Below are 47,125 nucleotides of genomic sequence, written 5' to 3' on the forward strand. Positions count from 1 at the left end.
TTTTCAAATCATTCAACCAAGAGATATTCTTCATAAAATCCTCCTGTGACAAGCGCCATGCCGCACTGGCTCCAGGAAATACACCATACTTGTTATTCGGCCCGAAATTTGAAGAGCCGTCCCTTCTTACCGTGGCACTTAATATATAACGATCTTTATAGGAATAATCTACTTTTCCAAACAATGAAAACAGCGAACCATAGGTCCCTTCACTCGCTCCCGATTTCTTGCTACCCGAACCGACATAAAAATAATCTAAGTTATTCGTAATGAAGTAATCATTATCAGTTCCTCTAACTTGTCGATGCGAATTATCAATAGCCTCCGTTCCTAACAAGATATTTAAATTATGAACGTCGTTAAAATTCATTTTATAATTCAATGTATTGGTCCAAGTCCATTCGGTATTGTAACCTGCCGTTTCGGCGATTCCATTATTGGCACTTCCCTCCTGAAACTCGAGATTTGGATAGGTATAATCAACCCCATAATAATTTTCGTATTTAATACCAAAACTTGTCCTGAATGTCAATCCCTTCAAAATATCATATTCCCCAAAAGCATTGCCAAAAAATAGGTTCGATCTATTCACATCATCTTTTGCGCGAAAAGCAATAGCGACAGGATTTTCACCATTTCCCCATCCACCGATCGACCCAGCGAAATTCCCTCCCTCATCATACACAGGAATAATATTCTTAATCCGATAGGCAAATCCAAGCGCACTACCTTCACCTATATAATCCCCGGCTGTATTCGTATTAACACCAATACCATGACCTTTTGTCATCGAATACTGCATATTTTCTCCAAAACGAAGTTTCTTATTAAATGCAGAAAAGTTAGTATTTGAACGGACGTTGAATCTTTCAAATCCAGTATGGATTACTGTTCCTTTTTGCCCCAAATATCCACCTGAGACTGCATAGGATGCGTTTTCGCCACCACCAACTGCACTTAATTGATAGGATTGCGTAGGGGCATTTTGTGATAATTCTTTAAACCAATCTGTGCCTGCTTGGTTGGCTTTTGTAATTTGAAAAAATTCTTCTTTATTGTCCGCATAGTTATACTTGGACATATCTATATTCTTAGGATCTATCTCATTTCCAGAAAGCGAACCATAGCGGAGATAAATGGGAAGATCCCCTGTATTACCATTAATCCTGTACACCTGGAGAGGATCTAACATTTTCGGAAATCTACTTCTATTAGGTACTTGTACGCCATAATAAGTATCCAAATTAATCTGTGGTTTGCCTGATTTACCCGATTTTGTTGTTATAATAATAACACCATTATTTGCACGAGAACCGTAAATTGAGGCTGCCGATGCATCTTTCAAGACCTGCATAGACTCTATATCATTCTGGTTTAACCAGCTCAGTTTTCCTTCGTATGGAACCCCATCGATCACATAAAGCGGTTCGTTGTTATTAATGGTACTATAACCGCGGATTTTGATCGCTGGAGTAGCGCCAGGTGCACCATCGGTCACAACTTGAACCCCTGTTGCTCGACCTTGTAAAGACTCGACCGCACTTGCCGCTGGAGTAGTTTTTAATTGGTCCGTATTGACGACAGCGACAGATCCCGTCAAATCCTTCTTACGTTGCGTAGAATAACCAGTCACGACGACTTCTTCTAATGCGTCTTGAGAGGCAGTTATCGAAATGGCAAGATCAGCTTTCGACGAAACAGTTACTTCAGTACTTTTGTACCCGATATAACTTACAATAAGCACATCGCCCACTTTTCCCTGAATGGTAAATGCACCGTTCTCATCGGTAGACGTTCCAGTGCTACTCCCTTTCACTTTCACAGAAACACCAGTGATACCTTGACCTGTCGAAGCATCTTTCACGACTCCTTTAATAGGCGTCTGTTGTACGCTTTTGGTTTTCATCAATGAAACGACTTCAACTTTGCCATGGTTGGTTAATCCACTGGCAAATCCATGAGTAGTCATTCCTCCCCCAACGAGAAGAGAACTCATAAGCAGAAACCTCGTATTGAACTTTTGGCGCAATATGAGATCAAAACAATTTTTGTCCGCTTTTTTCATCATAATTTTACTAAATAGGTGGTTTAAAAAATTTATGTTTATTCTTTAGTTATTTAAATTGATATTGGTTTATATTTAGTTTTCGGTTATTTTTTTTAAGCGCAACAACAGCGACAGTCCGTTCTTGTTATCAGATTTAGATCCCTGGTTATTTATTTTTTTCTAATTTGGTTACTGAATAGAAATGTTAAAATCTGTTAAATAAATGTAAAGAATAATAAATGTAAAAAAAAAGGAAAAATATCGATAAATTCACAAATCGCTATAAATCAAGTTATTGTATTTTATACACTATCTTAAATCGCAATACTATTGTTACACTAACGCATGCTTCTGTTATGTCAGTCAATAGGTTTGTTAAAATTCAATATAGACGTCAAATATTGTACAAATAACTTTAAATAAGCTAAAAGCTCCTTATATTTGTTATTGATGAATGTAAGTAATTTATTAGAACGGGCGCTCCAATTCGAGTTCCTATCCAAGGAAGAGGGCATTTTTTTATATCAAAATGCACCTACAGCTGATTTGACTTTCGTAGCCAATGAATTGCGTAAAATACAAGTACCCCATGGTAAGGTGACATGGCAAATCGATAGAAATGTTAATACAACAAATGTGTGTATTGCGAATTGCAAATTCTGCAATTTTTTCCGTCGTCCCGGACATGAAGACAGTTACATCACCGATATCGAAAGCTATAAACAGAAAATAGAAGAAACATTTAAATTCGGTGGTGACCAATTGCTACTACAAGGTGGTCATCACCCCGATTTAGGTATTGAGTTTTACAAGAATCTTTACCGGCAATTAAAAGCGCTTTATCCTTCACTAAAACTGCATTCTCTTGGACCTCCGGAGATTGCGCATATTTCCAAATTAGAAAACATGAGCCATATTGAAGTATTGACTCAATTGAAGGAATCGGGCTTGGATTCTCTACCTGGAGCTGGGGCTGAGATCCTAAATGACCGTGTTAGGCGTTTAATCTCAAAAGGAAAATGTGGAGGTAAAGAATGGTTGGACGTGATGCGGGCAGCACATAAAATAAATTTGCCTACTTCAGCTACTATGATGTTCGGTCACATTGAAACAATAGAAGAACGTTTTGAACACTTGGTATGGATTCGTGAAGTTCAGGATGAAAAGCCAAAAGAATCGCATGGATTTATAGCCTTTATTCCTTGGCCCTTTCAAGATGACGGCACCTTGCTAAAGAGACTCCGCGGCATTACGAATAACGTAACAAGTGAAGAATATATCCGTATGATTGCTTTAAGCCGGATTATGCTTCCTAATATCAAAAATATACAGGCTTCTTGGCTCACAGTCGGAAAACGTACCGCACAGTTATGTCTGCACGCCGGAGCGAACGACTTCGGCTCAATTATGATCGAGGAAAATGTTGTTTCAGCAGCTGGTGCGCCACATCGATTTACATCAAAATCTATACAGGAAGCAATTTTGGAAGCTGGATTCAGTCCCCAACTACGAACACAAAAGTATGAGTTCCGCGAATTACCAGCTCATATGGTCGAACAGGTCATTAACTATTAATACGCCACATTGAAAGACGTCATAAGAAATATTGAAGCAATTATATTTGCTTCTACTGAAGGAATCGATCTTGCCGATATAAAACAGATTTTGCAAGAAGCTTTAGCCATCGAAGTATCGAGAGACGAACTGCGTGACTTGATAAAAAAAATTGAAACCAAGTATCAGGATGAAGACGCTGTACTCGAATTACGCTACATTAACAATTCCTACCAGTTTTTGACAAAAGCGTTGTACCACGAATCGATTCAGCAACTTCAAAACCACAACAATAAACGAAAATTAAGCCAATCGGCTCTGGAAACACTCGCGATCATTGCTTACCGACAGCCCATCACAAAACTGGAAGTTGAACAGATTAGAGGTGTCAGCTGTGATTATTCCATTCAAAGACTTCTTGAAAAGAAATTGATCAAAATCGCCGGAAAGGCAGATAGTATAGGAAAACCATTACTTTATGCAACTAGTCCACAGTTCATGGATCACTTTGGAATCAATGGTGTCAGAGATCTCCCGCAAATGAAAGATATCGTCACAGAAGACAACGCTATCGGCGAAACAAATGAATAAATAAAATAAAATAAATTTTTATTTTTAAAATACAACTCAACACATTGATTAACAGAAAAATAAAGTGTAATATTTTTTTAAAAAAAAGTTTTGAAAAATAGTTTTCTTCTCTAATTTTACAACATTAAATAAGAAACAATAAAGTATTATTTTATGAACACGGCAACTTTAGCTAACGAAGATTTTGAAGAAGTAAAATTCGCATCTTTTAACGGTCCTGATGACGATGATGATGATTTCGATGATGATTTCGATTTACCTGAAATCGACCCGATTGGAGGATTGGATGACTTCGATGATGAAGATGAATTTTAATATTTTAGTGTAATATATCACTACCTATTAAAAACACCAGAGTATCATTAAAAGATAAGGCGTCCAATTTGGTTGGACGCCTTATCTTTTATTTACTTTACCTGATCGATCAATTTATGCAACTCCATTTTGGGAATCATTCCGCTCTGTCGCCATACTTGCTGGCCATCCTTAAACAGAACGAAAGTAGGTACGCCACTTACCTTAAAAATCGAAGCAATTTTTGAATTCTTGTCGACGTCAATCTTTATGATAGACAAATCGTCTTGATAAAATTCCTTAAGATCCTGTAAAATAGGTGCCATAGTCTGGCAAGGACCGCACCAAGTCGCAAAAAAATCCACCAGAACCAGCGAATTTGATTGAATAATCTGGTCAAAAGTAGCCATTATTGATTCTCCTTTTCTTCTTTTTTCAATGCTTTATATCCGCCTTGGATATTGCATATATTTTTAAATCCTTTCGAACTCAAAATAGATAAAGCTATTGTACTCCTGTATCCCGATTGGCAATATATATACAACTGCTCATCATCTTTTCTAAGTTCAGCACCAAAATTAACTAAATCTGTTAAGGGAATATTCATTGCATTGTCAATATGTCCACTTTTAAATTCTGTCTCTGTCCTTACATCTACAATATGACCCTGAACTGATTTTTTATTAGATTCCCTCGCTGTAATAGTACTTAAAGACGCTACCATCTCTTTACTCTTCCAAGTTTCAATCCCCCCTTCCAAAACTCCAACAATATTTATATAACCTAACTTTATCAAATGATCAATGACAGCCTCATTATTTTCCGAATCAGTGATTAGCAAAAACTTTTGATCTTTGGCGGGGAAAACTTGCGTCAGAAAATGATCAAAGGGACCTTCAAAACTAATATTAATCGAATTTGGAACGAATCCCTGCAAAAAATCATCACAAGATCGGGTATCAAGCACCTGAATATCATCAACACTACAAAGCTTTTTAAACTTATTCAATGTTAATAGAGGCGGATTGGAAGGGAGTTGTTGTTGGATACCCGGGCGGGATTTTGGTTTTGCCTGCAATTGCTTTTGATTACACACTGATAAAAAACAAACGCAAAATAGTGAGATAAAAAATCTATACATATATTCTTATTTAAAAGGAATAAGCAGCTTTTCCAATTCCTCAATTTTACCATTATATATATTAAGGTCAACATTGCCCTGAATCCCTAGTACGGTACCTTTTTCAGAAAATTGCCAGAAAGTCCAATGCTCTTTGGGGTTCTCAACCCAAAAATTGTAATTTGCAATCCATAAGGTATAAGCTGCAAATTCCTTTTCCAGAAAATCACTATAAAACTTATCTCCGGAGTAAAGAATCGGTTTTACCTTATAATGGGCTTCTACTTCATTAAGCCAACGTCTTAGCCCAACTTTCAAACTATCCATAGATTGTTGTTTGGGATGCTCCTCAATATCCAAAACTGGCGGCAGATCACCAGGTTGAAGTTTAACCTTACGAATAAAATTTTTAGCCTGCTTTACTGAGTTCTCGTTGGGTCTGAAATAATGATAAGCACCTCTTAAAACCGCCCTATTTTCAGTTTTACTCCAGTTTCGGCTAAACTTATCATCGATTCCTCTCTCGCCCATCGTGGCCCGGATAAACACAAAGTCTATCGGAAAGTGATCATTGATTGTGTTTACATATTGCCAATCTATTTCTTCCTGATAGGCAGAAACGTCAATGCCAAACACTTTGTCGTCATGCTTACTCATAATCTCAATATTCCTGATATCGTATTTAGCCTCCTTTGTTAAGGACTTATCCTTAGAAGTAGCCACACGGAAATAATAGATAATTCCAGCTCGATAATGCCACAAGACAAGACATAGAAAGAATAAAAACATTCCTGCTACCATCCAAATCCACTTAGTCTCTCGAACCGGGCCTCCTTTTGTACCTGTTCTTTTTGTTTTTGATCGCTGTTGCGCCATAGCACGATGAAGTTACGGCAATAGCAATTAACTCGCAAAATTTTCGCAACAATTTATATTTTTGTATATGATCGTATACAACCCCAAAGACTGGCTTTCAGCAACTTTCAAATTACACAAATCAGACACCTTTAAAAAGTTACTGCCATTCCTTGTTTTAATTGCTTTTTATTCCTGGGCGATAGCCTTTGTAGAATTGGAATTCCTTAAATTAAATGAAAAGAGTTGGGTAAAGAATATTACCATCGTCCACAATCTCCTTGGTTTCGTCATATCGCTCTTACTTGTTTTTCGTACAAACTCGGCCTATGACCGTTGGTGGGAAGCCCGAAAACAATGGGGAACTTTAACGAATGTCAGTAGAGCCTTGTCCTACAAATTGAATGCAATGCTAGAAACAGATGATAAGGTTAACCGAAGTTTTTTTAGGAAAGCAGTACCGCTATTTGCTGAGACCCTTTATGATTTTTTAAGATCGGACTACACCAAGTTTATGCTAGATGAAAATGAACATCCCGAATTGAAGGCATTGGATAATAAAAAGCATGGACCAAACCAAGTGTCCAATATGATCTTTCATAAAATAAACGATCTTTATAAGGCCGGAACCATAAGTGGCGATCAACTTATTATCCTCAATGAGGAAATAGTTGCGATGACAAATGTCTGTGGTGCCTGTGAACGAATTAAAAACACGCCGATACCTTTGGCCTATAGTGCATTTATTAAGAAATTTATTATTTTCTATACCATGACCCTGCCCGTAGGTTATGTTTTTTCGATTGGTTATTTTGTTGTAATTGCTGTACCGTTTATCCTATATGTTTTGGCGTCCCTCGAATTGATTGGAGAATCCATTGAAGAACCATTTGGTATAGATCAAGACGATTTACCTATCGATAAAATTGCTGCCAATATCCGAAAGCATTGCCATGAAATTATACCTGCATAAGCTTTTAGAAAAATAATCTAGCTCATTTTCAAACGCTAAGCCTATCTCCGAGAAATAAGTTTTGTAAATCTATTCAGAATTTCTACTTTTGTCGCGGAGAGTTGGCAGAGTGGTCGAATGCGGCGGTCTTGAAAACCGTTAACTGTCACAGGTTCGGGGGTTCGAATCCCTCACTCTCCGCAGAAAAAGCCTTTCAGAAATGAAAGGCTTTTTGCATTTTACATGGTTCGGACCAAAGGCGTTGCCCATAGCTCAAATAATTTCATCTCAGATAAAACCTTCCGATACTACTCCACTTCGCTGATTCTATTATTTTTATTTTGCTTTTTGTGTAATAACTCGAATACTAGCACATCTAATAGACATAATATTCCAGACAATCAAGATTTCTAATTTTAAAATCAATTTTATGAACATTATATTTATGCGTATGAGTGAAAATCTGCTTAGTCATTTATTCAATCTGATCAAAGTCATAATCCTTGCGACCTTGCCGAAGATTCGGAGTACAACCTTTACGCAAAAATCACTGAACTGGATACAATTTTAAAATAATCCAATGACCAGCAAAGAGAATTTTGAGATTATCTATAAGGAATATGCGCCGACTATTCGCAAACTATGTCTCAGTTATACTGGAGACCGAGATAGCGCTGAAGACTTAATCCAAGAAACATTTATCACCGTATGGATGAAGATCGACAGTTTTCGCAATGATGCTAAGTTAAGTACCTGGATTTATAGAATAGCAATCAACAATTGCCTGATGAACTTGCGGAAAAAGAAACATGTCGAAAAGATATCTGACAGAACCTTCATTGAAATTCCTGAAGAAACATCGGATGAAAAAGTGCAACAAATCGATCTTCTATACACATGCATAAGTAAGCTAAAAGAGGCAGATAGAGTATTAATCACATTGGTAATGGATGAAAAACCTTATGAAGAAATAGCAGAAATTACTGGGATTACAGAAAACAATCTGCGTGTCAAAATTCATAGAATTAAAAAAGAATTAACAGAAATTTTCCATAAATATGCAAGACTTTAACGATTTAAAGCATCTTTGGAAACAAGATGATCAGAATGACATCGTGCCTCAGATTAAGCTGAGTAGAATCAAAAGTTTCCGTCAGGTACTGATCAGGAAAGAGATAATAGGTGCAATTTTATTATTAATCACTGGCATAGCCATTATTGCGTTAGTCTATTTTCTTGACTTTAGACATAAGACGCTAACCTTGTATAGTTCCCTCTTCATTGTATCTTTACTCTGTTTTACACAAGCTAGCTTAATGCTTACAACGGCAACTAAAATTAAACAAATCAGCGAAACGGCTATTCCAACCGAACACCTGCTGCAATGGCGGCAATTCAATATATTTAGAAAGAAAAGAATCCATTGGAACCTGCCTATTTACCATATACTCTTAAGTATAGCACTCTCAATCTATCTTTGGGAAATTCTACAAGGAGCTAATTCTACGTATTATCTTTTGGCTTACCTGCCTACCTACGGGTGGCTATTATTTTCTTATTTCTATATCGGCAAAAAGCAGCTTGCAAAAATTGATCAAGATATTAATGAAATTATTTCGCAATTAGAGGAATTGGAAAGGCAATTTGGTAATTAAAAAAGCTTCCTTATCACTCTTGTGATGGTTTCGTTCAAATAAATAGAATAAAAACCTCGGAAGCAAAGCATATGCTGTCAAAAGCTCCTTTGGATAGCTCTTATAATTTATTTGGCAACTTAAAAAATGCAAAAATAAACAGTTAATATTCAATAAGATTACCTTTCAAAAAATTGCCACATCCATTTAGTTAAAGAAAAATGCAAAATAAGTTTTGTAAATCTATTCAGAATTTCTACTTTTGTCGCGGAGAGTTGGCAGAGTGGTCGAATGCGGCGGTCTTGAAAACCGTTAACTGTCACAGGTTCGGGGGTTCGAATCCCTCACTCTCCGCAGAAAAAGCCTTTCAGAAATGAAAGGCTTTTTACGTATCACGGGGTTCGAACTTAAGTTGCGAGCAAAAGTTGGAACAATATCATTGCTTTTGCTAACTCCTTATATGGAACATGATTCTTCAAAAACCTGGAAAGTTTGCGCAAAAAAAACCGCATTTTCAATAAAATCTATGGAATCTTTCTACTTCCGACATCATACTTATGAGTGATAACAACAGTGTTAACCTAAAGAAGATGACCATGGCAGAATTAAACCAAAAAACACCAGAAACGGGAAAGAAAAAAATAAGAAGCAGAAAAATGGCTCCTAAAGTGGATCTGACTGCAATGGTAGACCTGGCCTTTCTCCTCATTACATTTTTTATGCTGACCACAACTTTAAATAAACCGTCAGCAATGGATATTGCTATGTCAGACAAAACCAAATCAGAAGTAGAAAGTCCAATTCTGATTGATGAGAACCGTACAGCAACACTGATTCTAGGCGAAGGAAAATTTATGTGGTATCATGGAGATTTCAAAAAACCTATCAGCTCTTCAAAAGTACCGGTAAATATCGAGAAAGAATTATCGACAGTTATTACACAACTAAAAGCAAAGATAAGTACCATGCCCAATACGAAGGATATGATTGTATTGATTAAACCTAGTAAAGAAGCACGTACAAAAGACCTTATTCAGACGATAGATCAATTAAAGAAACAGCGCATTTCGCGTTATGTGATAAGTAAAACACAAATTGAGGAAGAAAGAAAATTATTGGCTGCACTCTAGTTGAATTAAGGTTTAAATTACCTCAGCCAACCAGCCCCATGAATGTAGCCTATCAAACCAATTCTTCTTAAATTAATCGATTGATGTTAATATGTGCACAGACTCCGTTTCCCAATGAACTATAAGATAAAACAGGTCTACCGAAAGATCATGGCATGATGATCTTTCTGCAAATCCAAGACATTAAATTCATACGTGTCAATTATCTTTTATCAAGATTCTCCCAATAACGTTCCACAGTTTCCCTCACCTCTACTGGTAAAGATGAATAATTTTCAGAATACGTTGTCTGACTATAACCATCAGCTTCTTCAGCACGAAGGCGATAAAACTTATTTTTGTACAGGACTAAACCAATACAACTGAGCTGCTTCTGAACATTATCCTGTGGATGTCCTGAATAGACAAATAACGCATCCAATTTTCCATCTTTATCGGCATCAAAAAAAGCCTTTCGTGATTCCCAAACCGATGTTATTACCCCCGCTTCAGAAATTGTCTCAGCAGTTACAACCTTCCACCTGCCGTCGACTTGCTGAAAATGCTGCACATAAAGATTATCAGGATTTGCGCCACGTTCGTCTTTTGAAAAAACAATGTAATTATCTTCCTTAGGCGTTTGGATACGCTCCACTTGCAATACCCGTTTGCCTTTAAATGGGAAATTAGAGGCCTGAAAATTTTCCTTATTGATCGAAATTGTTGTAATCTGCGCTTCTGCAGTATAAAATCCCACCGACAATAGGATTAAAAAGACGTACTTTCCCATATGTTCTCCCTTAGTATGGATTCAATTTACTGACAATAAAAGGAAAATACAAAATTTTAGCCAGCCTTCTTTACATCCGAGTGATATCGTTCTCCATAAATGTTACTATATTTAGGGTATAAAAAAACACGATGAATAAGTTTTTTACCAACATTTAAATCTTATTCACAAGCTAGATTGTACGTTGATGAAACAGGACATCCAAACTCTCGATGACATTAAATTATTAGTAGATGAGTTCTACCGTATAGTGCGTAGCGACACAACGATAGGATCTATTTTTCAGGATCGTATCCAAAACAATTGGGCTGTACACCTCGAGAAAATGTACACTTTTTGGCAAACGCTTCTATTGGATCAACACAGTTATTTTGGCAGCCCTTTTCCTCCGCATATGAATTTACCCATAGAAGAAAAACATTTCGCCCAATGGCTCAAACTATTTGAAGCAACGGTGGACGACTTATTTGCTGGTGAAAAAGCACAAGAGGCAAAATGGCGTGCACAGAAAATGGCTCAGATGTTCCAGTTCAAACTTGACTATCTAAATGCTAACCCCAACAAGAAACCTTTAATATAAAAAAGCTTTAAAGGCAAACATTAAATAAATGCTACCATAAAAAATAATTACAAAAGAATTTTTAGAAAAACATAAAAGGCCCTTGGGGATAATCCAAGGGCCTTATCAGGGGCAAAACCAACTTTATGCTTTTTCTTCTTTTAATGAAGAGGTTTCTTTTTTAGACTCTTTTTCTTCAAAGCCCGAACGTAGGATTTCATCCCATAAGGAAGAGCTTACACCAAATCCTTTTTCCGGATCAGAATAATGGTGCAACATGTGATGTTGCTTGATACGCTTGAAAATACCGCTCTTAAAATTAGCATGATGCATCGCATAATGACATTCGTCATAAATTAAATAGCCCACCATAAAACCTGAAAAAAAGCAAGCCAGAACAAATTCATTTGAGAAAAACAATGTGAATCCGAGATACACCAAGGCGGCAAGTGGGATACTCGCTGAAAGCGGCATCACCAAGCGCATACGGTCCCTAGGAAAATCATGATGCACACCATGGAAAATAAAAGCCACTCTTTTCCCCCACTCTGTCGTGGGATGATAGTGAAATACCCACCGATGTAGAGCATATTCAAAAGCAGTCCAAAAAGCCAAGCCAAAAACAAAATACCCAATGTATGTTAAGAAGGGAATATCTCCCCAAACTAAAGCTTTGTACGAAAAGAAAGCCACCACAGGTACATAGAAAATCAAAGGTACACTCCAATGCACTTTCGTCAATGACTCCAAAAAGTCATTTTTGAACATGCGCGTAGACTCCGTTGAATTTGAAACATAATTACGCTTCGCCATAATACTATTTTTATTATTATTCCCCAACAAAAATAACTATTTCAGGCACAAATAAAGAAGGTTTCTGACTAGAAAAACAAAACTACTGACCTTTTTAATAAAAAGGTTAAACAATAAATACTTTAACATTGGGCTAAACCCTTTTTATTTGATCTTTTATGTCAGATTTCAGTTCAATTTATAAAAATTCAATAAAATCAACAGATGGTAAAATTGACAAATCCAAGACAGTTTAGCTTATTTAAAGTTGACTGTGCCCCCCGCCATTTTCTTCTCTACACGTTGTTCTGGTTTTCCATAGACATCAATGATACCACCGCCGCGCGTTTTTGTTTCAATGGAATCAGCGGCATAGACATCTGCTTTACCGCCACCATTGACAGTAACCATAGTAGTGGAAGTCTTAAAATCTTTCCCCTCATATTTGCCTCCAAAATTCGAGATAATCTCTTGTTTGTTTGCCTTTCCATACAGCGCTATTGTCGCACCCGAAGTTACTTTGATCTCAGCTGTTTTTACGTCAGCATACAGATCTACCAGCCCGCCCTCAGAAGCATATACCTTTAAGTGATCGGCCGAAATTGTATTATCTGTGGTCGCAAATACCTTAGCGCCCTTTTTCGCTTCAACATTGCCCAAAGTTTTATAATATACTTTAACAGATATATTGCCTCCTTGAAGCATATTCAACGCATTCATTTTCAACACCAAGGATCCGTTGGTGTTCACGACCTTAACATTCTCGTGATTTTGTCCTTCAAAGGTTACCAAAGACTCATTTGATTTAATCAGCTCAACCTGAATCTTGTCGGTCGCTAATACTGAAGAAAAATCGCCAACATTTTGCTTTATCTGCCCAAAGCTAACTTGGGCCATTAATAAAAGTATTACACTAACTCCTAAAAATTTCATATTTATTTGACTTTTTATTGTTGATTGTCAAAAAACAAGCCAATTACCATCAAAAACGATATATTTAACCTATTTTGACATAAAAAAACGCCCTCTCTGAGGGCGTTTTTTCTATGCTATTCTTTTCTTGGATTACAGTTTACTATTTACATCTACAGCGTTCAAGTCAGCGAATGCTTCTTTCAAACGGGCAACAAATGCTTCCTCACCTTTACGCAACCACACACGCGGATCGTAATATTTTTTATTTGGCGAATCAGTTCCTTCTGGATTACCGATCTGTCCTTGCAAATAGTCGTGATTTTTGGCTTCGTATGCTCTAACACCTTCCCAGAACGCCCATTGCATATCTGTATCGATATTCATCTTGATTGCACCGTACGAAATCGCTTCTGCAATTTCTTCAGGAGAAGAACCAGAACCACCGTGGAATACGAAGTTTACAGGCTTCTCAGCAGTAAGATTATATTTCTCACGAATATATTCTTGTGAATTATGTAATATAACTGGTTGCAATTTCACATTACCTGGTTTGTAAACACCATGAACATTACCAAATGCAGCTGCCACTGTAAATTTGTCAGATACTTTAGACAATTCTTCAAAAGCATAGGCAACCTCTTCCGGTTGGGTATACAGTTTTGAACTATCTACATCCGAGTTGTCAACACCGTCTTCTTCACCACCTGTAACACCTAACTCAATTTCTACAGTCATCCCTAGTGGTTTCATTCGAGCCAAGTATTTTGCCGAAATTTCAATGTTTTCCTCAATAGGTTCCTCAGAAAGGTCCAACATATGCGAAGAAAACAATGGTTTACCATGTTGAGCAAAGAATTTTTCACCAGCATCCAACAAGCCGTCAATCCAAGGTAAAAGTTTCTTAGCGGCATGATCCGTATGCAAAATAACAGCTACACCGTAATGCTCCGCTAATAAATGAACATGCTGAGCTGCAGACACCGCTCCCAATACACAAGCTTGTAAATTATCATTGTTCAAGGTTTTACCAGCATAGAATTGTGCGCCACCATTTGACAATTGAATAATTACAGGAGAATTTACTGCTTTTGCAGTTTCCATAACCGCATTGATAGAATTTGTCCCGATAATGTTTACCGCAGGCAAAGCGAACTTATGTTTCTTCGCAACTTCAAACAACTCTTGTACTTGATCTCCTGTCAATACACCTTTAAAATCTTTTAGGCTCATATTTTTGTTATTGATTTATTTTAATCTTTCATGAAACTTGAAGCTACTAAATTATTAAAAATTATTATTACTTCCTAATTTTAACAGTGTACTAAATACACTATGATTTGCACAAAATGTAAAGTCTTGACTTTTCAAAAGAAATGTAACAATCAGATTTTTAGGAAACTTTCACATTCTTCCCTACTTCATAATTAGATCAAAACAAACTATCCACTACTCGAATTGAATTTGTTAGTCTGCGCCGCAAGAATATCCTGAAGTACAAATTATTAAAAAAATGAAAGAGGATTGATTAAATTTGGATTCACTAAATTGTATCTCTTATGCTACACGTATACGGTATCAAAAATTGCAACACAGTAAAAAAAGCACTTACATGGCTGAAAGATAATAATGTTCCATTTGAATTCCATGATTTTAAAAAAGAAGGTGTAAGTGAAAATAAATTAAAAGAATGGGAGACTCATGTAGATTGGGAAGCTCTAGTAAACAAAAAGGGAACAACATGGAAAAAGTTGTCACAAGAAACGCAAAATCAGGTCGTTGATAGTGTAAGTGCAAACAAGCTCCTCCAAGAAAACACCAGTATGATTAAACGTCCTATTGTTGAATATAACAAAGGCATAATATTGGGATTTAATGAAGCAGAATATGTAACAAATTTAAAATAGATTTAGGCAACTCTCATGGGCGGAGGCTTAGAAAAGCCTTCAATTATCCAAAATAAGCCCTTCAGTTTTCCTTTTATCCGTTAACTTTTGAAACGCACATTGCGTTTTTTTGGCTCAATCTACTTTTCATTGTATATTGGAGGACATAAATATAATTTAAATAAAAGTATGATGAAAAGAATTGCACTGGCTTCCTTAAGCCTTTTGGCGTTGAGCCATGCTTTACCTGCCTTTTCACAGGAGAAAACATCCAACTACAGCTATACCGAAGCCTTTGCTCCTCTATTCTTTAAAAACAATGGAAATGACTATCGCTCGGCTTCCGGAAAACCAGGACCGGCGTACTGGCAAAATGCAGCAGACTACAAAATACAGGCTTCGCTGAACGATCAAAACGATCAAATTACAGGTTTTGTTGAGATTACATATAGTAACAATAGTCCAGACAATATGGATTATCTCTGGTTACAATTAGATCAAAATATGTTTTCGCAATATGGGCGTGGTCAATTGATCTCCCCATTGACCAGCAGTCGTTACGGTGATGGCAACTCGACATTTGACGGCGGATATCAGATCCAATCCGTTACCGATGCCAACGGAAGCGCAATCGAGCATATTATTAACGACACACGTATGCAACTTAGACTTCCTACATCTTTGAAGAGTAAGGGCGGAAAAATAACATTTAAGATTAAATACCAATATACAGTGCCAAAGTATGGTGCGGATCGCACAGGGATACTTGATACGAAAAACGGTAAAATTTATGCTATTGCACAGTGGTTCCCAAGACTTTGCGTTTATGATGATATTCGGGGATGGAATACCCTTCCTTATACCGGACCCGGTGAATTTTATCGGGAATTTGGAAATTACCAGGTTGAAATCACCACCCCAGCTAATCATATGGTTGTTTTGGGCGGCGAATTGTTAAATCCACAAGAAGTATTTACGCCCGAACAACTCAAAAGATACCAACAAGCGCAACGCAGCGACGAGACTGTAATTATCCGATCTGCCGACGAAGTTAACGACAAAAACTCGCGCCCCATTAAGAAAAACTTAACCTGGAAGTATCAACTTAATAATGCTCAAGACATCGCCTGGGCATCTTCTACAGCATTTATACTCGACGGTGCGAAGATCAATCTGCCTAGTGGAAAAAAGGCTCTAGCTTTGTCAGCTTATCCAGTAGAAAGCAACAGCAACAATGCCTGGGAACGCTCTACAGAATATACGAAAGCCGCTATTGAGATCTATTCAAAAAGCTGGTTTGAATATCCCTATCCATTAGCTGTCAATGTCGCTTCCAATGTTGGTGGAATGGAGTATCCTGCCCTTTCATTTTGTGGCCATCAGGCCAAAGCGGGATCCCTATGGGGAGTCACCAACCACGAATTTGGTCATAATTGGTTTCCAATGATTGTTGCCTCCAATGAACGTGAGCATGGATGGATGGACGAAGGGTTTAATACATTCATAAATGAACTTGCGACAAAGGAATTTAATAATGGCGAATATTACCGCAGTCAGGCAAGCAGATCTTACATATTTACGGCTCGTAATCTAGAACCAATCATGAGTACACCTCAAAATATGAAAGAACGTAATATTGGGGCTCTTGTCTATTACAAACCGGCTTATGGGCTTAAATTATTGCGAAACGAAATTATTGGTTCTGAGCGATTCGATTATGCCTTTAAAAAGTACATCCAAGATTGGGCATACAAACACCCGACTCCTGAGGATTTCTTCAAATCCATTGAAAATGGTACTGGAGAAAATCTAAATTGGTTCTGGCGCGGCTGGTTTGTCAACAACTGGCAAATGGACCAAAGTATAAAGTCTGTTTCCTATGTCAACAACAATCCTAAATTTGGTGCCCTTGTTACCATTGAGAACTTGGAAAAATTGCCGATGCCCGTGACTGTGGAAGCAACAACCATATCCGGAAAGAAGATACGTAAAAAACTGCCAGTGGAAATATGGGAAAGGAACACGGTATGGCAGTTTAAAATACCAACCGCAGAATCATTACAATCTGTACAAATAGATCCAGACATGGTGATGCCGGATAAGAATCCTGACAATAACTCATGGAAAGCAAATTAGCCAATTTCAAATTGTATTCTTTATTTTTGATTAAAGAACGATCATGGATATAGGTTGATAAACAAAACAGTAAATACACTGTTCATATATAGATTGAAAGTACATAACTATAACTATTCGAATGAAAATATTACAAGCGATTCTAAGCTACTCACTTCTTATGCTAATGAGTGGACATCTCATTGCACAGGAAAAGACAAAGGGAATTATTATGGAACTTGTCAGCGGTGAGAAAATCGAGGCTGCACAAATTCAAAATCTAAGAACAAAGGCTGAAGCACAGACTAACAGAGATGGCTCATTTGCTATTGATGCCGCGATTAACGACCTGCTTTTGATTAAAGCAGTGGGTTATGAACAAGACACGGTCTTTATTTACGATAATAGCCTGCGGAGAATCTATTTGAACAGAATGAATAATGTAATTCAGCTGAATGAAGTTGTTGTCGAAAGGATGACTGATAGTAGACTTGCTACTGAAATACAACGCGAAAAGACTGCAGGAAAATATTCGGACGCAACTCAGAACCGCGGGGGCATACGGATTTCTCCAAGTCGTATATTTAGTAAAGAGGGAAAACAAGCCCGTTCAAATTATAAGCTTCTGGTAGCTGAACTCGAGAAGAGAGCAGTTGATAGAAAATTTACAGAGAATCTGATTAGAGAATTGACTCCACTCAATGGGTCGGACCTAGCCCTGTTTAAGGAAAGGTTTAGACCTTCCTATAAATTTATTCAAAACAGCAGCCAAGAGACGCTGAAGGTCTATATCATGGATAGCTATAAAAAATTTAACGAGAAAAAATAAAAAACAAACACTTTTATCACGTGATTGTCAGAAGGTTTTAAACTGTAATAATTTTTATTTCAGTTTAAAACCTTTTCTGTTACTTTGTGTTATAATTTAGAAAAATCAGCAGAGGATGTTACACAACTTGAGGTTCGCAACAGCATTACACATTATGGTTCTGGCACAGTTAGAAGAGTCAAATCAATGGCTTTCTTCTGAATATATTGCGTCAAGCATCCAAGTCAATGCAAGTGTGGTTCGCAAAGAAATTGCATCTCTCAAAACAGCATCTTTACTGACAAGTAAAGAAGGTAAGGGCGGCGGTATTCGCATAAATCCCGAGAATCCAACGATTACCTTGGCTGATATTTATATCAGCACCAAGCAAACCGATTTCGGCGGGAAATTTAACAGTCCCAATCCGGCCTGTATTGTGGGCAAAAATATCAACTCCAAACTCCAGGACCTGTATCAGGAAGTCGACACTGATATTGTACAGCGTTTGGAAAAGATAACCCTGGCTGATTTTAGCAAAACATTTAATTAAAGGAAGCATGAAAGTAGCAGTAATTGGATCCACAGGATACGTAGGATCTCATCTCGTAAAAGAATTGGTAGACCGTAACTATGACGTAGTCGCCATCGCCCGCCACATCGAAAATATTCCATCGAGTGAAAAAGTAACCAAACTCCAAGTAGATATCAATGATAATAATCAATTGGTTTCTGCCCTAAAGGGTGTTGATGTTGTTGTTTCGGCTTTCAATGCCGGATGGACCAATCCTAATCTTTATGAGGATTTTACAAAAGGTGCATTGGCCATCCAACAGGCTGTTAAAGATGCCGGTATCAATCGTTTCATTGTTATTGGTGGTGCAGGAAGTTTATTGATTGATGGAAATAGACTGGTCGATTCACCGGATTTTCCCAAAGAAATTAAACCTGGGGCATTAGCTGCAGCAGATTATCTGAATACCATCCAGAAAGAAGATCAACTTACCTGGACCATGTTTAGTCCTGCTATAGAAATGAATTCCCATGCTGGTGGAACACGTACCGGAAAATACCGCACAGGTCTTGATGCTCCGGTATTTGATCAGGATGGTCGTTCTAGATTATCAGTAGAGGATCTTGCTGTAGCAATAGCAGACGAAATTGAGAACAAACAATTCCTCAATAAACGCTTTACAGCAGCGTATTAGAACCCAAACAAGCATTTGATTCAGATTTTATTACAAAAGGGAGGAGCAATCTTCCCTTTTTTCATTGAGATCATTTATATTTGACATTAATTAAACAATTAAAAAGCTAAATAATCGTAAAGAATTAATCCTATGCTATTTAAAAAATCGATTCCTCAACTGATTGCTGAGGCAAATGAAAATGGAGAACACACGCTAAAGAGGACATTGTCCAGCTCAGGCCTTATCGCCCTCGGTGTCGGGGCCATCATTGGGGCAGGACTTTTCTCCCTAACAGGGATTGCCGCTGCTGAAAATGCAGGCCCAGCTGTTATCCTATCTTTCATTATCGCAGCAGTAGGCTGTGGATTCGCAGGTCTTTGTTATGCCGAATTTGCCTCTATGATCCCTGTTGCGGGAAGTGCTTACACATATTCCTACGCCACAATGGGTGAATTTGTCGCCTGGATAATCGGCTGGGATCTCGTCCTAGAATATGCACTAGCAGGAGCTACAGTAGCGGTCAGTTGGTCCCAATATTTCAACCAGCTCCTGATGATATTTCATATCCAGCTCCCCGACACCCTGCTCAAAGGCCCTTGGGAAGGTGGTGTAGTCAATCTGCCGGCCATCATTATTGTTTGTTTACTATCGCTGTTACTGATGCGTGGCACACAGGAATCATCCCGTGTAAACAATATATTGGTTATCTTAAAAGTCGGTGTTGTATTGATTTTTATCGCCCTGGGATGGAGCTTTATCAATCCTGCAAACCACGATCCATTTATCCCTGTAAATGCTGGTGAAGAGCTTGTAAAAAGTGGACAACAAAGCTTCTGGTCATTTTTAAAGAGTGATGACTTCGGTCACTTTGGTATCAGTGGTGTATTGCGCGCTGCTGGGGTTGTCTTTTTTGCATTCATCGGCTTTGACGCGGTGAGTACAGCTGCCCAGGAAGCGAAAGACCCAAAAAAGGGCATGCCAATAGGTATCATCGGATCGTTAATAATCTGTACACTTTTGTATGTTTTATTCTCCTACGTAATGACAGGTATCGAAAACTATACCATGTTTAAAGGTGATGCTAAACCAGTTGCCACAGCTTTCGCTAAGACAGGTTATCATTTTCTGAATACAGCCTTGATTATTACGATTATTGCAGGATACACTTCAGTTATTCTTGTCATGCTACTTGGTCAGAGCCGTGTATTTTATTCGATGAGTAAAGATGGTTTGCTTCCAAAGATATTTTCCGATCTATCCAAAAGACAGACACCCTGGAAAACCAATGCTATTTTTATGGTATTCGTCAGTATATTCGCAGGTTTCGTTCCGGTTTCAGACCTGGGACATATGGTAAGTATTGGTACACTGTTTGCCTTCACATTAGTTTGCGTCGGCATTTTAGTGCTCCGCAAAACTGATCCTAATTTGGAGCGACCATTTAAAACACCATTAGTACCTTTTGTTCCGGTCATGGGCATCTTAGTTTGTATTTTAATGATGGCTTCGTTGCCAATAGAAAGTTGGGAGCGTCTGGCCATCTGGCTTGCTATAGGATTATTGATTTACTTCGTGTATGGTAAAAAACATAGTGTCATCAGAAAACGACATCAAGATAAACAAAATATAGTTTAAACAAAGTAGGCTTCTTATAAAGAAGCCTACTTTGTTTAAAAAGATCACTAACACATCTAAACTACAACGCGCTTAGTTTAAAATATCCGTTAGATATAATATCCTCTTCCCGATCGGCATTTGGTCTAATTTGAATACCATACTTACATCTATCAACTTGCGATAATAGATCTTCTATCTCATAAATATCATCAACATCCAAGCCATACTTATCATCAATATGCGCCGAACTATGATGCTTCCAAAAGGCAGTGCGTTTCGCCTTTTCAGTCGCTTTCGCCAAATTAGAAGCGACGATAAGCTCCTTGTAATGAAACTCATCAAATTCATTTGGCTTGTACCCTCCTAAATTGACAAAAAATAACTTTAATTCGGAATCATTAGTTTGTTCATCGCTCCTCTCAACAACGTTGATTTCATACTCTCCGACCTTATGCACAATACGGTAAGCATCAATGTGAATTTTACCATCAGCCTCTGACCAAAAATCTTTAATTGGATCGACAAAATCTTTGAGCTCATCACCAATTCCAAAGAAAATATCATGCTGCTCTGTTCGCCTATTTTTCGGTTTACAGCCGATCAAAATCATAAATAATCTCATAATATACTAATCAGTTTTTCACTATCTCTGTTAAAATATCCTGTTTATTTTCATCAGTGTTCATACATAAGAATCATGAATATTTCATAACTTAAGCCCTGTAAACAATAAAAGTAACTATTATCCATCACATTCAACATGTATTATACGTTAACAATGCGCAAAATATTCCTATTATCCACTTTAGTTTTTTTATCACTATCATCGTTTGGGCAAAGGCCCTCCACCGATAAAAAACTTGAATCGAAAATAATACAGCTGATTCAAGGTTTTCGGGGTGATGTTGGCATTTATGTACATCATCTCAAAAAAAATAAAGAGGTCAATATTCAGGCTGACAGCATTTTCCCTACCGCCAGTATTGTCAAAATACCTATTTTAGTTGGCATATTTGATAAAATTGAAAAAGGTGAGTTACAGCTTGATCAGCAACTGGTTTACCGCAGTAATCAAAAATATGGTGGCTCTGGGCTCATGCAATTTTTTAAGGACAGTACAGAAGTGGACCTGAAAACCTTAATTGGTCTTATGTTGTCATATAGCGATAATGTAACCAGTATCTGGAATCAGAAACTCGCAGGGGGTGGGGGCGCAATCAATAAATTAATGACCGACCTTCGACTAGTGCACACGCTCGTCAACTCACAGACTGAGGGGCGAAAATCGGATTGGGAAAGATATGGTTGGGGGCAGACAACCCCCAAGGAGATGGCTGATTTGGTGACATTGATCCGAGAAGGAAAAGTTGTGTCTGCAAAATCTTCCGATCAGATGTATCGCCTTCTGGGAAATATGTTCTATGATGGGCGAGGGCTTTCACAAATCCCGGCAACTGTGAAAACCGCATCGAAAACAGGATCTCTAGACGATGTGCGTAATGAGGTTATTCTAGTCAATGCACCGAAGGGAGATTATGTTTTCAGTATATTCACCAAGAATAATGCTGATAAAAGTTGGGGAAAAACCAATGAAGCTGAAATCCTCACTCGGAAGCTTTCAAAATTACTATGGGATTATTATCAATAAAAATCAAGCTTATACTATAAAAATGAAACTATATAATAAAGGGACACGGTATAATGTGTCCCTTTATTATATCAATAAGGTCCAATATAGTATTTAGTTCTTTAATGCTTCACCGACATTCTTAGCTTTTCGGCTTATATCGTCACCAACCTTTTTGGAAGCATCTTTTACATCGTTAGCAGCATCTTTCGTACCGGTAGCGACATCATTTGCAACATTCTTCGTGCCTTGAGCGACATCTTTTGCAGCATCTTTTGTTTTATCAACTGCTGTGTTCGTTGCATCTACTGTTGCATCTTTCGCGTCTTTTAACCCTTCTTTTACATCCTCTCCAGCATTACGCAATGCTGTTTTAGTTTTTTCCCATGCCGTATTTGCTTCTTCCGAAGCTGCACGAGCTTTTTCTTCAGCTGCTTTATCGCCTTTCGCAATAGCTTCATCCAAATCCTTTTTTGCCTGTTCTGCTTTCAAACGCGCATTTTCTTCCGCATTTTTTAAATCTGCGATCGCCGCATCTACATGCTCACCGACTGTTTGTGCCGAATCTGTCGCTGTAGTGTCTTTTTTCTCCGAATTGTTGCAAGAAGACATTACCAATGTTCCTGCCACGACTGCTAAAAATGCAATTTTTTTCATTATATATTGATTGATAAGTGTAGTTATTCAAATGCTCATTAGAGCACATATATGAATATACAACTTCTATGCCAAATAGAAAAATTATTGCTTTGGATAGATTGTTCCTTTCGCCGCTTCTAATGTATTTTTCAGTAAACCCACGATAGTCATTAGCCCAACTCCACCAGGTACAGGTGTAATCCACGATGCCTTAGGAGCAACATTTTCAAAATCAACATCACCATATAGCTTAAAGCCGGATTTCGTTTCTGTAGAAACCTCTCTGTTGATACCTACATCGATAACGACAGCACCTTCTTTAACCATGTCTGCGGTAACAAAATTTTTCTTTCCGATTGCTGCGACAACTATATCACCACGCAAAACCTCTGTGCTAAGGTCTTTTGTGCGACTATGTGTTAAGGTAACAGTACAATTACCTGGATTGGAATTCCGTGCTAACAATATACTCATTGGCGATCCCACAATATTGCTTCTTCCAACAACTACTGCATGTTTTCCTGCTGTTTCAATTTTACAATAATCCAACATCAACATAATACCATATGGTGTAGCAGGAATAAAACAGGGAAGATTACGCTGCATACGACCGAGGTTGATGGGGTGGAATCCATCTACATCTTTACGGTAATCAATTGCTTCGGTAACTTTATCCGGATCAATATGTTTTGGTAAAGGCAACTGAACAATCAATCCATCAATAGACTCATCCTGATTGATTTCTTTGATCTTTGCAATCAACTCTTCCTGAGTAATGCTTTCGTCATAGCGAATGTTCGTTGATTCAAAGCCGACCAACTGACAATTGCGCATTTTACTAGCCACATAGGTTTCGCTACCACCATCATTACCAACGAGTATAGCAACCAAATGAGGTTTACGACCAGTCTGTGCTGTAAACTCAGCAGCATCCAACGCAATTTGCTCTTTAATTTTTTCGGAAACTAGTTTACCATCTAATAGATTCATGTTTAGGAGATTTTATTGTATTTAAAAGGAGCTCTTGAGCTCCTTTATTATTGTGTTATTTTATTAATCTAATTTCAATACCGCCATAAATGCAGATTGCGGAATCTCTACGTTCCCAACCTGACGCATGCGTTTCTTACCTTTCTTTTGTTTCTCCAAAAGCTTACGCTTCCGGGAGATGTCACCACCATAACATTTTGCTGTAACATCTTTACGTAAAGCGGAGATCGTCTCACGTGCGATGATCTTTGCGCCGATTGACGCTTGGATACGAATTTCAAATTGTTGACGTGGTAACAGTTCTTTTAGTTTTTCACAGATCTTTTTACCAAAATCATAGGCGTTACTCCGGTGTATCAACGACGACAAGGCATCTACAGGTTCATCGTTCAGGCGGATATCCAATTTTACCAGATCTGACTTACGGTAACCGATCTGGTGGTAGTCGAATGAAGCATAACCCTTTGATATTGTTTTCAACTTATCATAAAAGTCAAATACAATTTCTCCCATGGGCATCTCAAAAACCAATTCAACACGATCCGAAGTTAGATAATGTTGATTCATAATCGTTCCACGTTTTTGGATACAAAGTGACATAATTGGTCCTACGAAATCCGATTTCGTAATAATATTAGCTTTGATATAAGGTTCTTCAATTGAATCCAATTTACTTGGATCAGGCAGATCAGATGGGTTATGTACGATCACTTCCTCTTGATCCTTGGTCATATAAGCCTTATAGGATACGTTGGGAACCGTCGTGATAACGGTCATATCAAACTCACGCTCCAGACGTTCCTGAATAATCTCCATGTGGAGCATACCCAAGAAACCACAACGGAAGCCGAAACCCAAGGCTGCTGACGACTCTGGTTCAAACACCAAAGAAGCATCGTTTAACTGCAAACGGTGCATCGATTCACGCAACTCCTCATAATCCTCGGTATCGACAGGATAAATACCCGCAAAGACCATCGGCTTCACCTCTTCAAACCCTTGGATAGCCTCAGAACAAGGTCTATCCTTCTGCGTAATGGTATCCCCAACTTTCACCTCACGCGCTTCCTTAATACCAGAAATGATATAGCCGACATCACCTGTCTTAATGACTTCTTTAGGTACTTGATTTAACTTCAGTGTCCCAATTTCATCGGCAAAATATTCTTTCCCAGTAGCGACAAATTTCACGCGGTCGCCCTTTCGGATCTCACCATTTTCAACTTTAAAATAAGCCATGATACCACGGAATGAGTTGAAAACTGAGTCAAAAATCAACGCTTGCAAAGGTCCATCAGGATCGCCCACCGGATGTGGGATACGTTCCACAATAGCTGTTAAAATATCCGCAACGCCAAGACCTGTTTTTCCCGATGCAGGAATAATCGCATCCCGGTCACCACCGATCAAATCCACAATCTGATCTTTTACTTCTTCTGGCATAGCACCTGGAAGGTCCATTTTATTGAGGATCGGAATGATTTCCAGATCATGTTCCAACGCGAGGTATAAATTTGAAATCGTTTGTGCTTGAATACCTTGAGATGCGTCCACGATTAATAAAGCGCCTTCGCAAGCAGCAATTGAACGCGAAACCTCATAGGAAAAATCCACATGCCCTGGGGTATCAATCAGATTCAAAATATATTCCTGACCATCTTTGGTATAATTCATTTGGATGGCGTGACTCTTGATTGTAATACCACGTTCACGTTCCAAATCCATATTATCAAGTAATTGTGCCTGTGCCTCACGCTGACTAATGGTATTGGTATACTCTAAAAGGCGGTCTGCCAAAGTACTTTTGCCATGGTCAATATGCGCAATAATACAGAAATTACGAATGTGCTTCATATAGGATTTTTAAACTCTTTTGCTAAAAGGCAAAGATACCTTTTTTTATATATATTTATATAAACTAGCTTTATTTTAGTTAGCGCCGGGCGATGAGATCGAATAAGGCGTAATCTCCTTCAAGATCAGCACCATAATAGGGCTTCGCTATTCAGCAATAGTATATAAAAAATGTTTTTGATTTCGCGTGACATTATCTCTGTCCCAAGAAATCCGCTCTCCAAATTGCTCTGAACGAATTGGGCAGTTGCCAACCTGACAATATTGGCAACATTGTGGAAGACAAGGGTCAGCATGCACAAAAAATTCGGTCCGCACCGACATCTCGTCATTAACGACCTTGTCCACTGCAGATATTTCATCATGTACCTGGGTGAGGTCAAGATAACGGGGGAGTGTAAGATGACAATCGACGTGAAGCTCATTTCCATAGCGCTGTACACGAAGATTATGGACATCAATCCATTCATCTTTCCTGTTGCTTTCCAAAATGTTAACAACATCCCGCACGAGCGCTGTATCCGATTCATCCATCAACCCACCAATCGATTGGCGAAGTAACTTATAACCATTAAACAGAATAAAAAGTCCCAGCATAACTGAGATGACAACATCGATCCATTGAAAACCAGTCAGTTTCATCAACAATAGCCCCAATATCAATCCGACCGTGCTATACGCATCAACCTGCAAATGCTTTCCATCCGCCACCAAAGTAATTGATCCCAATGCCCGACCGCGCCTCATGATATAAAACCCCACTACAAAATTTATCACAGATGTCATACCAATCAAATAAATCCCTTGTTCAAGATGTGTTAACGCTGCAGGAAAGAAAAGATTGTAACAGGCTTTGGCTAGGATAATTGCACCCGCTATAAAAATAAGTCCACCTTCCAAATATACCGAAAAGAACTCCACTTTACCGTGTCCATAAGGATGATTCTCATCCCTAGGCTGAGCTGAAAGATAAATACTATAAAATGCAAAACCAGAAGCGACCACATTAACAATACTTTCCGCCGCATCTGTAAAGATTGCACTGGAATCTGTTAAAAAATAGGCGAAAAATTTCACGACCATCAAACCTATCCCGGTGAAAAGCGATAATAAGACCAATCTTCTTTGTCTTGACATGATGCTGTAATCTTAATAAAAACTTATATGAGGAAACCACGAAAATGATGCCCTGCCAATATTTTGTGAGCGCAAAGGTAAAGATATAAAGGCAGATCATATCGATTAGTTTTACACAGGTGAAGTCAAGAAAAAAATAAATAACTGCGCTAAATCGCTTCAACAGCCCTTTTATTAAAAATGCTCAATAAAAGAGTTGCTTTTGTTTGTAAATTCTCAAAAATAAAGGAGATTATTTGCAACGTATATAATATCTTTGTCTTATCATGAGCACATCATCATACTTATCAGACAGGATAAATAATTTGTCCGAATCGGCTACACTTAAAATGACCAAGTTGGGCCGCGAATTAGCAGCGAAAGGCGTTAATGTAATTAGCCTTAGCGTAGGTGAACCTGATTTCAATACACCTGAGCATGTAAAAGATGCAGCGAAAAAAGCCCTAGATGAAAACTGGACGCGTTATTCGCCTGTACCAGGATACCCTGAACTTCGCCAGGCAATTGTAAACAAGTTGAAGACAGAAAACAATTTAGATTATGATATTTCTCAAATTGTTGTTTCCACGGGTGCAAAACAATCCCTGTCTAATGTGATTCTGACCTTAATCAATCCAGGTGATGAGGTGATTATACCAACACCATATTGGGTATCGTATTCAGAAATGGTCGTTTTAGCAGAAGGTAAATCGGTATTTATCAATACTGAAATCGACAATAACTTTAAGATTACACCGGATCAATTGGAGGCGGCAATTACACCAAGAACCAAATTGTTTATGTTCTCTTCGCCAAACAACCCTACTGGAACTGTCTATAGCAAGGATGAATTAGCTGCATTGGCCCAAGTTTTCGAAAAACATCCTCAGGTATTTATTCTATCTGATGAAATCTATGAACATATCAACTTTGTCGATAAACACGAATCCATCGCCCAGTTTGAAAGCATCAAAGATAGAGTGATCATCATCAATGGTTTTTCAAAAGCATTTGCAATGACTGGATGGCGCTTAGGCTATATCGCTGCCAACAAAACCATTGCTGCCGCAAATGATAAATTACAGGGACAGACAACCTCAGGTACCTGTTCAATTTCTCAACGTGCCGGTATTGTCGCGTATGAACAAGGATTAGAGTCTGTCAATAAAATGAAAGAAGCTTTCGCTCGTCGTCGCCAATTGGTATACGATCTATTGACTGAAATCCCAGGTGTAAGAACAAATCTACCAGAAGGTGCATTCTATTTCTTCCCTGAAATCTCTTCGTTCTTCGGTAAAAAAGACCAAGATGGCAATGTCATCAAGAACTCATCTGATTTGGCCTTGTACTTATTGAATGTTGGCCACGTAGCGACAGTAGGTGGAGATTCTTTCGGTAACGACAACTACATCCGTTTGTCCTATGCAGCTTCAGATGAAAGTTTGATCGAAGCTTTAAAAAGAATCAAAGAAGCATTAGGAAAACTAGCCTAATCTCTTATACCAATAAAAAAAGAGCTCAGAGGAGCTCTTTTTTTATCCCATCCCAATCTATTCTCCGCTGATTAAATTCCCTGATTTTTCACGACACAGCCTCAACTCTCCCAAGTTCAAATATCATCTCAGCTCCATAATTTAAAGCAGATACTATCGCTTGAAATAAATATTTATTACATTTACTCCTATGAGTATTTTAACAGATAAATTTAAAACGCAGCACGACACTGCTCCGTTTTCACAGATAAAAAACGAAGATTACATTCCCGCATTTGATGAAGCTATAAAAAAAACAAAAGATGAAGTCGATGCTATCGTCAACAATCCCGAGCTGCCGACCTTCGATAATACAATCGCAGCCATGTCTTATTCAGGCCAGACATTAGACCGTTTGTCCAGTATTTTTTTCAATCTCCATTCAGCTGAAACCAATGCTGATATGGAAAAAATAGCGCAGGATGTGGCGCCTAAATTATCTGCATTGGGTAATGATATCACCTTAAATTTCGATCTTTTTAAAAGGGTTAAGGCTGTATACGATCAAAAAGATCAACTGACATTGACGGTAGAACAAACGACCGTATTGGAAAAATCTTATAAGGATTTTGTACGCAATGGTGCGCTTTTGAATGATGAACAAAAGGAAAAGCTCCGCGAAATAGATGCCGAGCTATCGCTTTTAAAATTGAAATTCGGAGAGAATGTCCTCGCCGAAACCAATGCCTACCAGCTGTTGGTAACCGACGAAAAAGATCTCGCCGGACTTCCAGAAGGTGCCATAGAAGCTGCACATGCTTTGGCTAAAGCCAACGAAAAGGAAGGCTGGCTTTTTACCCTGGACTTTCCAAGTTATTTTCCATTTGTTACTTATGCCGACAATCGGGAACTTCGCAAAGAAATTACCCTCGCGGCAGGCCGCAAAGCATTTCAGGATAACGAGTATAACAACGTAGATAATGTTCTGAAAATTGTAAAACTCCGCTTCGAAAGGGCCAAATTATTAGGCTACGCAACCCACGCAGACTTTGTCCTTGCCGAGCGTATGGCACAGAGCCCAAGCAAAGTCACTGAATTCTTAAATGACTTACTCGGAAAAGCAAAACCAGCGGCAGTGCAAGAATTTGAAGAATTATCCCAATTTGCAAAAAACTTGGATGGCATAGACCAATTGGAAAAATGGGATGGTGCTTATTATGCCGAAAAGTTGAAACAAGAACGCTTTAATTTGGACGATGAAAAGCTCAAACCCTATTTCAAACTCGAAAATGTCTTGCATGGTGCATTTGAAGTGGCTCATCGTTTGTTTGGCATCAACTTTAAAGAGGTCGATAATATTGACACATACCACGAAGAGGTGCAAACATTTGAGGTCAGTAAAGATAACGGGGAATTAGTTGCTATTTTCTATGCCGATTTCTTCCCGCGTAAAGGCAAGCGAAATGGTGCCTGGATGACATCGTTCAAACCACAATACATCCAAAATGGTAGGCAAGAGCGTCCACATGTATCTATTGTCTGCAATTTTACACGTCCTACAGCTTCAAAACCGTCGTTGTTAACTTTTCAGGAAGTAACGACTTTATTCCACGAATTTGGCCATGCCCTGCATGGTATGCTGGCAGATAGCACCTATCCCACTTTATCTGGAACTTCCGTTTATTGGGACTTTGTAGAATTACCTAGTCAAGTGATGGAAAATTGGTGCTATGAAAAAGAAGCCCTTGAATTATTTGCCAAGCACTACGAAACTGGCGAAGTAATCCCGATGGAACTTGTCGAAAAAATCCGCGAAAGCGCTTCATTTCTTGAGGGCATGGCGACAATGCGCCAATTGAGCTTCGGTTTATTGGATATGGGTTGGCACGGACAAGACCCAACGGCAATCTCAGACCTTAAAGCATTTGAAGATGAACAGTTTGCCTCAACAAAACTCTATCCAGATGTTAAGGAGAATGCCATGAGTACATCCTTCTCCCATATTTTCAATGGTGGTTATTCTTCGGGCTATTACAGCTATAAATGGGCGGAAGTACTGGATGCAGATGCTTTTGATTACTTCAAACAGAATGGTATCTTCAATAAGGAGATCGCGACCAAATTTAAAGAAAATGTGCTTTCCAAAGGTGGTACAGAACATCCAATGGTCCTTTACAAACGCTTCCGCGGACAAGAACCTTCAGTAGACCCCTTGTTGAAAAGGGCTGGATTGATCAGATAATTGAATTGATCATCATAAAAAAGCTGGATTTGAAATCCAGCTTTTTTACTGTAAAAGTAGTTATACCAGTTTATCCCAAGAATTTCCTTAATCGACCAAAATACCAATAAAAATATGAGTATCTGAATAAATTGACGTATAATCTAGCGTTTTTTAGCTTAGCCGAATACATTGGTGTAGATGAGTTCCTTAAACTTTATGAATACCATATTTTGGCTCTCAACAATATTAAAATATCACTTGTTTCCATTTAGAATAAACGCACTAAAATAAGAATCCCTCACACTTTGCTGATTACGCAAAAAATAGTATCTTTGTATAACATAATTGGGGTTGACCGGAATTGACAGGATGGAGACGGTTATGTAAGCATGTAGTGCGTTGTTAGTAGAGCACTTTAATCTGAACTTTCAGAATTATAACTGGCGAAGAAAACTACGCCTTAGCTGCTTAAGTTAGACTTAACATAGCTATTTGTCCCGTTAGATCCTGTTCTTTGGTTTAACATTCGGGGCATCGAACAATAGAACTGGCAGGTGTGATGTTGCTAAGCACTTGTGAGAAACAGCAACTACGGCGTACGGTATAGGTAAGCGACTCACCTTCCCTCGCCCGACAATTAAAGAGAAGCTAAACATGTAGAAAGCGTATACAGTACCATGACTGGACGAGAGTTCGAATCTCTCCAGCTCCACTTGACGGGATAATTTTTCAATTATCCCGTTTTTTTGTATAATCTAAATAGCTCATATCCCTAATTTTCAATTCATTACAAATAAACGATTCCATAATATACGGAGTTCGATAGATACCGTTCTTATAGTATAAAAAGTCGTCGAACACCATTTTAATGAGTTCCTGCCTTTCTATTGTGTTAGCTTCTGTATAAACGTAATTAAGGTCTGAAAGATAAAATAATTGATCTCGTAACAATAAAAATGTCTTATCTCCATTATGTCTTAACTTATCAATTTGTTCTTTAAGAGATTCTTTTTTTATAGTTAACTCATTATGCCACCTTTCATAAGTATCGTGTTGAATCCGATTTGTAATCCATTTTTCCTCGATTGACATAAGCATTTCTCCTGCCTGCTCGTATTCTATTTGGCGTTGTTTTAATAATGTTTTATGTTCCTTTAAAGTTATCTCTATCTCACTCTTCTCTTTTATACTCGATATTAGTTTTTCAGGAAGACTCATTAATTCTAAAGCACCGGATAATTGTTTGTGAGCTTTTTTAGCACTTATATTATTATGGGCACTAGCGATACTACATTTATAATAATAATAGTATTTTCCCATTTTCCCTTTACTAGCAGCACCAGTTAATAGTTTTCCACAATGGCAGCGTAAAGCACCACGTAGTGGAATTAGGTCGTCATAAATTTTCCTTTCTTTATTACCTCTTTTTATTTTTTAATTAACTAATTTCCAAGCCGTTGCTTCAATAATTGGCTCGTGATTTTTTAGAGGGAATAACCCTTCAGGATTTTGTTTCCATGCTTTGACTTGTTGAAATCCATAATATAAAGGGTTTGTTAGTATTTGTTCAACGGCAGTAGTTGCTGTGCGTTTTAATCCCATTTCTATAGCCTTTTCCTTAATTTTGTATAAAGCAACTCCTGCTATATAAGCATCATAAATATATCTAACGACAATTGCTTCACTTTCATCAACTACTAGACGACGTTCCTCATTCATACCCTCCTTTTTATAACCAAATGGAGCCCGCCCGCCTTGAATCCAAAGTCCTTTAGCTGCTTTGGCTGTATAGATTCCAGCATTTATGTCATTCTATATTTTCAGAATTGCCCATTAAAAATTCAAGCCCCATTATAAAGAATGAATTATGATCCATACAATCATAAATTGATCCTCTACTAGCGCTTACAATTCTAACATCATAAAGCGCTTGAATTTTTGTAACCATATTAATGGCATCACCAGCGATCCTACTGAATCTTGTTAACTCATCTACAACCAAGTAATCAATTTGATCATGGTTCTTTTTGATAAAGTCAAAAAGTACCTTAATATCCGGCCTATCAAACTTTCGGGCAGTATGTCATTCGTCGATAAATGTATCCACTATTTCCACACCACTATTATTCATCCATTGGCTTGTTATTAAATCCTGACGTTCGATACTATGTAAACTTTGACCATCACTGCTGAACCTTAAATAACGTATACCCTTTTTCATTAGCCTCCTTTATTGCTTTATTTACCAAAATCTTAACTATTAAATTTACCAATTTTTCATCATTTTTTATTTTTTGGTCTGCTATAATATTGTCTTTTTTATTCACTTTACCAAGATTACTGCTATGTTTTAAAACTGAATTATTTGACATAAGACATTATTTATTCAAATTGTTTTACATTATTTTTTTTAGTTTTTTTTCCAAATTGGTTTTTTAATAAATTTCGAAAGATATAAGCTCCGTCCCCTCCCAATCTACTTTTAATCTATTAAGAATCAACCACACTTTTAATATCAATTCATCTAGGTTAAGCATGTGATGGTATTGGTCAAATCGCATTTGGTCGAGTTTATTTTTGTTAAAAATCCTAATCCATTATTTTAATCATAGAATTACCAATAAGATTACTTGATAGCCTTAGTGAAATTCTAAGGATGTTTTTAAAAATAAACCAGAATCAATTCAACATCAAGAAAGATTATAGACCAAAGCCTATGCTTTTTACAAATAAAAATCAAATATCCAACAGGATAATAGTACTTGTTCCATTCAGGAATGTTGGAAATTATATTATTGATTGTGTAAGCTCAATTTTAGGACAAGAATACAACAATTATGAAGTGTATCTATTGGATGACGCATCAGATGATGGTACAATAGTGTTAATAGATGATGATTTGCCAAATTTTTATAAAAGAATAAATAATTCTCGTATCGGAGCATTGGAAAATATATACCAAGCATTAGTAACAGAGTCTTTCTTAGATGAGGACATAATAATCATCTTAGATGGTGATGATTATATTTTCGGAGAATTTGCTTTTCAAATAGTAAACAGTAAATATCATGACGATGCGCTGCTAACTTATGGTTCATATATTACTAATTATGGTTTTTATGATCCAAGTTCGCCATATACAGAAGAGGAATTCAATATGCTGAGGCAGACAACATGGAAAGCATCTCATCTTAAAACTTTTAAATACAAATTATTCAAAGCTTTTTTAGACCAAGATCCAAATGTTGAGAATTTTAGATACAGCGACAACAGATATGGAGATAATCGATTTTACATGTCGACGTATGACCAAGCGTTAATGTTACCTCTTTTAGAAATTGCTGGATATGAAAACTGCCTATTTATTCAGAACGTAATTTATTGCTATAGACTCCATAAGGATAACGACCATGCAACAGACGAAGGGAGAAAACTACAACTAGAAGCTTTTTATGATATTAGAAGCCGCCCCCCTTTAAATAGAAAGTTTTAGAAATCGATATAGAAATTAACACAAAATTCAAAAATCTTTTATAGTCCAGCCACTATAATTGAAACTCAGCATAGGAGTCAAATATGTCATTCAACAAGTGCTTAATAATGTAAAACTTTAGCAGAATTGTAAACTTAAATTAAGTCAAATGAAATCAAAACGTTTGCAAATGGCTTTACTAAAATTTAGTGAAAGCCAAAAAGGAGGCAATCTTTCGGACGGTTTTGAAGTAATGAACCTTGATGAAGCATCAGCAACCCGTGGTGGGATTTTAGCTGCTTGCACATGTAACAACGGTTCAAACTACACGACCAAAGAACCTGATTGTACCTGTAACAATGGTAGTAATTACGGATAGTAATTATTACAAAAGAATTTACGGCATGTGGATGAAAATTCGCATGCTGTAATCAAATAATTAGCCTACAGCCAGTTCGAAATAGGCTTTGTACTTAAAATAAGTAATAATATTGAAATAAGCTCTTATAAATATGAATTTCAAACTTTCAAAATATATAGTGATCACCGATGTTTTAGACCCAAACAGCGATGTTCATCAACGTATACTCTTTTCTACTCGAAGTGGTATATCTACATTGATCGAGGAGGGTCTATATCAAAGCCTATTAAAAGGGGATTTTTCTACCATTGATACTACTGCATTAGCTAGGCTAATGGAGTATGAAATTATAGTCCACAGCTTAGAGGATGAGTTTCAAGAGATATTAAAATTGAACAAATTAGGAGTTAAAGATACAAAATGTGTATCAATGACCATTCAACCTACTGCAAATTGTCAATTAGGATGTTTCTACTGTGGTCAAGTTCATTCCAAGCTGACTATGACTCAAGAAATTCAAGATAAGATAATCGAAAGGTTATATTATCAACTAGATAAGAAACCTGACACTGAATTAGTGCATACAACCTGGTATGGGGGAGAACCTTTAATGGGTTATTCTGCCATAATTAACCTAAGCAATAAAATGCAGGAGATTGCTTATGAACGTAATCTTAGGTATAGCGCTTCAATCATCACAAATGGGCTTAGCTTAAAAAAAGATATATTCACTGAACTCTATCTAAATCACAAGGTTAAACGATTTCAAATCACTTTAGATACTACTAAGGAACATCACGATAAACGTCGGATAACGAAAAAAGGAGAGTCAACTTTTGATATTATAATGAAAAACATACTTGATATCTGCTCTTTGGATCATTACCAACAATTCGTAACACATCCGATTTTCATTCGGATGAATATTGATGAAACCAATTATCTACAAGCAAATGAAATGGTTGATTATATGGCATCTTTAGGATTACAAGACAAAGTTGAAATGGGCTTTTTCCCAATCACAAATTGGGGTGACAAGACTGTTGGAGATGAACAAGGTTTAACCACTATAGAATTCGCTGAACTTGAAATAGAATGGCTAATGTATCTATTAGAAAAAGGATTTCCTGTGAAGTACGTTTTGCCAACAAGAAACTATGATGTATGTATGGTAGTCAACGAAGCTAGTGAGGTTTATGATGCTACGGGAAATATCACGCCTTGTTATGAATTCCCCTATACGCCTAAATATACGGAGGAAAAACATATTATTGGAAATCTTCTGCAAGATAAAACAACCTTTAACAAAAACACTCAGGTTCGAGGATGGTATGATGATCTTGCAACTTGTAATGTTTCTCCGAAATGTTCAAAGTGTAATCTATTTCCAGTTTGCAATGGCAATTGCCCTAAAGATTGGTATAATGGTGAGATAACATGCCCCACAATGAAAGCGAACATTGAGGACAAGCTCGTTTTACAATATTTAATTGATAAATCCCAATTACAAACTTTAGGATAATAATTATGAATGAATCTCAAATTATTGAATATCTACATTTGTTCGAGAAGTATACTCCAACGAGTGAAAAAGAGCTAGAAGAATCTAAGGAATTAGAATCGAATCATAAAAACTATGACAGTGGACATATTTTTTATGCTCTTTTAAAATATGTTCGACCTACAGAAGAAGTTAGAGAAAAACTTATTTACAACTATATCCTGAGCGAAAAACTTTTTAGGGTCTGTAAAGAAAAGGAACCCAATGTATCATCCTATTTTGTTGACAAAATTTTAGAACAGAACAGTAATCTAGACCCAAATAATCTTTTAGAGTATCACAGTGTAAAATCAATACTAAATCCGGTGTTGGCTTATTACCACTATTATCTTAATAAAGATTACGACAATGCGCAAAAATATATGGTCGAATTACTGGATAATATCGATTTTTTGATTGACCATGGATTTGAGGACGGAATGTATATGAAAATAGAACAATACCTAAATATATCTAAAGTTTATTTTAATGCTGAAAAATATTCCGAATCGGCACTATTCGCTAGAGAGGTGATAAAATATTTAATGAGTAATGAAAAAGAATCTTTCCAGTTCCCTTTTTCAAGCGTTTTGTCCTTCGAGGGGCAGTATCAGTCGATCTTAAAATCATTTATTAACGGAATATTATCAAAAGCTATAGGAAAAATTGACTCTTTAGATTCACTTCATAACGATTATCTTTCTTCTATTTTTGATAATCTTAATATACCTTACAATGATAATATCAATCCATACTTAAAGGATTCACTCGATATTTTCTTGCTAATTCTGAATGGTAAGCAAATGGATGGAATGGAAAAATCTATCAAATCTAATATTTTCAATAAGCAAGTTCCTACCTCCATACAACATTTCATATTAGCTAATATGCTGAATTTCCAAAATGTTTTTCAATTGATACCGTCAGATCTAAAAAGCTCAATTTACGCCTATCAGCTCAATGAATTAAATATAAGCACCTCCAAACTTCGGATCAATGATTTTACTGTAACATCAATGAATTAATATTTATGTTCAAATTTTCCATCCAACATGATATAATGGACTGTGCCCCTACTTGTTTAAAAATGGTAGCAGAATTTTATGGAAAAAGCTACTCCATGGAGTATCTCCGTGAATTGTGCCATTTAGGAAAAAATGGAGTTAGTCTTTTAAGCATTAGTGAAGCTTCTGAAACCCTTGGATTCAGATCGCTGATGGTAAAATTGAACATGCAAAAGCTTATCAACGATTGTCCATTACCATGTATTTTACATTGGAATCAGGAACACTTTGTTGTTTTGTTAAAAATTAAAAGAAAAGGAAATTTCATAAAAAGAATATTTCATAAGCAATCATATTCAAAAGTCTTTGTAGTTGCCGATCCTGCACATGGCATCGTTAAACTAGATGAAGAAACCTTTTATAAAGCTTGGGTTTCTACATACAATGAACGAGGGGTGGCTTTGCTTTTAGAACCTACCCCCACATTTTACAATGCAAAAGAAATAAAAGAAAAGCAACATGGTTTGAAATTTTTGTTTCATTATCTACAACCATTCAAGAGGCATATTGCCCAACTAATTATTGGTATGTTGGCTGCAAGTTTAATTTCTCTGACACTTCCCTTTACAACACAAATATTACTTGACCAAGGTGTCTCGGAGAAAAATTTGTCTGTAGTACACGTAATCCTGCTAGCCCAACTCTTTCTAATTTTTGGAAACATGAGTATCGAATTAGTGCGCTCCTGGTTACTTTTACATATCAACTCCAGAATCAGCCTAAGTATAATCTCTGACTTTTTGTCCAAATTATTAAAACTTCCAATAAGATATTTTGACTCAAAAGCAGTTGGGGATATTGCTCAAAGGATTAACGACCATCATAGAATTGAAAATTTTCTTACTGGTTCTGTACTTACATCACTTTTTTCTTTTGTAAATATCATTGTATTCACAATAGTTCTAGCAGTTTATAATCTAAAAATCCTCAGTTTATTTGTTGCCTTTAGCGTTTTTGGGATAATATGGATTCTGCTTTTCCAGAAAAAAAGAAAGGAGACGGACTACAAAAGGTTTTCCCGAAGCAGAGAAAATCAGGATAAACTTTATGAATTGATCACAGGTATGCAAGAAATAAAACTTTTTGGAAGCGAGACCCCAAAAAGATGGGAATGGGAACAATTACAAGTAAAAGATTACAAATTAAATATTAAAAGCCTTGCATTAGAACAATATCAACGAACCGGCCTAATATTCGTGACTCATGTCAAAAATATCCTTATCACATTTATTGCAGCAACTGAGGCTATTAAAGGGAATTTGACAATTGGTCAACTCCTAAGTATATCTTATATAATTGGCCAGACTTCTGGTCCCATCGAGCAATTAGTCAATTTAATTAGGGCCGCACAAGATGCCAAATTAAGTATGTCTAGGTTACAAGAGATCCATAATAAACAAGATGAGGAGGCAATTGTAAAAAATAAGATATTGTACCCGCAAATAACTTTAGGGGATTTATTTATTGAGAATGTTTCCTTTCAATACGAAGGACCAAATTCTCCGTATGTTTTAAAAAATATTAACCTAAGAATTCCAAAAGGCAAAGTAACTGCTATTGTTGGAACAAGTGGTAGTGGAAAAACGACCCTAATGAAAATATTGCTGAATTTCTATCAACCAACACAAGGAAGAGTATTAGTTGGAAACTCAGATTTAAATAAAATATCCCCCAAATTGTGGAGGAGCCACTGTGGAAGTGTGATGCAGGACGGCTACATTTTCTATGATACAATTGCCAAAAATATTGCGATGGATGGTGGCGACATAGATGAAAAAAAGATGGAAATGGCAATTAGAGTGGCAAACTTACAAGATTTTATTGAAAGTACTCCGAATAATTATACCACAAAAATTGGCTTATCAGGAATGGGCATTAGCGGTGGTCAACGACAAAGAATTTTAATTGCCCGCTCGGTTTATAAAAACCCTGAATATATATTTTTTGACGAAGCAACAAGTAGTTTGGATGCTAATAATGAAAAAGTAATAATAGATTATCTTAACGAATTTTTCAGAGATAAGACTGTAGTAATCATTGCACATAGACTTAGTACCGTAAAGAAAGCAGATCAAATTATTGTATTAAATGACGGCAAGATAGAGGAAATCGGTAACCACTCGACATTGATTTCAAATAGAGGTAGATATTATGAATTGGTAAAAAACCAGCTGGAATTAGGTAATTAAAATTCGACATGGCAGAATTAAAATCAAAATATGAACTGAGAAGTCCTGAAGTTCAGGAAGTGATGAACAAACCTCCACATTTTTTCATTAGCTGGGGCAATCTGCTAATAACATTATCCATATTATTGGCCATGTTGTTAATCAATAAAATTCAAATTAAAAACTACGATCGATTTCTTGCAACAATATCTTCAAACCAGTTGATTGTTAATGAAAATTGCTTAGTTATCAAATTAAATATGGACGACCCGAAGATAGAATATGATCACGGGTTAGAAACTCAAATCACATTTTTAGGCGACAAATCTGTAGATCTTGGATCAATTTTAGGAACTATTGATTCATCTTGGCGTCAAGATCAACATACTTACATCTCCTTGAAAAGTACACTTTATCAAACTAAAAAATTACGCTTAGACAATAGCCGAGTTATCGAACCAGTTGCCGGAATGAATGTTGGTTTAAAGATAACAACCAGTAAAGAAAATATTATAGAGTCGATGATTAGAAAATTAATAAAGAGATGAGACTATCTAAATATATCATAACAACTTCTATAGAAGACGCTAAGGAAACTGTGACTTCCAAGATGACAATAATTTATTCATGTCTTTCTAACCAAACTATCGTAGTAAGGGACGAAGTATTTCAAAAAATTACGAATGAAGATTTCTACAATTTGGATGAAAGACTAATAACGGAGTTACAAAATAGTAGAATATTAATACAAAATGGCAACGATGAGTTTGTTGAGTTATATGATTACGATAAAGTAACTAATGATAATATCTCCTTATTTGTGAACTTGATTGAGAGTTGTCGATCTGGGTGTAATTCATGCTCAAAGAACAACACAATTTCTAGACCCAAAAATGATTTTGTTAATTCTATCAATTCTTACATAGAAACTGAGCTAATCAAAAAAAATCTAAAAACATTCTTTTTGACATGGAAAATAGATGATCCAACTGAATTTATTGAAACAATGATTTCAATATCGGAGTCAAATTTGAGAATTACAGACTTGAATGATATATACTATGCTTCATCACTAATTTGTGAAGGCGAATTTCTAACGGAGAAAGTCTTTGCAATGCTTTTCAATTTGTGCATAATAAAAAAATATCACATAACATTACAATGTTCAAACTATGAATCCACTGAAACAACAATCAAAAATATATTATTAATATTAGATAACTCTCCTTTCCGCCCCCAAGATGGAATTATATTTGAACTCACCATTATAAGCGATAAAATTAATGATGTTTTTAACATTATTGATAAATTTTCACATGCTGAGACTCAAAATCGAATTACCTTTAAATTTGATTTTCTAGAAAATAACGATATTTCTAATGATGAATTAGCTGAGAATGAGATTGATTGTTTATTCTATGCAATAGAAAAGGGATTTATACAGAGTATACTTCCAACTCGTGTTAATTTACCATGTGCGGCAACAGACCAAAATTCATTATCTGTTGATAAAAATGGGAATTTATTTTCCTGTAATGCACTTCCTTTATCAACACCAAATATAATCGAGAATAATCTAATTGGGAATGTTAGCGACGATGTTAGGATTCATTTACACTCGACTAAATTTAGGAATTGGATGCTTGAACTACGGGATAATAAACCAATTTGTTATAGTTGCAATTTATTACCGTTATGTGGAGGTGGCTGTCTATTAAAAAGAGAAGAGGGTAAATCTCTCGGTTGCCCCACTTTTAAATATAATATTGAAGATCGTTTGTTAGTCAGTTATTTGAACCAAAAGTCATCTTTAAATGAATGTATCGTTAGTTATTATATATCAATAGCCTAGTATCCACTTAATCCGAATCAAAATGTCAATTTTTGTCCAAATAGCAGCATATAGAGACCCATTATTGGTTTCAACATTGAGGGATATGCTTGAAAAAGCAACGAATCCTGAAAACTTGCATATAACTATTTGCCATCAATATAATCCTGAAGATAACTATAACCTTGAATTTAAAGAGTTCAAAACTCATCCTCAATTCAATATAATTGAAATTCCATATAAAGAATCAAAAGGTCTTTGTTGGGCAAGAAATTTAATCCAACGTGAATACAAAGATGAAGCATATACGTTACAAATAGACTCGCATATGAGATTTGTTTGGGAATGGGATAGGATCTTGATAGAAATGCTTGAATCTTTAAGGCATAAAGGTATTAAAAAACCAATCTTAACAACTTACCCTCCTCATTTCGAACCTTTTAATTTTAAATATGAAGAAACGGCGCCAAATCAAATTATTTTCCGTGAATTTGATAAACATGGAATATATCCTATTGGATGGCCATCAGAAATTCCTAATTGGGAAGTTCTTACTGAACCTATACCAGCAAGATTTCTAGCTGGGGGATTCTGCTTTTCAATAGGAGCTTTTTGTAAAGAAATCTTAGATGACCCTCACTTATATTTTTCCGGTGAAGAAATTAATCTAGCCGTTCGAGCTTATACACATGGCTATGATTTGTATCATCCCCATATAAATATTACTTGGCATTATTATACCCGAAAAGAAACACCTAAGCACTGGGATGACCATTTTGATACAGGAATTTTGGAGAATCAGGCAATGCGACGATTAAAACGTCTATTTGAGCAATCAGAAAAAATAACCTACTATAATTGGGGAGATTATGGACTGGGAAAAGTTAGGCAGTTAAAAGATTATGAAAGATATTCGGGAATATTACTTAATGAAAACAAAGTACAAGCTTATACTTTAATGAACCTTCCCCCAATAAATCCAACCATTTATAATAATGAAGAGGAATGGAAAAACAGTTTTTATTCATATGTAAACAATTATATCCATATACCAAACTCTGTTATTGATGAAAATGAATTGTATTTATATGAATTTGCTCATTTAAGATTTATGAGTAACAATGATGAAGTTCATCAACAAGCCCTTAATATAGATGAAATTTGGAAAAATAAAAGTTCTGATGAAAGACATTGCAGAATTGAAATCAATTTCAAATGTAAAGATCTTCCAGATTCATGGATTCTTGAACTCCATAGCAAACATGGAGGAAATAATAAAAGAATAAAAGGAAGGATGCCTTATTTCCAAGCCGGATTGAATGGTTTTGCTATTAAAAATTGTATAAATTTATAAAACAATGTCAACAACAAATAAACTAACATTTATTAATGAAAAAAGAGGAATTGAAAAGGAAATAGTAACAAATGAGGATAAACCTATTTTAATTCTTGCAGAACAGGAGAATATTAACCTTCCTTATTTATGTCGAACTGGTGATTGTAATAGTTGTATTTGTAAATTAATTTCGGGGAGTATTATTCATACTACCCAAACAACATTACAAGACCAAGACATAAAAGAAGGATATTTCTTAGCATGTACTGGCTTTGCAACTTCGGATTGCGTAATTAAAACCCATCAGGAGAAAGAGTTTGCAAGATATAAAAAAGGAATTTAACTAAATCTTTCGTTCAATAAAGTCAATTTTTGACGGAAAATGGAAGTTTTCCATAAATCGTAAATGAAAATGTCCAAATATTTATTAAGCTTTTTTTTGATATTACAATTTTTGAGCCCCGTTTTTGCACAAAGTGTAGAAGGAAAAATTATTACTGCGGAAAATAAAAATCTCGAATTTGTAACTATCAAACTTATCCATGATACCACCGTGTTACAATATTCTTCTTCTGATCAGAATGGTAATTTTGCTTTCAATAACTTGAAGGAAAAATCAACATATCGTCTAAAACTTCAACATACAGGTTTTATTGATATTGATACCACATTTATTTCAGGACATTTTAAAAAAATGACTTTTAGGATGTCTGAAAAAGTCAATACTCTAAAAGAGGTAGTTGTCAATGGCAATAAACCTCTTATTGAACGGAAAGTAGATCGTCTTGTATTTAATGTTCAAAATAGTATGGTATCTCTAAGTGGTGATGCTATGGACGTTTTAAAAGTCACCCCGCTTGTTATGGCGGAAAACGATGCATTAAGTATTATAGGTAAAGGTAGTGTAACTATTATGGTAAATGATAAAATCCTACGCATTTCTGGTAATGATCTAACTTCCTATTTACGAAGTATACCATCTGAATCTATTGAAAGTATCGAAGTCATAACCGTTCCTCCATCTAAATTTAGCGCTGCAGGGAATGCTGGTATCCTAAATATTAAGTTAAAAAAAATAGTCAATGATTTTTGGAGCGCATCCGCCCGCTCCATATTTACACAGACAACTCACCCAACTATAAATTTAGGAGCCGGCTTCAATTACAAAAAGGACAGGCTCTCGCTTTATTCTAGTTTAAATATGACTGAGGGTTCTGTTTTATTCACAGAAAAACCCCATATAGCTTATAATACACAAGATTGGAACACCATAAGTAAAAAGAGGAGCTTTAGCAAATATTATAATGGAAGGATACAAGCAGATTACAAAGTAAGTGAAAAAATGAGTGTTGGAGCTCAGGCTTTTCTCAATGATAATAGACCACATGCAAACGATAATACTATTACAAATATTATGCAGAAAACAGGGCTTCTGGATTCTATTATTAATGGAAATGGTTCACAAAATTCTACGACTAATAGTTTAGGCTTAAACTTCAATTCGACATATTCCCTTGGAAAGGATGGACAGGAAATAGTTCTCGACTTAGATCATTATAGAAGCAATTTTGATAATTTTCGAAGCTTTAATTCAGAAACATTTCTACCTAATGGCACCCCTTTCCAGAACAATAAATGGTATTCAGGAAATAATGGCCAGAATGTTTTTACAAATACTTCCTTTAATTTAGATGTTGAGCAAAAAATTAAAATGTTTGACATCAATTATGGTATAAACTTCTCAACTTCTCGTAATAGAAATAATCTACAGTCTGTCGCAACTTCTAGAATTACAGATACCATTTTCAATTATTCAGATGAGTTTGAATTCAAAGAAAATATTGGCTCACTATTTTTCTCTATTAATACCGCAATTAGTAAAAAAATAGACCTTAAAGCGGGCCTTCGAATTGAAAATACAACTACAGAAGGTATTTCAAATACCCTAGTAAAGAAGTATGAGAATAAATACATGAAATTATTTCCGACACTCTACACCTCATATAAAATTAACGAAAAGAACGTTTTTTCACTTGGATATGGAAGAAGAATAGAGAGGCCTGCTTTTCTTGCAATGAACCCATTTGCTAGATATATTTCAAAATATTACTATACTGTTGGAAACCCTTATTTATTACCATCTTTTTCTCATAATATAGAAATGAATTATTCCAACAATAGTAATTTAAATCTTTCACTTTATACCAATTTTGCAAAAGAACAAATTGCTCAAACTGCCATACCATATGAAAACTCAAAGATGGTAGTTGACACCATGCAAAATTTTTATGATATGTCAACAGTTGGGTTTACAGCAATTTATACTTTGCGTAAAAGTAATTGGCTTGAAAGCAACTTCGTATTCAATGGATACCACAGGAACATAAAACAATATGACAATAAAATCGTTCCGGATTATAATGTAAATGTTATCTATTTAAGCTTAGACAACAATTTCAAAGTTAGTAAAAAGATTACCACCCAATTATCAAGTTTTTATTATTCTCCTCAGATTACAGGTATTTTTCGAAGATCACTACGGTTTAATGTAAACCTAAATTTTAGATACAAAATAAACGAACAATGGGACCTCGCACTATTTGCTAATGATATTCTCAAAACACAACAAGGTAAACTAAAAGCGATTGTCAACAGTGTGCAACAAACATATGACAATTATTATGATAGTCGAAGCATTAGACTATCAATATCTTTTAGGTTTGGCAGCATGAATATCAATGCTAGACAAAGAAACTTTATCAGTGATAAAGAAAAACAAAGGGCATATTAATAATTTATAACGAGAGATATGATTGAGCCAATTATTCATCAAATTTTACTATCTGATATTCCCAATTCACTTATATATAAATGCTTAACCTCATGGACAAAAATGAAAAAATTTGGGTTCAAGATAAAATATTGGAATCATGTGGAGATATCAAACTTTATTTCCATTAATTATCCTAATGCTCTACAGGCTTTTATAAATGCTAGAAATCTTGCCGAAGCATCAGACATAGCAAGGTATCTAATTGTTCTACATCACTCAGGTATATATGTAGATTGGGATATAGAACTGGTGGATTCATCGGATTATTACCGCAAAATCTCAAATTTGGATAAAGGGTACTTATTGCAAGATCCAAGAAATGGGACTTTCGCGCCTGAATGTTTTTCAGCCGAAAAGAACGAACCTTTCCTTAGTAAACTAACGGATGATATTATTTCTGTCTATAATTCCCGCCAGCTTCCTCTTACACCTTATTATTCAGGCGCATATAGGATGCGGGAATCTATGAATGATTATTATTGCAACCAACAAATTCTACCAGTAAAAGATATTTTTGAATTTGATTATTCAGAAATAAGGGAACCTTTTCAAAGAAAGGTCAAAAAACCTTTAATCCATTATTGGTTACATACATGGTTATAGTATTCCGTCTCGATAAGGAAGGCTTATAATTGATTTTCATTTACAATATCATCTATATAAAACCACAAAATTAAAACTAAATCTCCGATTTGGTCATGCTTTAATTTTATAAATATTAATTGTCAAAAGAAATAGTCATAGTACATCTTTTTCTATCATTATCAATTGCAGAGGTTTCTATTAATACCATTTATTATTAGAACAAAATTTCTGAGATGCAATGTTATCACTAAACATACGGGCATAGACTATTTTGGCATCCAAATTATTTTTACAATATTTTATTAAATTATTGCAGATTGCAGCAGTACCGTAACCTTTTCCCCAATAAAAATCATCAACAATAAATCCGATTTCGTAAGCATTTTCATCTTCGGAAAAAAAAATATTGAACCTTCGTATTGATTTATTTGTTGTTTGTGTCTAATATTTTTTGATAATTCCGTTGGTGTAAGATTCCCAAGACCTTCATGGGGTCTGTTGTTATTGCATTCATCCATCCATGCCTGGGTATGTTCTCTTACTACTGACAAGTTGAAAAATAAATAAGCATCCAAAATTTCTTTGCGATAACTTCGGTTGAACCGTTCGATGTAACCGTTCTGCATAGGCTTACCGGGCTGGATAAATTGAATAGCGATGCCTTGGTCTTTACACCAGAGCTCAAAATGATGACTGGTGAATTCAGGACCATTATCTACGCGTAGACAGAGCGGTTTGCCCCGCCAGTCTATGATTTGTTCAAGTGTCCGAGTTACCCGCAAAGAAGAAATTGAAGTAGCTATTTCGATACACAATATCTCACGGGAACAGTCATCCATCACATTAAAGGTTCTAAACCTGTTTCCGCTGGCCAAGCTATCGCTCATAAAGTCCATGCTCCATTTTTAATTAATGCTGATCTGTTGTTCCAAAGGTTGCTTCTCCCGAGTAGCTAACCGACGTTTGCCACGTCGCTTCTTGTTCACGTTAAGCAGCTTATATACTCTGTATACTTTTTTATGGTTCCATGGCTTACCTTCTCTACGCAGGTAGGAATATAGTTTTCGAAATCCATATACAGGATGTTTGGAAGACAGTGGGTATTTCGGAGTAATGATGCCAGTGATTTCGGTCAAACCGTGCCACTTAAAAGATCATACAATTATATAAAAAAGCTGTGATTATTCCTTT

At 36.3% G+C, this 47,125-nt stretch carries 48 protein-coding genes, 2 tRNA genes, 1 other RNA gene and 1 pseudogene (1 of these 52 only partly in view); 32 read left to right on the forward strand and 20 right to left on the reverse strand.

All coding sequences use genetic code 11. The features are described 5' to 3' along the window. On the reverse strand, positions 1-2,068 hold the 5' portion of the coding sequence (locus J2X77_RS20445; RefSeq protein WP_310082255.1) for a TonB-dependent receptor. 1,199 nt of this gene lie to the left of the window's left edge; only the first 2,068 of its 3,267 coding nucleotides appear in the window; the start codon lies at positions 2,066-2,068; its stop codon lies beyond the left edge, outside the window. A gap of 429 nt (positions 2,069-2,497) precedes the next feature. Between J2X77_RS20445 and mqnC the strand changes: the two genes are divergently transcribed. The 3 genes from mqnC (at position 2,498) to J2X77_RS20460 (ending at position 4,507) form a co-directional block, all read left to right on the forward strand. After that, positions 2,498-3,622, forward strand: coding sequence for a cyclic dehypoxanthinyl futalosine synthase (mqnC, locus tag J2X77_RS20450; protein WP_209578858.1), 1,125 nt, complete (start codon positions 2,498-2,500; stop codon positions 3,620-3,622). A 9-nt stretch (positions 3,623-3,631) separates the two neighbouring features. Next, a complete protein-coding gene (gene scpB / locus J2X77_RS20455) occupies positions 3,632-4,192 on the forward strand; it encodes an SMC-Scp complex subunit ScpB (RefSeq protein ID WP_209578859.1) in 561 nt (186 codons plus the stop codon). 153 nt (positions 4,193-4,345) lie between these two features. Beyond that, a complete protein-coding gene (locus J2X77_RS20460) occupies positions 4,346-4,507 on the forward strand; it encodes a hypothetical protein (RefSeq protein WP_209578860.1) in 162 nt (53 codons plus the stop codon). 92 nt (positions 4,508-4,599) lie between these two features. On the opposite strand, the gene trxA is transcribed toward J2X77_RS20460, so the two are convergent. Genes trxA through J2X77_RS20475 form a run of 3 tightly spaced genes read right to left on the reverse strand, consistent with a single transcriptional unit; the run spans position 4,600 to position 6,482 of the window. Further along, entirely contained in the window at positions 4,600-4,896 is a 297-nt protein-coding gene (trxA, locus tag J2X77_RS20465; RefSeq protein WP_209578861.1) for a thioredoxin, read from the reverse strand. Beyond that, positions 4,896-5,627, reverse strand: coding sequence for a rhodanese-like domain-containing protein (locus J2X77_RS20470; protein WP_209578862.1), 732 nt, complete (start codon positions 5,625-5,627; stop codon positions 4,896-4,898). The genes trxA and J2X77_RS20470 overlap by 1 nt, the downstream gene beginning before the upstream one ends. A 6-nt stretch (positions 5,628-5,633) precedes the next feature. Next, positions 5,634-6,482: a GH25 family lysozyme gene (locus tag J2X77_RS20475; RefSeq protein WP_209578863.1), complete on the reverse strand. Its 849-nt coding sequence runs from the start codon at positions 6,480-6,482 to the stop codon at positions 5,634-5,636. 67 nt (positions 6,483-6,549) lie between these two features. On the opposite strand from J2X77_RS20475, the gene J2X77_RS20480 reads away from it, so the two are divergent. The 7 genes from J2X77_RS20480 (at position 6,550) to J2X77_RS20510 (ending at position 10,177) form a co-directional block, all read left to right on the forward strand. Continuing rightward, positions 6,550-7,434, forward strand: a complete 885-nt coding sequence (locus tag J2X77_RS20480; RefSeq protein WP_209578864.1) for a bestrophin family protein — start codon at positions 6,550-6,552, stop codon at positions 7,432-7,434. 95 nt (positions 7,435-7,529) lie between these two features. After that, positions 7,530-7,614, forward strand: a tRNA-Ser gene (locus J2X77_RS20485). A gap of 229 nt (positions 7,615-7,843) precedes the next feature. Continuing rightward, entirely contained in the window at positions 7,844-7,984 is a 141-nt protein-coding gene (locus J2X77_RS20490; protein WP_209578865.1) for a hypothetical protein, read from the forward strand. A gap of 9 nt (positions 7,985-7,993) precedes the next feature. Further along, positions 7,994-8,485, forward strand: coding sequence for an RNA polymerase sigma factor (locus J2X77_RS20495; RefSeq protein ID WP_209578866.1), 492 nt, complete (start codon positions 7,994-7,996; stop codon positions 8,483-8,485). Continuing rightward, a complete protein-coding gene (locus J2X77_RS20500; protein WP_209578867.1) occupies positions 8,472-9,068 on the forward strand; it encodes a hypothetical protein in 597 nt (198 codons plus the stop codon). The genes J2X77_RS20495 and J2X77_RS20500 overlap by 14 nt, the downstream gene beginning before the upstream one ends. A 248-nt stretch (positions 9,069-9,316) precedes the next feature. Then, positions 9,317-9,401: transfer RNA gene (locus tag J2X77_RS20505), tRNA-Ser, on the forward strand. A gap of 242 nt (positions 9,402-9,643) precedes the next feature. Beyond that, positions 9,644-10,177, forward strand: a complete 534-nt coding sequence (locus tag J2X77_RS20510) for a biopolymer transporter ExbD (RefSeq protein WP_209578868.1) — start codon at positions 9,644-9,646, stop codon at positions 10,175-10,177. Between the two features lie 202 nt (positions 10,178-10,379). Here J2X77_RS20510 and J2X77_RS20515 read toward each other — a convergent pair whose 3' ends face one another. Further along, positions 10,380-10,946 (reverse strand): VCBS repeat-containing protein, encoded by a 567-nt coding sequence (locus J2X77_RS20515; protein ID WP_209578869.1) that lies wholly within the window; start codon positions 10,944-10,946, stop codon positions 10,380-10,382. A gap of 187 nt (positions 10,947-11,133) precedes the next feature. On the opposite strand from J2X77_RS20515, the gene J2X77_RS20520 reads away from it, so the two are divergent. Then, entirely contained in the window at positions 11,134-11,526 is a 393-nt protein-coding gene (locus J2X77_RS20520; RefSeq protein ID WP_310082262.1) for a group III truncated hemoglobin, read from the forward strand. Between the two features lie 123 nt (positions 11,527-11,649). Here the strand turns inward: J2X77_RS20520 and J2X77_RS20525 are convergent, their stop codons facing one another. From J2X77_RS20525 to fbaA, 3 genes are all read right to left on the reverse strand, one after another. Next, a complete protein-coding gene (locus tag J2X77_RS20525) occupies positions 11,650-12,318 on the reverse strand; it encodes a sterol desaturase family protein (protein ID WP_310082263.1) in 669 nt (222 codons plus the stop codon). Positions 12,319-12,555: 237 nt separating this feature from the next. Then, positions 12,556-13,230: a head GIN domain-containing protein gene (locus J2X77_RS20530; protein ID WP_209578871.1), complete on the reverse strand. Its 675-nt coding sequence runs from the start codon at positions 13,228-13,230 to the stop codon at positions 12,556-12,558. Between the two features lie 132 nt (positions 13,231-13,362). Then, positions 13,363-14,442, reverse strand: a complete 1,080-nt coding sequence (fbaA, locus tag J2X77_RS20535; RefSeq protein ID WP_209578872.1) for a class II fructose-bisphosphate aldolase — start codon at positions 14,440-14,442, stop codon at positions 13,363-13,365. A gap of 326 nt (positions 14,443-14,768) precedes the next feature. On the opposite strand from fbaA, the gene J2X77_RS20540 reads away from it, so the two are divergent. The 6 genes from J2X77_RS20540 to J2X77_RS20565 all read left to right on the forward strand — a co-directional run bounded on the left by J2X77_RS20540 (position 14,769) and on the right by J2X77_RS20565 (position 20,840). Continuing rightward, entirely contained in the window at positions 14,769-15,116 is a 348-nt protein-coding gene (locus J2X77_RS20540) for an arsenate reductase (RefSeq protein WP_209578873.1), read from the forward strand. Between the two features lie 168 nt (positions 15,117-15,284). Further along, positions 15,285-17,231: a M1 family metallopeptidase gene (locus J2X77_RS20545; protein ID WP_209578874.1), complete on the forward strand. Its 1,947-nt coding sequence runs from the start codon at positions 15,285-15,287 to the stop codon at positions 17,229-17,231. A 121-nt stretch (positions 17,232-17,352) separates the two neighbouring features. After that, positions 17,353-18,039, forward strand: a complete 687-nt coding sequence (locus J2X77_RS20550; RefSeq protein WP_209578875.1) for a carboxypeptidase-like regulatory domain-containing protein — start codon at positions 17,353-17,355, stop codon at positions 18,037-18,039. 115 nt (positions 18,040-18,154) lie between these two features. Continuing rightward, positions 18,155-18,568, forward strand: a complete 414-nt coding sequence (locus J2X77_RS20555) for an Rrf2 family transcriptional regulator (RefSeq protein WP_153846849.1) — start codon at positions 18,155-18,157, stop codon at positions 18,566-18,568. A 7-nt stretch (positions 18,569-18,575) separates the two neighbouring features. Continuing rightward, entirely contained in the window at positions 18,576-19,223 is a 648-nt protein-coding gene (locus J2X77_RS20560; RefSeq protein ID WP_153846848.1) for an NAD(P)-dependent oxidoreductase, read from the forward strand. A gap of 132 nt (positions 19,224-19,355) precedes the next feature. Then, positions 19,356-20,840, forward strand: coding sequence for an amino acid permease (locus J2X77_RS20565; protein ID WP_209578876.1), 1,485 nt, complete (start codon positions 19,356-19,358; stop codon positions 20,838-20,840). 61 nt (positions 20,841-20,901) lie between these two features. On the opposite strand, the gene J2X77_RS20570 is transcribed toward J2X77_RS20565, so the two are convergent. After that, on the reverse strand, positions 20,902-21,444 hold the full coding sequence (locus J2X77_RS20570; protein WP_310082272.1) for a DUF1543 domain-containing protein: 543 nt from the start codon (positions 21,442-21,444) through the stop codon (positions 20,902-20,904). Between the two features lie 156 nt (positions 21,445-21,600). Between J2X77_RS20570 and J2X77_RS20575 the strand changes: the two genes are divergently transcribed. Continuing rightward, positions 21,601-22,470 (forward strand): serine hydrolase, encoded by an 870-nt coding sequence (locus tag J2X77_RS20575; protein WP_209578878.1) that lies wholly within the window; start codon positions 21,601-21,603, stop codon positions 22,468-22,470. A 93-nt stretch (positions 22,471-22,563) separates the two neighbouring features. Here the strand turns inward: J2X77_RS20575 and J2X77_RS20580 are convergent, their stop codons facing one another. The 4 genes from J2X77_RS20580 to J2X77_RS20595 all read right to left on the reverse strand — a co-directional run bounded on the left by J2X77_RS20580 (position 22,564) and on the right by J2X77_RS20595 (position 27,069). Continuing rightward, positions 22,564-23,106 (reverse strand): hypothetical protein, encoded by a 543-nt coding sequence (locus J2X77_RS20580; RefSeq protein WP_209578879.1) that lies wholly within the window; start codon positions 23,104-23,106, stop codon positions 22,564-22,566. An 84-nt stretch (positions 23,107-23,190) separates the two neighbouring features. Beyond that, positions 23,191-24,078 carry a tetrahydrofolate dehydrogenase/cyclohydrolase catalytic domain-containing protein gene (locus J2X77_RS20585; protein ID WP_209578880.1) on the reverse strand — a complete coding sequence of 296 codons (888 nt, stop codon included), beginning with the start codon at positions 24,076-24,078 and terminating at the stop codon, positions 23,191-23,193. 63 nt (positions 24,079-24,141) lie between these two features. Next, the gene (gene lepA, locus J2X77_RS20590; protein WP_209578881.1) at positions 24,142-25,932 is read right to left on the reverse strand and encodes a translation elongation factor 4; all 1,791 of its coding nucleotides are present in this window, start codon (positions 25,930-25,932) and stop codon (positions 24,142-24,144) included. A 147-nt stretch (positions 25,933-26,079) separates the two neighbouring features. Next, positions 26,080-27,069 (reverse strand): cation diffusion facilitator family transporter, encoded by a 990-nt coding sequence (locus J2X77_RS20595; protein WP_310082276.1) that lies wholly within the window; start codon positions 27,067-27,069, stop codon positions 26,080-26,082. A 266-nt stretch (positions 27,070-27,335) separates the two neighbouring features. Between J2X77_RS20595 and J2X77_RS20600 the strand changes: the two genes are divergently transcribed. The 3 genes from J2X77_RS20600 to ssrA all read left to right on the forward strand — a co-directional run bounded on the left by J2X77_RS20600 (position 27,336) and on the right by ssrA (position 31,459). Further along, positions 27,336-28,541, forward strand: coding sequence for a pyridoxal phosphate-dependent aminotransferase (locus J2X77_RS20600; RefSeq protein ID WP_293885098.1), 1,206 nt, complete (start codon positions 27,336-27,338; stop codon positions 28,539-28,541). Positions 28,542-28,731: 190 nt separating this feature from the next. After that, positions 28,732-30,762, forward strand: coding sequence for a M3 family metallopeptidase (locus J2X77_RS20605; RefSeq protein ID WP_209578883.1), 2,031 nt, complete (start codon positions 28,732-28,734; stop codon positions 30,760-30,762). A 329-nt stretch (positions 30,763-31,091) separates the two neighbouring features. Then, positions 31,092-31,459, forward strand: a transfer-messenger RNA (tmRNA) gene (ssrA, locus tag J2X77_RS20610). Between the two features lie 14 nt (positions 31,460-31,473). Here ssrA and J2X77_RS20615 read toward each other — a convergent pair. The 4 genes and pseudogenes from J2X77_RS20615 to J2X77_RS20625 form a co-directional block, all read right to left on the reverse strand. Then, positions 31,474-32,064: a hypothetical protein gene (locus J2X77_RS20615; protein WP_209578884.1), complete on the reverse strand. Its 591-nt coding sequence runs from the start codon at positions 32,062-32,064 to the stop codon at positions 31,474-31,476. Between the two features lie 114 nt (positions 32,065-32,178). Next, positions 32,179-32,463, reverse strand: a complete 285-nt coding sequence (locus J2X77_RS20620) for a recombinase family protein (protein ID WP_209578885.1) — start codon at positions 32,461-32,463, stop codon at positions 32,179-32,181. Between the two features lie 88 nt (positions 32,464-32,551). Next, positions 32,552-32,809: pseudogene (locus J2X77_RS23800) on the reverse strand (recombinase family protein); the annotation flags it as partial. A gap of 118 nt (positions 32,810-32,927) precedes the next feature. Continuing rightward, the gene (locus J2X77_RS20625; protein WP_209578886.1) at positions 32,928-33,116 is read right to left on the reverse strand and encodes a hypothetical protein; all 189 of its coding nucleotides are present in this window, start codon (positions 33,114-33,116) and stop codon (positions 32,928-32,930) included. Between the two features lie 284 nt (positions 33,117-33,400). On the opposite strand from J2X77_RS20625, the gene J2X77_RS20630 reads away from it, so the two are divergent. The 11 genes from J2X77_RS20630 to J2X77_RS20680 all read left to right on the forward strand — a co-directional run bounded on the left by J2X77_RS20630 (position 33,401) and on the right by J2X77_RS20680 (position 45,952). Continuing rightward, positions 33,401-34,237 (forward strand): glycosyltransferase family A protein, encoded by an 837-nt coding sequence (locus J2X77_RS20630; RefSeq protein WP_209578887.1) that lies wholly within the window; start codon positions 33,401-33,403, stop codon positions 34,235-34,237. 148 nt (positions 34,238-34,385) lie between these two features. Continuing rightward, the gene (locus J2X77_RS20635) at positions 34,386-34,595 is read left to right on the forward strand and encodes a hypothetical protein (protein ID WP_293940135.1); all 210 of its coding nucleotides are present in this window, start codon (positions 34,386-34,388) and stop codon (positions 34,593-34,595) included. A gap of 133 nt (positions 34,596-34,728) precedes the next feature. Continuing rightward, on the forward strand, positions 34,729-36,099 hold the full coding sequence (locus J2X77_RS20640; protein WP_209578889.1) for a radical SAM/SPASM domain-containing protein: 1,371 nt from the start codon (positions 34,729-34,731) through the stop codon (positions 36,097-36,099). A 5-nt stretch (positions 36,100-36,104) separates the two neighbouring features. Beyond that, entirely contained in the window at positions 36,105-37,142 is a 1,038-nt protein-coding gene (locus tag J2X77_RS20645) for a hypothetical protein (RefSeq protein ID WP_209578890.1), read from the forward strand. A gap of 5 nt (positions 37,143-37,147) precedes the next feature. Further along, positions 37,148-39,370: a peptidase domain-containing ABC transporter gene (locus J2X77_RS20650; RefSeq protein ID WP_209578891.1), complete on the forward strand. Its 2,223-nt coding sequence runs from the start codon at positions 37,148-37,150 to the stop codon at positions 39,368-39,370. Positions 39,371-39,378: 8 nt separating this feature from the next. Continuing rightward, positions 39,379-39,897 (forward strand): hypothetical protein, encoded by a 519-nt coding sequence (locus J2X77_RS20655; RefSeq protein WP_209578892.1) that lies wholly within the window; start codon positions 39,379-39,381, stop codon positions 39,895-39,897. Beyond that, positions 39,894-41,201 carry an SPASM domain-containing protein gene (locus tag J2X77_RS20660; RefSeq protein ID WP_209578893.1) on the forward strand — a complete coding sequence of 436 codons (1,308 nt, stop codon included), beginning with the start codon at positions 39,894-39,896 and terminating at the stop codon, positions 41,199-41,201. The genes J2X77_RS20655 and J2X77_RS20660 overlap by 4 nt, the downstream gene beginning before the upstream one ends. Positions 41,202-41,223: 22 nt before the next feature. Beyond that, positions 41,224-42,534, forward strand: coding sequence for a GlcNAc-transferase family protein (locus J2X77_RS20665; protein WP_310082285.1), 1,311 nt, complete (start codon positions 41,224-41,226; stop codon positions 42,532-42,534). Positions 42,535-42,538: 4 nt separating this feature from the next. Beyond that, complete coding sequence (locus tag J2X77_RS20670) at positions 42,539-42,859, forward strand: 2Fe-2S iron-sulfur cluster-binding protein (RefSeq protein WP_209578895.1); 321 nt, start codon at positions 42,539-42,541, stop codon at positions 42,857-42,859. A 69-nt stretch (positions 42,860-42,928) separates the two neighbouring features. Next, positions 42,929-45,307: an outer membrane beta-barrel family protein gene (locus J2X77_RS20675; RefSeq protein WP_310082287.1), complete on the forward strand. Its 2,379-nt coding sequence runs from the start codon at positions 42,929-42,931 to the stop codon at positions 45,305-45,307. Between the two features lie 18 nt (positions 45,308-45,325). Then, entirely contained in the window at positions 45,326-45,952 is a 627-nt protein-coding gene (locus J2X77_RS20680; protein WP_209578897.1) for a glycosyltransferase, read from the forward strand. Between the two features lie 180 nt (positions 45,953-46,132). On the opposite strand, the gene J2X77_RS23805 is transcribed toward J2X77_RS20680, so the two are convergent. The 3 genes from J2X77_RS23805 to J2X77_RS20690 are packed head-to-tail and all read right to left on the reverse strand — an operon-like array spanning position 46,133 to position 47,070. Further along, positions 46,133-46,306, reverse strand: coding sequence for a GNAT family N-acetyltransferase (locus J2X77_RS23805; protein ID WP_409050322.1), 174 nt, complete (start codon positions 46,304-46,306; stop codon positions 46,133-46,135). Next, positions 46,237-46,830, reverse strand: a complete 594-nt coding sequence (locus tag J2X77_RS20685) for an integrase core domain-containing protein (RefSeq protein ID WP_310082289.1) — start codon at positions 46,828-46,830, stop codon at positions 46,237-46,239. The genes J2X77_RS23805 and J2X77_RS20685 overlap by 70 nt, the downstream gene beginning before the upstream one ends. Before the next feature lie 9 nt (positions 46,831-46,839). Continuing rightward, positions 46,840-47,070 (reverse strand): IS3 family transposase, encoded by a 231-nt coding sequence (locus tag J2X77_RS20690; RefSeq protein WP_209578899.1) that lies wholly within the window; start codon positions 47,068-47,070, stop codon positions 46,840-46,842. Between the last annotated feature and the right edge of the window lie 55 nt (positions 47,071-47,125).

Origin of the sequence: Sphingobacterium sp. 2149 (genome assembly GCF_031455655.1) — a bacterium.
Lineage (GTDB): Bacteria > Bacteroidota > Bacteroidia > Sphingobacteriales > Sphingobacteriaceae > Sphingobacterium.

Bases quoted from the DNA above. Each gene is read 5' to 3' on its own strand.
- mqnC (WP_209578858.1), top strand. From the start codon at position 2,498: ATGAATGTAAGTAATTTATTAGAACGGGCGCTCCAATTCGAGTTCCTA.
- J2X77_RS20460 (WP_209578860.1), top strand. From the start codon at position 4,346: ATGAACACGGCAACTTTAGCTAACGAAGATTTTGAAGAAGTAAAATTC.
- trxA (WP_209578861.1), bottom strand. From the start codon at position 4,896: ATGGCTACTTTTGACCAGATTATTCAATCAAATTCGCTGGTTCTGGTG.
- J2X77_RS20470 (WP_209578862.1), bottom strand. From the start codon at position 5,627: ATGTATAGATTTTTTATCTCACTATTTTGCGTTTGTTTTTTATCAGTG.
- J2X77_RS20475 (WP_209578863.1), bottom strand. From the start codon at position 6,482: ATGGCGCAACAGCGATCAAAAACAAAAAGAACAGGTACAAAAGGAGGC.
- J2X77_RS20480 (WP_209578864.1), top strand. From the start codon at position 6,550: ATGATCGTATACAACCCCAAAGACTGGCTTTCAGCAACTTTCAAATTA.
- J2X77_RS20490 (WP_209578865.1), top strand. From the start codon at position 7,844: ATGAACATTATATTTATGCGTATGAGTGAAAATCTGCTTAGTCATTTA.
- J2X77_RS20495 (WP_209578866.1), top strand. From the start codon at position 7,994: ATGACCAGCAAAGAGAATTTTGAGATTATCTATAAGGAATATGCGCCG.
- J2X77_RS20500 (WP_209578867.1), top strand. From the start codon at position 8,472: ATGCAAGACTTTAACGATTTAAAGCATCTTTGGAAACAAGATGATCAG.
- J2X77_RS20510 (WP_209578868.1), top strand. From the start codon at position 9,644: ATGGCAGAATTAAACCAAAAAACACCAGAAACGGGAAAGAAAAAAATA.
- J2X77_RS20515 (WP_209578869.1), bottom strand. From the start codon at position 10,946: ATGGGAAAGTACGTCTTTTTAATCCTATTGTCGGTGGGATTTTATACT.
- J2X77_RS20520 (WP_310082262.1), top strand. From the start codon at position 11,134: ATGAAACAGGACATCCAAACTCTCGATGACATTAAATTATTAGTAGAT.
- J2X77_RS20525 (WP_310082263.1), bottom strand. From the start codon at position 12,318: ATGGCGAAGCGTAATTATGTTTCAAATTCAACGGAGTCTACGCGCATG.
- J2X77_RS20530 (WP_209578871.1), bottom strand. From the start codon at position 13,230: ATGAAATTTTTAGGAGTTAGTGTAATACTTTTATTAATGGCCCAAGTT.
- fbaA (WP_209578872.1), bottom strand. From the start codon at position 14,442: ATGAGCCTAAAAGATTTTAAAGGTGTATTGACAGGAGATCAAGTACAA.
- J2X77_RS20540 (WP_209578873.1), top strand. From the start codon at position 14,769: ATGCTACACGTATACGGTATCAAAAATTGCAACACAGTAAAAAAAGCA.
- J2X77_RS20545 (WP_209578874.1), top strand. From the start codon at position 15,285: ATGATGAAAAGAATTGCACTGGCTTCCTTAAGCCTTTTGGCGTTGAGC.
- J2X77_RS20550 (WP_209578875.1), top strand. From the start codon at position 17,353: ATGAAAATATTACAAGCGATTCTAAGCTACTCACTTCTTATGCTAATG.
- J2X77_RS20555 (WP_153846849.1), top strand. From the start codon at position 18,155: ATGTTACACAACTTGAGGTTCGCAACAGCATTACACATTATGGTTCTG.
- J2X77_RS20560 (WP_153846848.1), top strand. From the start codon at position 18,576: ATGAAAGTAGCAGTAATTGGATCCACAGGATACGTAGGATCTCATCTC.
- J2X77_RS20565 (WP_209578876.1), top strand. From the start codon at position 19,356: ATGCTATTTAAAAAATCGATTCCTCAACTGATTGCTGAGGCAAATGAA.
- J2X77_RS20570 (WP_310082272.1), bottom strand. From the start codon at position 21,444: ATGAGATTATTTATGATTTTGATCGGCTGTAAACCGAAAAATAGGCGA.
- J2X77_RS20575 (WP_209578878.1), top strand. From the start codon at position 21,601: ATGCGCAAAATATTCCTATTATCCACTTTAGTTTTTTTATCACTATCA.
- J2X77_RS20580 (WP_209578879.1), bottom strand. From the start codon at position 23,106: ATGAAAAAAATTGCATTTTTAGCAGTCGTGGCAGGAACATTGGTAATG.
- J2X77_RS20585 (WP_209578880.1), bottom strand. From the start codon at position 24,078: ATGAATCTATTAGATGGTAAACTAGTTTCCGAAAAAATTAAAGAGCAA.
- lepA (WP_209578881.1), bottom strand. From the start codon at position 25,932: ATGAAGCACATTCGTAATTTCTGTATTATTGCGCATATTGACCATGGC.
- J2X77_RS20595 (WP_310082276.1), bottom strand. From the start codon at position 27,069: ATGTCAAGACAAAGAAGATTGGTCTTATTATCGCTTTTCACCGGGATA.
- J2X77_RS20600 (WP_293885098.1), top strand. From the start codon at position 27,336: ATGAGCACATCATCATACTTATCAGACAGGATAAATAATTTGTCCGAA.
- J2X77_RS20605 (WP_209578883.1), top strand. From the start codon at position 28,732: ATGAGTATTTTAACAGATAAATTTAAAACGCAGCACGACACTGCTCCG.
- J2X77_RS20615 (WP_209578884.1), bottom strand. From the start codon at position 32,064: ATGGGAAAATACTATTATTATTATAAATGTAGTATCGCTAGTGCCCAT.
- J2X77_RS20620 (WP_209578885.1), bottom strand. From the start codon at position 32,463: ATGAATGAGGAACGTCGTCTAGTAGTTGATGAAAGTGAAGCAATTGTC.
- J2X77_RS20625 (WP_209578886.1), bottom strand. From the start codon at position 33,116: ATGTCAAATAATTCAGTTTTAAAACATAGCAGTAATCTTGGTAAAGTG.
- J2X77_RS20630 (WP_209578887.1), top strand. From the start codon at position 33,401: ATGTTTTTAAAAATAAACCAGAATCAATTCAACATCAAGAAAGATTAT.
- J2X77_RS20635 (WP_293940135.1), top strand. From the start codon at position 34,386: ATGAAATCAAAACGTTTGCAAATGGCTTTACTAAAATTTAGTGAAAGC.
- J2X77_RS20640 (WP_209578889.1), top strand. From the start codon at position 34,729: ATGAATTTCAAACTTTCAAAATATATAGTGATCACCGATGTTTTAGAC.
- J2X77_RS20645 (WP_209578890.1), top strand. From the start codon at position 36,105: ATGAATGAATCTCAAATTATTGAATATCTACATTTGTTCGAGAAGTAT.
- J2X77_RS20650 (WP_209578891.1), top strand. From the start codon at position 37,148: ATGTTCAAATTTTCCATCCAACATGATATAATGGACTGTGCCCCTACT.
- J2X77_RS20655 (WP_209578892.1), top strand. From the start codon at position 39,379: ATGGCAGAATTAAAATCAAAATATGAACTGAGAAGTCCTGAAGTTCAG.
- J2X77_RS20660 (WP_209578893.1), top strand. From the start codon at position 39,894: ATGAGACTATCTAAATATATCATAACAACTTCTATAGAAGACGCTAAG.
- J2X77_RS20665 (WP_310082285.1), top strand. From the start codon at position 41,224: ATGTCAATTTTTGTCCAAATAGCAGCATATAGAGACCCATTATTGGTT.
- J2X77_RS20670 (WP_209578895.1), top strand. From the start codon at position 42,539: ATGTCAACAACAAATAAACTAACATTTATTAATGAAAAAAGAGGAATT.
- J2X77_RS20675 (WP_310082287.1), top strand. From the start codon at position 42,929: ATGTCCAAATATTTATTAAGCTTTTTTTTGATATTACAATTTTTGAGC.
- J2X77_RS20680 (WP_209578897.1), top strand. From the start codon at position 45,326: ATGATTGAGCCAATTATTCATCAAATTTTACTATCTGATATTCCCAAT.
- J2X77_RS20685 (WP_310082289.1), bottom strand. From the start codon at position 46,830: ATGGACTTTATGAGCGATAGCTTGGCCAGCGGAAACAGGTTTAGAACC.